The sequence below is a fragment of the Burkholderia sp. Bp8991 genome, assembly GCF_003853795.1.
In the GTDB taxonomy this organism is placed as follows: Bacteria; Pseudomonadota; Gammaproteobacteria; order Burkholderiales; family Burkholderiaceae; genus Burkholderia.
The window spans coordinates 1-55,667 of sequence record NZ_QTQJ01000020.1 but is presented as its reverse complement, the minus strand read 5'-3'; the positions used below and the strand labels follow the sequence as shown (position 1 = coordinate 55,667).

The 55,667-nt window shown below is 68.2% G+C and carries 53 protein-coding genes, 1 pseudogene and 1 riboswitch (1 of these 55 running past the window's edge); of the genes and pseudogenes, 28 read left to right on the top strand and 26 right to left on the bottom strand.

Annotated elements, in window-relative coordinates; genetic code table 11:
- The 4 genes in view from DIE02_RS22430 to DIE02_RS22415 are tightly spaced (at most 59 nt apart) and all read left to right on the top strand, a layout consistent with a single transcriptional unit that may run on beyond the window.
- A protein-coding gene (locus DIE02_RS22430; RefSeq protein ID WP_124484742.1) for an LLM class flavin-dependent oxidoreductase crosses the window boundary here: on the top strand, positions 1 to 26 show its 3' portion. It extends 1,033 nt beyond the left edge of the window; only the last 26 of its 1,059 coding nucleotides appear in the window; the start codon falls outside the window, past its left edge; the stop codon is at positions 24 to 26.
- A gap of 7 nt (positions 27 to 33) precedes the next feature.
- Complete coding sequence (locus tag DIE02_RS22425) at positions 34 to 1,392, top strand: LLM class flavin-dependent oxidoreductase (RefSeq protein ID WP_124484741.1); 1,359 nt, start codon at positions 34 to 36, stop codon at positions 1,390 to 1,392.
- A gap of 59 nt (positions 1,393 to 1,451) precedes the next feature.
- Entirely contained in the window at positions 1,452 to 3,239 is a 1,788-nt protein-coding gene (locus tag DIE02_RS36355; protein WP_124484740.1) for an amino acid ABC transporter permease/ATP-binding protein, read from the top strand.
- Between the two features lie 34 nt (positions 3,240 to 3,273).
- Entirely contained in the window at positions 3,274 to 4,212 is a 939-nt protein-coding gene (locus DIE02_RS22415) for an ABC transporter substrate-binding protein (protein WP_124484739.1), read from the top strand.
- A gap of 127 nt (positions 4,213 to 4,339) precedes the next feature.
- Here DIE02_RS22415 and DIE02_RS22410 read toward each other — a convergent pair whose 3' ends face one another.
- Both DIE02_RS22410 and DIE02_RS22405 read right to left on the bottom strand, forming a co-directional pair.
- Positions 4,340 to 5,440 (bottom strand): LLM class flavin-dependent oxidoreductase, encoded by a 1,101-nt coding sequence (locus DIE02_RS22410; RefSeq protein WP_124484738.1) that lies wholly within the window; start codon positions 5,438 to 5,440, stop codon positions 4,340 to 4,342.
- Between the two features lie 52 nt (positions 5,441 to 5,492).
- Positions 5,493 to 6,458: an ABC transporter substrate-binding protein gene (locus DIE02_RS22405; protein WP_044844585.1), complete on the bottom strand. Its 966-nt coding sequence runs from the start codon at positions 6,456 to 6,458 to the stop codon at positions 5,493 to 5,495.
- A 301-nt stretch (positions 6,459 to 6,759) separates the two neighbouring features.
- Between DIE02_RS22405 and DIE02_RS22400 the strand changes: the two genes are divergently transcribed.
- From DIE02_RS22400 to DIE02_RS22385, 3 genes are all read left to right on the top strand, one after another.
- Positions 6,760 to 7,677, top strand: a complete 918-nt coding sequence (locus DIE02_RS22400) for a serine aminopeptidase domain-containing protein (protein WP_124484737.1) — start codon at positions 6,760 to 6,762, stop codon at positions 7,675 to 7,677.
- Complete coding sequence (locus tag DIE02_RS22395) at positions 7,674 to 8,105, top strand: MarR family winged helix-turn-helix transcriptional regulator (protein ID WP_124484736.1); 432 nt, start codon at positions 7,674 to 7,676, stop codon at positions 8,103 to 8,105. Before DIE02_RS22400 ends, DIE02_RS22395 begins: the two co-directional genes overlap by 4 nt.
- A gap of 472 nt (positions 8,106 to 8,577) precedes the next feature.
- Entirely contained in the window at positions 8,578 to 10,038 is a 1,461-nt protein-coding gene (locus DIE02_RS22385) for a sialidase family protein (protein WP_124484735.1), read from the top strand.
- 64 nt (positions 10,039 to 10,102) lie between these two features.
- Here DIE02_RS22385 and adhP read toward each other — a convergent pair whose 3' ends face one another.
- Complete coding sequence (gene adhP, locus DIE02_RS22380) at positions 10,103 to 11,131, bottom strand: alcohol dehydrogenase AdhP (protein ID WP_124484734.1); 1,029 nt, start codon at positions 11,129 to 11,131, stop codon at positions 10,103 to 10,105.
- Between the two features lie 411 nt (positions 11,132 to 11,542).
- Between adhP and DIE02_RS22375 the strand changes: the two genes are divergently transcribed.
- Both DIE02_RS22375 and otsA read left to right on the top strand, forming a co-directional pair.
- Positions 11,543 to 13,621: a TonB-dependent receptor gene (locus tag DIE02_RS22375; RefSeq protein WP_260427226.1), complete on the top strand. Its 2,079-nt coding sequence runs from the start codon at positions 11,543 to 11,545 to the stop codon at positions 13,619 to 13,621.
- Positions 13,622 to 14,091: 470 nt separating this feature from the next.
- Entirely contained in the window at positions 14,092 to 15,498 is a 1,407-nt protein-coding gene (otsA, locus tag DIE02_RS22370) for an alpha,alpha-trehalose-phosphate synthase (UDP-forming) (RefSeq protein ID WP_124529777.1), read from the top strand.
- A gap of 21 nt (positions 15,499 to 15,519) precedes the next feature.
- On the opposite strand, the gene DIE02_RS22365 is transcribed toward otsA, so the two are convergent.
- Positions 15,520 to 15,987, bottom strand: a complete 468-nt coding sequence (locus tag DIE02_RS22365) for an OsmC family protein (RefSeq protein ID WP_044844593.1) — start codon at positions 15,985 to 15,987, stop codon at positions 15,520 to 15,522.
- A 124-nt stretch (positions 15,988 to 16,111) separates the two neighbouring features.
- Positions 16,112 to 18,079 (bottom strand): ATP-dependent zinc metalloprotease FtsH, encoded by a 1,968-nt coding sequence (ftsH, locus tag DIE02_RS22360; RefSeq protein WP_124484733.1) that lies wholly within the window; start codon positions 18,077 to 18,079, stop codon positions 16,112 to 16,114.
- 417 nt (positions 18,080 to 18,496) lie between these two features.
- On the opposite strand from ftsH, the gene DIE02_RS22355 reads away from it, so the two are divergent.
- Positions 18,497 to 20,161, top strand: a complete 1,665-nt coding sequence (locus DIE02_RS22355) for an acid phosphatase (RefSeq protein WP_124484732.1) — start codon at positions 18,497 to 18,499, stop codon at positions 20,159 to 20,161.
- 158 nt (positions 20,162 to 20,319) lie between these two features.
- Here DIE02_RS22355 and DIE02_RS22350 read toward each other — a convergent pair whose 3' ends face one another.
- Together DIE02_RS22350 and DIE02_RS22345 are read right to left on the bottom strand one after the other, a co-directional pair.
- Entirely contained in the window at positions 20,320 to 21,816 is a 1,497-nt protein-coding gene (locus tag DIE02_RS22350; RefSeq protein ID WP_124484731.1) for an FAD-dependent oxidoreductase, read from the bottom strand.
- A gap of 302 nt (positions 21,817 to 22,118) precedes the next feature.
- On the bottom strand, positions 22,119 to 22,328 hold the full coding sequence (locus DIE02_RS22345) for a hypothetical protein (RefSeq protein WP_124484730.1): 210 nt from the start codon (positions 22,326 to 22,328) through the stop codon (positions 22,119 to 22,121).
- 459 nt (positions 22,329 to 22,787) lie between these two features.
- On the opposite strand from DIE02_RS22345, the gene DIE02_RS22340 reads away from it, so the two are divergent.
- The 5 genes from DIE02_RS22340 to DIE02_RS22320 all read left to right on the top strand — a co-directional run bounded on the left by DIE02_RS22340 (position 22,788) and on the right by DIE02_RS22320 (position 26,725).
- On the top strand, positions 22,788 to 23,204 hold the full coding sequence (locus DIE02_RS22340; RefSeq protein WP_124484729.1) for a nuclear transport factor 2 family protein: 417 nt from the start codon (positions 22,788 to 22,790) through the stop codon (positions 23,202 to 23,204).
- A gap of 3 nt (positions 23,205 to 23,207) precedes the next feature.
- Entirely contained in the window at positions 23,208 to 24,065 is an 858-nt protein-coding gene (locus DIE02_RS22335; protein WP_124484728.1) for an SDR family NAD(P)-dependent oxidoreductase, read from the top strand.
- Positions 24,066 to 24,105: 40 nt separating this feature from the next.
- Positions 24,106 to 24,864, top strand: coding sequence for an SDR family oxidoreductase (locus DIE02_RS22330; RefSeq protein WP_014899307.1), 759 nt, complete (start codon positions 24,106 to 24,108; stop codon positions 24,862 to 24,864).
- A gap of 40 nt (positions 24,865 to 24,904) precedes the next feature.
- Complete coding sequence (locus DIE02_RS22325) at positions 24,905 to 25,741, top strand: SDR family NAD(P)-dependent oxidoreductase (protein WP_124484727.1); 837 nt, start codon at positions 24,905 to 24,907, stop codon at positions 25,739 to 25,741.
- Positions 25,742 to 25,819: 78 nt separating this feature from the next.
- Positions 25,820 to 26,725 carry an NAD(P)-dependent oxidoreductase gene (locus DIE02_RS22320; protein WP_124484726.1) on the top strand — a complete coding sequence of 302 codons (906 nt, stop codon included), beginning with the start codon at positions 25,820 to 25,822 and terminating at the stop codon, positions 26,723 to 26,725.
- A gap of 147 nt (positions 26,726 to 26,872) precedes the next feature.
- Here DIE02_RS22320 and DIE02_RS22315 read toward each other — a convergent pair whose 3' ends face one another.
- The 5 genes from DIE02_RS22315 to DIE02_RS22290 form a co-directional block, all read right to left on the bottom strand.
- Complete coding sequence (locus tag DIE02_RS22315) at positions 26,873 to 28,738, bottom strand: phosphoenolpyruvate carboxykinase (GTP) (RefSeq protein WP_124484725.1); 1,866 nt, start codon at positions 28,736 to 28,738, stop codon at positions 26,873 to 26,875.
- A 523-nt stretch (positions 28,739 to 29,261) separates the two neighbouring features.
- The gene (locus DIE02_RS22305) at positions 29,262 to 30,038 is read right to left on the bottom strand and encodes a glucose 1-dehydrogenase (RefSeq protein WP_124484724.1); all 777 of its coding nucleotides are present in this window, start codon (positions 30,036 to 30,038) and stop codon (positions 29,262 to 29,264) included.
- A gap of 131 nt (positions 30,039 to 30,169) precedes the next feature.
- Complete coding sequence (locus DIE02_RS22300) at positions 30,170 to 30,925, bottom strand: SDR family NAD(P)-dependent oxidoreductase (protein ID WP_124484723.1); 756 nt, start codon at positions 30,923 to 30,925, stop codon at positions 30,170 to 30,172.
- A gap of 9 nt (positions 30,926 to 30,934) precedes the next feature.
- On the bottom strand, positions 30,935 to 31,801 hold the full coding sequence (locus DIE02_RS22295) for an SDR family NAD(P)-dependent oxidoreductase (protein WP_124484722.1): 867 nt from the start codon (positions 31,799 to 31,801) through the stop codon (positions 30,935 to 30,937).
- Positions 31,802 to 31,858: 57 nt separating this feature from the next.
- Positions 31,859 to 32,359, bottom strand: a complete 501-nt coding sequence (locus DIE02_RS22290; RefSeq protein ID WP_124484721.1) for a nuclear transport factor 2 family protein — start codon at positions 32,357 to 32,359, stop codon at positions 31,859 to 31,861.
- Positions 32,360 to 32,569: 210 nt separating this feature from the next.
- On the opposite strand from DIE02_RS22290, the gene DIE02_RS22285 reads away from it, so the two are divergent.
- Together DIE02_RS22285 and DIE02_RS22280 are read left to right on the top strand one after the other, a co-directional pair.
- The gene (locus DIE02_RS22285; RefSeq protein ID WP_124484720.1) at positions 32,570 to 33,091 is read left to right on the top strand and encodes a nuclear transport factor 2 family protein; all 522 of its coding nucleotides are present in this window, start codon (positions 32,570 to 32,572) and stop codon (positions 33,089 to 33,091) included.
- 51 nt (positions 33,092 to 33,142) lie between these two features.
- Positions 33,143 to 33,859 carry an EthD domain-containing protein gene (locus DIE02_RS22280; RefSeq protein WP_124484719.1) on the top strand — a complete coding sequence of 239 codons (717 nt, stop codon included), beginning with the start codon at positions 33,143 to 33,145 and terminating at the stop codon, positions 33,857 to 33,859.
- Between the two features lie 64 nt (positions 33,860 to 33,923).
- On the opposite strand, the gene DIE02_RS22275 is transcribed toward DIE02_RS22280, so the two are convergent.
- Entirely contained in the window at positions 33,924 to 35,510 is a 1,587-nt protein-coding gene (locus DIE02_RS22275) for an isocitrate lyase (RefSeq protein WP_044844609.1), read from the bottom strand.
- Positions 35,511 to 35,920: 410 nt separating this feature from the next.
- Here DIE02_RS22275 and DIE02_RS22270 point away from each other — a divergent pair, with 410 nt between their 5' ends.
- The 4 genes from DIE02_RS22270 (at position 35,921) to DIE02_RS22255 (ending at position 38,498) form a co-directional block, all read left to right on the top strand.
- Positions 35,921 to 36,442 (top strand): YbaK/prolyl-tRNA synthetase associated domain-containing protein, encoded by a 522-nt coding sequence (locus DIE02_RS22270; RefSeq protein WP_124484718.1) that lies wholly within the window; start codon positions 35,921 to 35,923, stop codon positions 36,440 to 36,442.
- Positions 36,439 to 37,077 carry a transcriptional regulator gene (locus DIE02_RS22265; RefSeq protein WP_124484717.1) on the top strand — a complete coding sequence of 213 codons (639 nt, stop codon included), beginning with the start codon at positions 36,439 to 36,441 and terminating at the stop codon, positions 37,075 to 37,077. The genes DIE02_RS22270 and DIE02_RS22265 overlap by 4 nt, the downstream gene beginning before the upstream one ends.
- A 57-nt stretch (positions 37,078 to 37,134) precedes the next feature.
- Positions 37,135 to 38,109 (top strand): threo-3-hydroxy-L-aspartate ammonia-lyase, encoded by a 975-nt coding sequence (locus DIE02_RS22260; RefSeq protein WP_044844612.1) that lies wholly within the window; start codon positions 37,135 to 37,137, stop codon positions 38,107 to 38,109.
- A 131-nt stretch (positions 38,110 to 38,240) separates the two neighbouring features.
- Complete coding sequence (locus DIE02_RS22255) at positions 38,241 to 38,498, top strand: hypothetical protein (RefSeq protein ID WP_124484716.1); 258 nt, start codon at positions 38,241 to 38,243, stop codon at positions 38,496 to 38,498.
- 55 nt (positions 38,499 to 38,553) lie between these two features.
- Here the strand turns inward: DIE02_RS22255 and DIE02_RS22250 are convergent, their stop codons facing one another.
- Genes DIE02_RS22250 through DIE02_RS22230 form a run of 5 tightly spaced genes read right to left on the bottom strand, consistent with a single transcriptional unit; the run spans position 38,554 to position 42,314 of the window.
- Positions 38,554 to 39,378: an SDR family NAD(P)-dependent oxidoreductase gene (locus tag DIE02_RS22250; RefSeq protein WP_124484715.1), complete on the bottom strand. Its 825-nt coding sequence runs from the start codon at positions 39,376 to 39,378 to the stop codon at positions 38,554 to 38,556.
- Position 39,379: 1 nt separating this feature from the next.
- On the bottom strand, positions 39,380 to 40,255 hold the full coding sequence (locus tag DIE02_RS22245; protein WP_124484714.1) for an SDR family NAD(P)-dependent oxidoreductase: 876 nt from the start codon (positions 40,253 to 40,255) through the stop codon (positions 39,380 to 39,382).
- A 43-nt stretch (positions 40,256 to 40,298) separates the two neighbouring features.
- Positions 40,299 to 41,291: an NADP-dependent oxidoreductase gene (locus tag DIE02_RS22240; protein ID WP_124484713.1), complete on the bottom strand. Its 993-nt coding sequence runs from the start codon at positions 41,289 to 41,291 to the stop codon at positions 40,299 to 40,301.
- A gap of 56 nt (positions 41,292 to 41,347) precedes the next feature.
- Positions 41,348 to 41,980: a Dabb family protein gene (locus tag DIE02_RS22235; RefSeq protein WP_124484712.1), complete on the bottom strand. Its 633-nt coding sequence runs from the start codon at positions 41,978 to 41,980 to the stop codon at positions 41,348 to 41,350.
- A complete protein-coding gene (locus tag DIE02_RS22230; protein ID WP_124484711.1) occupies positions 41,970 to 42,314 on the bottom strand; it encodes a hypothetical protein in 345 nt (114 codons plus the stop codon). Before DIE02_RS22230 ends, DIE02_RS22235 begins: the two co-directional genes overlap by 11 nt.
- 169 nt (positions 42,315 to 42,483) lie before the next feature.
- Here DIE02_RS22230 and DIE02_RS22225 point away from each other — a divergent pair, with 169 nt between their 5' ends.
- Positions 42,484 to 43,530: an AraC family transcriptional regulator gene (locus tag DIE02_RS22225; RefSeq protein WP_124484710.1), complete on the top strand. Its 1,047-nt coding sequence runs from the start codon at positions 42,484 to 42,486 to the stop codon at positions 43,528 to 43,530.
- Positions 43,531 to 43,640: 110 nt separating this feature from the next.
- Positions 43,641 to 43,834, top strand: a riboswitch (cobalamin riboswitch).
- A 327-nt stretch (positions 43,835 to 44,161) separates the two neighbouring features.
- The gene (locus DIE02_RS22220) at positions 44,162 to 46,090 is read left to right on the top strand and encodes a TonB-dependent receptor domain-containing protein (protein ID WP_124529775.1); all 1,929 of its coding nucleotides are present in this window, start codon (positions 44,162 to 44,164) and stop codon (positions 46,088 to 46,090) included.
- 126 nt (positions 46,091 to 46,216) lie between these two features.
- Here the strand turns inward: DIE02_RS22220 and DIE02_RS22215 are convergent, their stop codons facing one another.
- Positions 46,217 to 46,864 (bottom strand): LysE family translocator, encoded by a 648-nt coding sequence (locus DIE02_RS22215; RefSeq protein WP_124484708.1) that lies wholly within the window; start codon positions 46,862 to 46,864, stop codon positions 46,217 to 46,219.
- A gap of 115 nt (positions 46,865 to 46,979) precedes the next feature.
- Between DIE02_RS22215 and DIE02_RS22210 the strand changes: the two genes are divergently transcribed.
- The 3 genes from DIE02_RS22210 to DIE02_RS22200 all read left to right on the top strand — a co-directional run bounded on the left by DIE02_RS22210 (position 46,980) and on the right by DIE02_RS22200 (position 49,409).
- Entirely contained in the window at positions 46,980 to 47,441 is a 462-nt protein-coding gene (locus DIE02_RS22210; protein ID WP_124484707.1) for an Lrp/AsnC family transcriptional regulator, read from the top strand.
- A 63-nt stretch (positions 47,442 to 47,504) separates the two neighbouring features.
- The gene (locus tag DIE02_RS22205; protein ID WP_124484706.1) at positions 47,505 to 47,915 is read left to right on the top strand and encodes a VOC family protein; all 411 of its coding nucleotides are present in this window, start codon (positions 47,505 to 47,507) and stop codon (positions 47,913 to 47,915) included.
- Positions 47,916 to 48,173: 258 nt separating this feature from the next.
- The gene (locus DIE02_RS22200) at positions 48,174 to 49,409 is read left to right on the top strand and encodes a DUF6396 domain-containing protein (protein ID WP_409364372.1); all 1,236 of its coding nucleotides are present in this window, start codon (positions 48,174 to 48,176) and stop codon (positions 49,407 to 49,409) included.
- A 142-nt stretch (positions 49,410 to 49,551) separates the two neighbouring features.
- Here the strand turns inward: DIE02_RS22200 and DIE02_RS22195 are convergent, their stop codons facing one another.
- The 3 genes from DIE02_RS22195 to DIE02_RS22185 are packed head-to-tail and all read right to left on the bottom strand — an operon-like array spanning position 49,552 to position 51,382.
- A complete protein-coding gene (locus DIE02_RS22195; protein ID WP_124484705.1) occupies positions 49,552 to 49,905 on the bottom strand; it encodes a copper-binding protein in 354 nt (117 codons plus the stop codon).
- A gap of 44 nt (positions 49,906 to 49,949) precedes the next feature.
- Complete coding sequence (locus DIE02_RS22190) at positions 49,950 to 50,741, bottom strand: DUF2182 domain-containing protein (RefSeq protein ID WP_124484704.1); 792 nt, start codon at positions 50,739 to 50,741, stop codon at positions 49,950 to 49,952.
- Positions 50,738 to 51,382 (bottom strand): DUF1326 domain-containing protein, encoded by a 645-nt coding sequence (locus DIE02_RS22185; protein WP_044844625.1) that lies wholly within the window; start codon positions 51,380 to 51,382, stop codon positions 50,738 to 50,740. The genes DIE02_RS22190 and DIE02_RS22185 overlap by 4 nt, the downstream gene beginning before the upstream one ends.
- Before the next feature lie 344 nt (positions 51,383 to 51,726).
- Here DIE02_RS22185 and DIE02_RS22180 point away from each other — a divergent pair, with 344 nt between their 5' ends.
- The gene (locus DIE02_RS22180; protein ID WP_124484703.1) at positions 51,727 to 52,890 is read left to right on the top strand and encodes an MFS transporter; all 1,164 of its coding nucleotides are present in this window, start codon (positions 51,727 to 51,729) and stop codon (positions 52,888 to 52,890) included.
- A gap of 36 nt (positions 52,891 to 52,926) precedes the next feature.
- On the opposite strand, the gene DIE02_RS22175 is transcribed toward DIE02_RS22180, so the two are convergent.
- The gene (locus tag DIE02_RS22175) at positions 52,927 to 53,979 is read right to left on the bottom strand and encodes an alpha/beta fold hydrolase (protein WP_124485055.1); all 1,053 of its coding nucleotides are present in this window, start codon (positions 53,977 to 53,979) and stop codon (positions 52,927 to 52,929) included.
- 261 nt (positions 53,980 to 54,240) lie between these two features.
- Here DIE02_RS22175 and DIE02_RS35600 point away from each other — a divergent pair, with 261 nt between their 5' ends.
- Positions 54,241 to 54,411 (top strand): hypothetical protein, encoded by a 171-nt coding sequence (locus tag DIE02_RS35600; protein ID WP_185641053.1) that lies wholly within the window; start codon positions 54,241 to 54,243, stop codon positions 54,409 to 54,411.
- 60 nt (positions 54,412 to 54,471) lie between these two features.
- Here DIE02_RS35600 and DIE02_RS22170 read toward each other — a convergent pair whose 3' ends face one another.
- From DIE02_RS22170 to DIE02_RS22160, 3 genes and pseudogenes are all read right to left on the bottom strand, one after another.
- Positions 54,472 to 54,720, bottom strand: a complete 249-nt coding sequence (locus DIE02_RS22170; protein ID WP_124485054.1) for a hypothetical protein — start codon at positions 54,718 to 54,720, stop codon at positions 54,472 to 54,474.
- A gap of 254 nt (positions 54,721 to 54,974) precedes the next feature.
- Positions 54,975 to 55,505, bottom strand: a complete 531-nt coding sequence (locus tag DIE02_RS22165) for a transferase hexapeptide repeat family protein (RefSeq protein ID WP_124484702.1) — start codon at positions 55,503 to 55,505, stop codon at positions 54,975 to 54,977.
- A gap of 3 nt (positions 55,506 to 55,508) precedes the next feature.
- Positions 55,509 to 55,667 (bottom strand): annotated as a pseudogene (locus tag DIE02_RS22160) (electron transfer flavoprotein subunit alpha/FixB family protein); the annotation flags it as partial.

Here is a 55,667-nt window from a genome sequence, read left to right as displayed (position 1 = left end):
CCCTTTCCCCCGACCAGAACGCGTGACGCGCCCATGACGACCCGACGATCGATTCCCTTCGGCCTGATGCTGCAAGGCGCAGGCAGCCACATGAACGCATGGCGGCACCCGAGCAACCCGCCGGACGCGAGCATCAACCTCGACTTCGCGATCGGCATCGCGCGCAAGGCGGAAGCCGCCGGCATCGCGTTCGCGTTCGTCGCGGACGGCCTCTACATCAACGAGAAGTCGATCCCGCACTTCCTGAACCGCTTCGAGCCGCTCACCGTGCTGTCGGCGCTCGCGGTCGCGACGAAGAAGATCGGCCTCGCGGGCACGATCTCGACGTCGTACAGCGAGCCGTTCACGGTCGCGCGCCAGCTCGCGTCGCTCGACACGATCAGCGGCGGGCGCGCGGGCTGGAACGTCGTGACGACGCCGCTCGAAGGCACCGCGAAGAATTTCGGCAAGGCGCATCCCGATCACGAACTGCGCTACGAGATCGCCGACGAATACCTCGAGGTCGTGCAGGGGCTGTGGGATAGCTGGGACGACGACGCGTTCGTGCGCGATCGCGCGACCGGTCGCTTCTTCGATCGCGACAAGCTCCACACGCTCGATCACCACGGCCGCTTCTTCCAGGTTGCCGGCCCGCTGAACATCCAGCGCTCGCCGCAGGGGCAGCCGGTGATCTTCCAGGCCGGCTCGTCCGACACCGGCATCGGGCTCGCGGGCAAGTACGCGGACGCCGTGTTCACGCACTCGCCGTCGCTCGACGAAACGGCCGCGTTCACGCGGCGCGTGAAGCAAAGCGCGGTCGAGCACGGGCGGCAGCCCGGCGACGTGAAGATCTTCCCGGGCATCGGGCCGATCGTCGGCCGCACGGCCGCCGAGGCGGAAGACAAATACCAGGCGATCCGCGACCTGCTGACGATCGACGAAGCGCTCGCGTATCTCGGCCGCTATTTCGATCACCACGATTTCACGCAGTACGCGCTCGATGCACCGTTCCCCGAGCTCGGCGACATCGGCCGCAACAGCTTCCGCTCGACCACCGACCGGATCAAGGCCGATGCGAAGCGCAAGCACCTCACGCTGCGCGAGACGGCGCTCGCCGTCGCGACGACGCGCCCGAACTTCATCGGCACGGCCGAGCACGTCGCCGACGAGCTGATCCGCTGGCACGACGCCGGTGCCGGCGACGGCTTCATCCTCGGCTTCCCGGTACAGGCGCAGGGCGTCGACGACTTCATCGACCTCGTGATTCCGGTACTCGAGGCGCGCGGCCGTTATAGCCGCGACCTGCCGGGCAGCACGCTGCGCGACCACCTCGGCCTGCCGCGCAAGGCGAGCCGCCATGCGGCGCCCGGCGCGGTGCAGCAACAGGACGACGCGGCCGAAGCGCACGCATGACGCCGACGCGCCGCCTCGCGCGGCGCTTCCGGCCAACTCGATCGAGGACCCTCACCGACATGAGCGACACGACCCATCTCGGCGGCGCAGTGCCGCCGCTCTCCCCCTCCCGCGCCCGCGACGCCGGCACGCACCTGCGGATCGTGCCGGCCCGGCACCGGTCGCGCACCGTCGGCACCGTGCTCGCGCTCGTGCTGATCGCACTCGTGCTGTATTCGATCCTCGGCAACCCGCAATGGGGCTGGCCGGTGTTCGCCGAGTGGTTCCTGTCGCCGCCGGTGCTGTCCGGGCTCGCGCGCACGCTGGTGCTGACGCTGCTCGGCGCGGTGTTCGGCTTCGCGCTCGGCGGGTTCGTCGCGCTGGCGCGGCTGTCGCGCTCCCGTCTGCTCGCGGCGAGCGCATGGACCTTCGTGTGGCTGTTCCGGTCGATTCCGCTGATCGTGCTGCTGCTGATCCTCAACAACCTCGGCTACCTGTACGAACACGTGCGGCTCGGCGTGCCGTTCACCGACATCGTGTGGTTCGACACGCCGACCACCGACCTGATCAGCCCGTTCCTCGCGGCCGTGCTCGGCCTCTCGCTGAACCACGCGGCGTTTTCCGCGGAAGTGATTCGCGGCGGCATTCTCGCGGTCGACCAGGGGCAGCTCGAAGCGGCCGCCGCGCTCGGCCTGCCGCGCGGCCGCCAAACCACGCGGATCGTGCTGCCGCAGGCGATGCGCGCGATCCTGCCGACCGCGTTCAACGACCTGATCTCGCTCGCGAAAGGCACGTCGATGGTCTACGTGCTCGCGATGCCCGAGCTGTTCTACACGGTGCAGGTGATCTATCGCCGCAATCTCGAAGTGATTCCGCTGCTGATGGTCGCGACCGTCTGGTACCTGATCATCCTGACCGTGCTGTCCGCGATCCAGGTACAGGTCGAGCGCCACTATGCGCGCGGCGCGCTGCGCAACCCGCCGCCGTCGGCGCTGACGTTCGTGCTGGCGCGCGTCAGTGCGCTGTGGCGGCACGCGGCGGCGCGCAACGCAACGGCAACCGGCGCGGCGGCCCACGATGACGCCGCGGCCGCTCCGGTGCCGCGCACCGGCGGCGAAGTCGCCGTGCACAACGTATCGAAGCAGTTCGGCATGCAGCGCGTGCTCGACAACGTGTCGTTCGTCGCACCGCGCGGCAGCGTGACGGTGATCGTCGGGCCGTCCGGTTCGGGCAAGTCGACACTGCTGCGCACCATCAACCATCTCGAGCGCGTCGACGACGGCTTCATCGACATCGACGGCGAGCTGATCGGCTATCGGCGCGACGGCGACGTGCTGCACGAGTTGAAGGAGCGCGACGTGCTGAAGCGCCGCACGGCGGTCGGCATGGTGTTCCAGAACTTCAACCTGTTTCCGCACCTGACGGTGCTCGAGAACCTGATCGAGGCGCCGGTCGCCGTCGGCGGCGTCACGCGCGAGGCCGCCGAACGCACCGCGCGCACGCTGCTCGCGCGCGTCGGCCTCGCCGATAAAGCCGATGCGTACCCGCGCCAGCTGTCCGGCGGCCAGCAGCAGCGCGTCGCGATCGCGCGCGCGCTCGCGTTGCGCCCGAAGGTGCTGCTGTTCGACGAGCCGACGTCGGCGCTCGATCCCGAACTGGTCAACGAAGTGCTCGACGTGATCAAGGAGCTCGCACGCTCGGGCACCACGCTCGTGATCGTCACGCACGAGATCGGCTTCGCGCGCGAAGTCGCGGACAACGTGCTGTTCATGGAGCGCGGCCGCATCGTCGAGTCGGGGCCGCCCGCCGTCGTGCTCGACGCGCCGGCCCATCCGCGCACACGCGCGTTCCTGTCACGGGTGCTCTGATGCACGCCGCCCACGACCTGCGAGGCAACCGACGATGATCGACCGACGCCAGTTCATCACCGCCACGCTGGCCGCCGCCGCCGGCCTCCGGTGGCACGCGGCCGAGGCCGAGGCCGCCGCCGCGACGGCGGACCTCGATCCGCGCCAGGCCGGCCGGATCCGCGCAGCGCGCGACGATGCGGCGATTCGCGCGGCAAGCAACTACCGCTGGGTACGCGACGGGGCCTTCACGGTCGCGATCTCGCCGCACGCGCCACCGGTATCGACCTATGCGACCGACGCACGCACCGTGGTCGGCGCCGATCCCGACTATGCGCAGCTCGTCGCCGACGCGCTCGGCCGCACGCTGGTGCTGGTGCCGATCGCATGGGCCGACTGGCCGCTCGGGCTCACGTCGGGCAAGTACGACGCGGTGATCTCGAACGTCGGCGTGACCGAGAAGCGCAAGGAGAAATACGACTTCACGACCTACCGGCTCGGGCTGCACGGCTTCTACGTGCGCACCGCGAGCCCGATCGCGAAGATCGCCGAACCGAAGGACGTCGCCGGCCTGCGCGTCATCACGGGCGCGGGGACGAGCCAGGAGCGCATCCTGCTCGAGTGGAGCCGGCGCAACGTCGCGCAAGGGCTGAAGCCGACCGAACTGCTCTATTTCGACGACGATGCGGCGGCACGCGTCGCGCTGCTGTCGGGCCGCGCCGATGCCGAGCTGAATCCGAACGCGTCGCTCGCGTACGAAGCCGCGCGCGACGGCAAGATCCGGCGGGTCGGCGTCGTCAACGCGGGCTGGCCCGCGAACGCGGACGTCGCGATCGCGACGCGCCGCGGCAGCGGGCTCGCGCCGGCGCTGACGCTCGCGACGAACGCGCTGATCGACAACGGCCGCTACGGGCAGGCGCTGGCGCGCTGGGGATTGCAGAGCGAGGCGGTCGCGCGCGCGGAGACGAATCCGCCGGGATTGCCGTCGTTTTGATTCGATGTGTCGATGTGTCGGTGCGTCGGCACAGCGAGCTGCGCATCGGTCGCGCAGCAAATGAAATCGCCCCGGCATCCCTTAAAGAAGAGGCCGGGGCGAATCGACGTGGGCGGGCCGTCGTTTCCTACGCCGTCAGCGCCGCGCGATCGCGATGGTGGTCGAGTTCCGCGATGTGCGCGTGGATCGCAGGAATCAGCTTGCGTCCGTAATCCAGCGCATCGTCGAGCGGATCGAAACCGCGAATCAGGAACGTCGATACGCCGAGCTCGTAATACGCACCGAGTGCACGCGCGACCTGTTCCGGCGTGCCGACGAGCGCGGTCGAATTCCAGCGCGCGCCGGTCAGGTTCGCGACGCCCATCCACAACCGCTCGTCGAGCACGTCGCCCTGCCCGGCCGCGGCCATCAGGCGTTGCGAGCCTGCGTTCTGCGGCGCATGGCCGTCGATCGGCTGGCCGTTCGCGAGCCGCGCCGCGCGCACGCGCGCGCGGATCGCCTCGGCCTTCTCCCACGCGGCGGCTTCGGTGTGCGCGACGATCGGCCGGAACGACACGCTGATGCGCGGCGCGCGTCCGAACGGCACTGCCGCGGCCCGCACGCGCGCGATCTGCTCGCGCACGGCCGCGAGCGGCTCGCCCCACGTCATGTAGACATCCGCGTGCTGCCCGGCCACGGCCAGCGCGGCCGGCGACGAACCGCCGAAATAGATCGGCACGTGCGGCTGCTGCGCGCCTTTCACGACCGGCGACGCACCATGCAGCCGATAGAACTCGCCGTCGTGATCGACCGGCGTGTCGGCCAGCCAGATGCGTTTCAGCACGTCGAGATATTCGCCGGTGCGGCGGTAGCGCGCGTCGTGCGGCACGAAATCGCCGTCGCGCTGAAGATCGGCATCGTCGCCGCCCGACACGACGTTCAATGCGAGCCGGCCGCCGCTGAACACGTCGAGCGTCGCGATCTGCCGCGCGGCGGCCGATGGCACGATCACGCCCGGCCGGTGCGCGAGCAGGATGCGAATATGTTCGGTCGCGGCGGCCGCGAACGACGCGACGATGAAGCCGTCCGCCGCGTTGCTGAAATGGCCGACCAGGATCTGGTCGAAGCCGGCGGCTTCGTGCGCCTGCGCGAAGCGCCGCACGTAGTCGGGCTGGACGGCGGCCCCGCCGGGTACGTCGACCTCCGCACCGGGCGTCGCGGTGATCATGCCGATGATGTCGACGGGCATGTCGATGGTCCTTCTTGTCGTCGATCGGAAATGGCTGCGTGCTGCAGCACGCTCACTGCGCGGCGGCCGTCTTCTGCGCGGGCGCCGCGAACGCGCCCGCATACGAGCGGTCGAGCAGCTTCGCCGTGTCGTACGCGACCGGAATCACGCCGGCCTTGTGCAGGAAGTCGGCGGTGTTCTGCGCATCCTTCGCGGCCGTGTCGTCGACCGGGCCCACGCGCTGGTGCGCGTTGTTGAGCCAGCGGTACGCGACGTCCGGCTCCAGCTTCGCGCGCTTCGCCCACAGGTCCGCGTACTCGCGCGGATGACTGTCGACCCACTGGCGTGCCGCCACCACGCGCTTCAGGAAATCGGTGATCTCCGCGCGCCTGGCCGTGGCCGCCTGCTCGTTCGCGGCGACGAAGCTGAGCGCGGGCATCAGGCCCTGCGCGGTCGTCACGGGACGGGCGCCCTGCCGCAGCGCGAGCGTGCTGACGAACGGCTCCCACAGCGACACGGCGTCGACCGAGCCGTTCGCGAGCGCGTTGGTCGCATCGATCGGCATCAGGTACGCGTACTTGACGGAATCCGCGCGCAGGCCATCGTGTTCGAGCGCGCGCAGCACGAGCTGCTGGCTCCACGCACCGCGCCAGACCGCAATCGTCTTGCCCTGCAGGTCGGCGACGGTGCGCACCGGCGAGTTCTTCGGCACGAGGATCGCGACGCCGTCGAGGCTCTGCCGCGACACCGCGACGACTTTCACCGGCGCGCCGCGCGCGGCCAGCGTGAGCAGCGCGGAATCGCCGAGGAAGCCGACGTCGATCGCGTTGCCGTTCAGGCTTTCGGCGACGGGCGCGGCGGCCTGGAAGTGCTTCCACTCGATCGTATAAGGCAGGTCCTTCAACACGCCGGACGCCTCCATCGATGCCTGGATGTTGAAGTAGTTCTGTTCACCGACGCGCAGCGTGACGGTGTCTTTCGCGATGCCCGGCTGCGCGGCGAGCGCGAGCAGCAGCGCCGTGACGATTCGGCTCAACAACGTGATCTCCCCGGAGGTTGGCGGGCGGCCGCGCGACGGCGTCGCCCCTGGGTCCGCCTGGCGCGACGGCTGGCGGACGGGATGGAACTGGTGAAGATACGGCGATCCGCTTCATGAGACAAACGCAATATTCTGCTATGCAAATATGCAAATGTTTTATGGAAAGATCGCCGCGCAGCGACCCCGCTCACCGGGCTTCGTGGAACGCCGTTCGAATGATCCCTCGACAGATATTTCGCACGCGAAATACATGGCGAACTATATTTCGCATACGAAATACCTACCCGGAACATGGACGGCCATGACGTCAGAACCCATCGAGTTTTCCGCCGCCGACGGCTACACGCTGCGCGGCACGCTGTGGTCGCCGGACGCGCCGCCGCGCGCGCTGGTCTTGATCCATCCGGCCACCGCCGTGCCGGAGCGGCTCTACGCGGGCTTCGCGCGCTTCCTGACCGAACGCGGCTTCGCGGCGCTCACCTACAACTATCGCGGCATCGGCGCGTCGCGGCCCGCGCGGCTGAGCGCGCTGCAGGCCCGCATGCGCGACTGGGTCGAACTCGACGTCGGCGCCGCAATCGCGTGGGCGCGCGCTACGCACGACGGGCTGCCGCTGCTGGCGGTCGGGCATAGCGTCGGCGGCCATGCGATCGGGCTGTCGGCCGGCACCGCGCACCTGCGCGCGGCCGTGCTCGTCGCCGCGCACGCGGGCAGCACGCGGCTGATCGCCCGCGCGGCCGAGCGGCTGAAGGTGCGGCTGATCCTGCGCGTGCTCGGCCCGCTCGCGTCCGCGCTGCTCGGCTACGTGCCCGGCAAGCGGCTCGGCCTCGGCGAGGACCTCCCGGCCGGCGTGTTCCGCGAATGGAGCCGCTGGACCACGCTGCCGCGCTACTTCTTCGACGATCCGACGCTCGGCGCAGCCGAGCGCTTCTCGAAGCAGCAGCTGCCGATCCTCGTGCTCGGCTTCGACGACGATCCGTGGGCGAACCCGACCGCGATCGACCTGCTGGTAAGCTACCTGACCCGGGCGGCCGTCGAACGCCGCCAGATCGATCCGCACGCCGCGGGCAGCGGGCCGGTCGGACACATGGGCTTCTTCCGCAGCCGGCCAGGCACGGTGCTGTGGCCCGCGGTCGCCGACTGGCTCGCGCAGGCGCTCGACGCGCCGCGCGATGCGGGTCGCCCGTCCCTTTCCATTGCAGCCGGGAACCGAGCTTGAGCGAAGACCGACGACTGTTTTTCCTGTTGACCATCGGCCAGCGGCGCGTGCAGCGCTGGGTCGACCGCAAGGCCGAGACCGATGCGCGCGCGAGCGCCGCGCAGGCCGGCGTGCTGTTCTGCCTCGCGAGGCAGGACGGCGCGCTGATCGGCGAAGTCGGCGCGGCGCTGCAACTGGCGCCGTCCGCGATGACGGGGCTCGCCGACCGGATGGCGAAGGCCGGCCTGCTTGCGCGTCACGCCGATTCGGACGACGGGCGCGCAACGCGACTGTTCCTGACCGACGAAGGACACGCGGCGCTCAAGCGCGCGCGCGTGGCGCTGCGCGAGCTGAACGGCAAGCTGTGCGACGGCTTTTCCGACGCCGAACTCGACGTCGTCGCGCGCTGGCTGCACGCATTGCAGGACCGCTTTCCGGCCGAGCGCTGAACCGTGCCGGCGGCGCGCCGCATGGGCACGAATCCGCGTAATCGATAGCGATTTCGATTCGTGCTTTCGATTCGCGCTTTCAATTCGGTTTCCGAACTTTCAGGCGGCAAATTTTGCATTTCGGCGGCATTGCTTCGGCAACGCTTTCCGGCTACGTACTGTTACAAAAAATTGCCTGCCGCGCCGCATATCGATCGCCTACATTGCAATCCACTTCGACGCATTCGTCGTCTGCACGGCCTGGCCTTCCCGTTGCGTCCGCAACCCTGGACGCACCCGACAAGCAATGAAAACGAAGAGGTGTCTTGACCGACGTGCTGGCGGCATCCAGCACACGCGGATTGCGATGACCGCGGCGGCTTCCTGAACGACACGATCCGACGCATGGCACGGCATTCATTGCCGCGCGTACCGGTGCGCGTCGTGCCGCCGTGCCGCGCCATCGCCGCCGCACGTCAACGAGGAGCAGTCCATGCGACGCACGATCGTGTCCCACTCGCTTGTCCCCAGCCTCACCCGCCTGTCCGCCGCGATGGCCGTGGCGATGGCCGCCGCCGCGGCCGCGCATGCCGATCCCGTGGTCGTGTCCGGCCCGAGCCCGTTCGCCGCCTGCACCATCGGCGGCCCCGGCACGAACTACGTGAACGCCGAGGTCGAACCGTGGCTGTCGGTCAACCCCGCGAACCCGACCAACATGATCGGCGTGTGGCAGCAGGACCGCTGGTCGAACGGCGGCGCCCACGGGCTCGTCGCGGGCTACACGTTCGACGGCGGCGCGACCTGGGCGCGCACGCCGCAGCCGTTCAGCGCCTGCGCGCCGGGCGGGCTCAAGTACGAGCGCGCGTCCGATCCGTGGGTGTCGTTCGGTCCGGACGGCACCGCGTATTCGGTATCGATCTCGTTCAACCAGTCGAACAACAGCAACGCGGTCGCGGCCTCGGTGTCGACCGACGGCGGACAGACATGGAGCAGTCCGGCCTTGCTGATCGCGAACGACGAACCGACGACGCAGTTCTTCAACGACAAGGAATCGGTGACGGCGAACCCGGTGAAGGCCGGCACGGCCTACGCGGTGTGGGACCGCCTCGAACTGCCGAACGGCAACCCGTATGCGAACCTGCACACGCAGGCATACCGCGGGCCGACGTTCTTCTCGAAGACGGTCGACGGCGGCAAGACGTGGAGCCGTGCGAAGGTGATCGTCAACGTGCCGTCGCGCCAGCAGACGATCGGCAACCAGATCGTCGTCGATCCGAAGACCGGCACGCTCTACGACTTCTTCGACCTGATCCAGCCGCCGTTCAACAAGGCGGCCGGCAAGGTCGCGTTCGTCAAGTCGACCGACGACGGCGCGACCTGGACGAAACCGCAGGTGATCGCCGGGCTGCAGACGGTCGGCGTGACCGATCCGAACACCGGCGAACCGGTACGCACCGGCGACATCATTCCGGAACCGGCGATCGATCCGGCGTCGGGGCAGCTCTACGTCGTATGGCAGGACAGCCGCTTCAACGGCGGCAACTACGACGAGATCGCGCTATCGACGTCGAAGGACGGCGGCGCGAGCTGGAGCGCGCCGCTGCAAGTGAACACGCCGACCGGGCGTCCCGCGTTCAATCCGTCGGTGCGCGTCGACAATGCCGGCTCGGTGATGGTCACCCACTATGATTTCCGCGACCTGCTGGCCGGCAATACGACGACGCTGCCGACCGGGTTCTGGCGCAAGATCTCGCACGACAACGGCACCACGTTCGCGGACGAGCGGCGCGTCGGCGGCCCGTTCGACATGAAGCTCGCGCCGAATGCGGAGGGCTTCTTCATCGGCGATTACCAGGGGCTCGACGTGCTGCCGTCGTCGTCTTTCCATCCGTTCTTCGTCCAGACCAACGCAGGCAACCTGACGAACCGCACCGACGTGTTCTTCGCGCCGTGATGCGCGGGTGAGCATAGCGCCGCCGCGACGTCCGTTGCGTCGCGGCAGCGCTCCCGAATGCGCGTCAATGCATGTCGGTCAGCACGATGCGACCGTCGACTTTCCCTTCGCGCAGCCGCGCGAATATGTCGTTGATGTTGCCGAGCCGGTCGCGATGGATATGCGCGCGCACCAGCCCGTCCGCCGCGAAGTCGAGCGATTCCTGCAGGTCGCGCCGCGTGCCGACGATCGAGCCGCGCACCGTGATGCCGTTCAGCACCGTCGAGAAGATCGGCAGCGGGAAATCGCCGGGCGGCAAGCCGTTGAGCGCCACCGTGCCGCCGCGCCGCACCATCCCGAGCGCCTGCGCGAACGCGCTGCGCGACACGGCCGTCACCAGCACGCCATGCGCGCCGCCGATCTCCTTCTGGATCACCTTCGCCGGATCGTCGGCCGACGCATCGATCGTCAGCTCGGCGCCCAGTTCGCGCGCGAGTGCGAGTTTGGCGGGAGACACGTCGATCGCCGCGACGTGCAGGCCCATCGCGCGCGCGTACTGCACGGCCACGTGGCCAAGCCCGCCGATGCCCGAAATCGCGAGCCACTGGCCCGGACGCGTGTCGGTGACGCGGATGCCCTTGTAGACGGTCACGCCCGCGCACAGGATCGGCGCGATCTCGTCGAACGCGACCTGCGCGGGCAGATGGCCGACGTAGTCGGGATCGGCCAGCACGTATTCCGCATAGCTGCCGTTGACCGAATAGCCGGTGTTCTGCTGCCCGTGGCAAAGGGTTTCCCAGCCGGTGTGGCAGTACTCGCAGTGACCGCATGCCGTATAGAGCCACGGCACGCCGACGCGGTCTCCCTCGCGCACGTGCGTGACACCCGCCCCGACCGCCGCGACGACGCCCACGCCTTCGTGGCCGGGAATGAACGGCAGCGTCGGCTTCACGGGCCAGTCGCCGTCGGCTGCGTGCAGGTCGGTGTGGCAGACGCCCGAAGCCTTGATGTTGACGAGGATCTGGCCCGGGCCCGGCGTCGGGACCGGCACCTCCTCGATGCGCAACGGTTCGCCGAACGCGTGGACCACCGCGGCCTTCATGGTTTGAGTCATGCGTCGCTCCTGTCTGGTCGATGACCGGGCCAGTATCCGGGCTCGAAACCGGAACGACTTGATGCGTATCAACGGAGCGGGAAACGCGCGCGACGGTGGCGGATTCATCGCGAGACCTATTGCGTGCGCCACCGGTGCCGGCGCGGGTTTGACGGCCCGGCTCTGCTTTCGCCGCCGTTTCCGCAGCTTGTCGGAAACCCTGCGGCATGCCGCCGTTTCGCTTGGAATTCGAAATGATATAACATATCATTTCGCGACCTCGTCCACCTGAAACTCGCTCATCCGGGTGGCCGGGCTACGCCGAGTCCAATCCAACCGGGTCATTACGCGCCGCAAATGCAACAATATATCGTATCCAGCCTTGACCCGCATGGCTCGCTTTCCGATCCGATACCAACCGATTCACCGACCATGCGCGACCTCCCTCGTCTACCGCTTCGCCCGCTCTCGCCCGTTTCGCTGATGCTGTTCGCCGCCGTCGCGCACGCGCAGGCCGAGACGCCCGCCCCGTCTTCGCCGCCACAGACCACACCGCTCGCGCCGATCTTCGTGACCGCGAACCCGCTCGGCGACACCGAGCTGATCGCGCCGACCGCGCAACTGTCCGGCGATGCGCTGACGCGCCGCCAGGCCGATTCGCTCGGCGAGACGCTCAACGGCCTGCCCGGCGTGTCGACCACCACCTACGGGCCGATGGTCGGCCGCCCGATCATCCGCGGGATGGACGGCGACCGGATCCGGCTGCTGCAGAACGGCGTCGCCGCCTACGACGCGTCGTCGCTGTCGTACGACCACGCGGTGCCGCAGGATCCGCTGTCGATCGAGCGCGTCGAGATCGTGCGCGGTCCGGCCGCGCTGCTGTACGGCGGCAACGCGGTCGGCGGCGTCGTCAACACGATCGACAACCGGATTCCGCGCGAAGCGATCGAAGGCGTGACGGGCGCGCTCGACGCGCGCTACGGCGGCGCGAACTCGGTGCGCGCGGGCGCGGCGCAGGTCGAAGGCGGCAACGGCCGCTTCGCGTTCCATGTCGACGCGTTCGACCGTGAAACGAGCAAGCTGCGGATTCCCGGCTACGCACGCAGCAGCCAGCAACGCGCGATCGACGATCCCGATACGCCGCAACCGTACGGCAACGTGCCGAACAGCGACGGCCGCGTGCATGGCGGCGCGCTCGGCGCGTCGTACACGTGGGCCGACGGTTTCGCGGGCCTGTCGTACAGCGGCTACGAGTCGAACTACGGCTCCGTCGCCGAGGACGACGTGCGCCTGCGGATGCGCCAGGAACGGCTCGCGTTCGCGTCCGAGATACGCAACCTGAGCGGCCCGTTCACGAAGCTGAAGTTCGACTTCGCGTACACCGACTATCGCCACAAGGAAGTCGACAACGGCGAGACCGCCACCACCTTCCGCAACCGCGGCTACGAAGCGCGCATCGAGGCGCGGCATCGCAGGATCGGCCCGTTCGAAGGCGCGATCGGCGTGCAGTTCGGCCAGAACACGTTCTCGGCGCTCGGCGACGAAACGCTCGTGCCGTCGACGCGCACGAACAGCGTCGCGCTGTTCGGTCTCGAGGAATGGCAGGTCGTCCCGGCGCTGAAGCTGAGCGTCGGCGGGCGCTTCGAGCACGTGAAGGTCGATCCCGATCCGGCCGGCGTCGAGAAATTCGCGCTCGCGCAGCCGCGCGACTTCAATGCCGGCAGCGTCTCGGCCGGCGCGCTGTTCTCGCTGACGCCCATGTGGTCGGTCGCGGCGAACGTCGCCTACACGGAGCGCGCGCCGACCTTCTACGAGCTGTACTCGAACGGCCCGCACGATGCGACCGGCCAGTTCCTGATCGGCAACCCGAACGCGTCGAAGGAAAAGGCCGTGTCGACCGACCTGTCGCTGCGCTACGCGAGCGGCCCGAACCGCGGCAGCGTCGGCGTGTTCTACAACCGCTTCTCGAACTACCTGACCGAGTACAACACGGGCCGCGTCGTGAACGGCGACGGCGAACCGGTCGCGCCCGGCGCCGGTGATACGCTCAACGAAGCAATCTATCGCGGCGTGCGCGCCGAGTTCTATGGCGTCGAACTCGACGGCAAATGGCGCGCGTTCGCGCAGCGCGGCCATACGGTCGACCTGGAACTGACCGCCGACTACACGCATGCGCGCAACGTCGACACCGGCCAGCCGCTGCCGCGGATCGCGCCGCTGCGCGCGACGCTCGCGGCCGACTACGGCTACGGCCCGTTCGGCGCACGCGCGCAGGTCACGCACGCGTGGTCGCAGCATCGTGTGCCCGACAACGACTTTCCGACGGACGGCTACACGTCGCTTGGCGTGATGCTGACGTACAAGTTCCGTGTCGGCGCGACGCACTGGCTCGCGTACCTGCGCGGCGACAACCTGACGAACCAGGAGATCCGCTATGCGACCTCGGTCGTGCGCGGCTTCGCGCCGGAAGGCGGCCGCAGCGTGATGGCCGGCCTGCGCACGACGTTCTGATCGCGCGCCGGTGCGTTCGCGCCACGCGTCCCGCGCGTCGCCAACGCCCGCCATGATCGATCGGCGCAGCCAGCCTGCGTCGATCGAAACCGTCGCGATCGACCGCGCCGGCGTGACCGAACACGATCGATCGCCCTCGCCTTCGCTCGCCCTTCTCCGGCCCTCCACCTTCCGTTGCGCACACGGCCGCTGCAGCGCCACGCAATTTCCGGTCCTGCCGGTCGAACGCGCGGAACGCCGCGCATCGCACTGCATCGGACCGATAGCCAGGATCATTGAGCCCGGTCATGCACTTTTAAATCAGCCGAATGACGAGTATCCTAAAAAAAGCACTCCACGTTCGGACGGCGAATCGCGCGCCCTGATTCCCGTCCGCTCGTATCGCGGCCCCATCGCGCCACGCGTCGATGGCGGCGTCCGCCTCACGCCCTGGCCGCACGAACCTTCCCCAACCATTCGCAGGAGAGCTGGTGAGCCGACTCGTCGTCGTATCCAATCGTATTGCAGATCCCCGTAAGGCCGCGGCAGGCGGGCTTGCCGTGGCCGTGAAAGACAGCCTGCAGGAATCGGGCGGCGTCTGGTTCGGGTGGAGCGGCAGGCTGCGCGGCGACGGCGACCATCCCGCGCACGGCGAAGACGTGCAGATCCAGAACGTCGGCGGCATCCAGCTCGCGACGATCGATCTCGATCCGCAGGATTACGACGCGTACTACCTCGGCTACTCGAACAACGTGCTGTGGCCGGTGTTCCACTACCGCCTCGATCTCGCACAGTTCGACCGCCGCTTCGCGGACGGATACCGGCGCGTGAACCAGCTGTTCGCGCGCAAGCTGAGCACGCTGCTGCGCCCCGACGATATCGTCTGGGTCCACGACTATCAGCTGATTCCGCTCGCCGCCGAGCTGCGCGCGACGGGCTGCACGAACCCGATCGGTTTCTTCCTGCACATTCCGATGCCGCCGCCGCCGATCATGGCCGCGATCCCGGAGCACGAGTGGCTGATGCGCTCGCTGTTCGCCTACGATCTCGTCGGCTTCCAGACCGAATCGGACCTGCTTCACTTCGAGCACTACGTCGAGGCGGAAGCCGGCGCCGCGCGGCTGCCGGACGGCCGCCTGCGCGCGTTCGGCCGCACGTTGTCGGCCGGTGCGTTTCCGATCGGCATCAACGTCGACGAGTTCACGGCGCTCGCGGAGAATCGCGACGGCATCGACATGTTCGAGCGGATGCGCGACGAGTATTCGCGCCGCCAGCTGCTCGTCGGCGTCGACCGGCTCGACTATACGAAGGGGCTGCCGCAGCGCGTGCACGCGTTCCTTCAGCTGCTCGAACAGTATCCGGAGAACCGCGACCGCGCGACGCTGATCCAGATCGCCGCGCCGAGCCGCGAGGATCTCGGCGCGTACGACGACCTGCGGCGCGAGATGGACAGCCTGTGCGGCGCGATCAACGGCGATTACGGCGAACTCGAGTGGATGCCGATGCGCTACATCCACCGCACGGTCGCGCGCAAGCGCTTGCCGGGCCTCTACCGCGCGAGCCGCGTCGCGCTCGTCACGCCGCTGCGCGACGGGATGAACCTGGTCGCGAAGGAGTTTCTCGCCGCGCAGGACGAGGCCGACCCGGGCGTGCTCGTGCTGTCGCGTTTCGCGGGCGCGGCCGAGCAGCTGAAGCCTGCGCTGCTCGTCAATCCGTACGACACGCAGGGCACCGCGCAGGCGATCCAGCGCGCGCTCACGATGCCGCTCGACGAACGCCGCCAGCGTCACGACGCGCTGATGGCGATCGTGCGCAAGACCGACGTGCACTGGTGGCGTACGCGCTTTCTCGAGGCGCTCGCCGAGGCCGCGGAAGTCGCCGCCGCGACCGTGTCCTGACGCGCCGGGTCCTGCCCTCGCTTACACGCCGGTCGTCTCGCGGTCGAGCACCGCACCGTTCACGTCCTGCACCGCCACCGCGATCGGAATGCCTTCGCGCATGCTCTCGGTCACCACGCAATACGCATCGAACCGGTCGAGCATGCGCGTCGCCGCCGCGAGATCGGCCCATGCCTTGCCGACCGACAGCGTCACGGCCATCGCGCCGACGCGCACCCTGCCCGCATCGTTCTGCACCATGTCGACGTCGATATGCGCGGTGACCGGCTGCGGATCGACGCGCTGTTTCTCGAGCGCGAACAACAGGCTCGCCGCGAGGCAGCTCGCGACCGCCGCGGCCAGCAGCCGGACCGGGTTCGGGCCGCGGCCGGCACCGAGCGGCGGCGGCTCGTCGGTGAGCACCGGCGAAAGCTCGGTGCCGGCAAACGTGACTTCGAAACTGAAACGCGCATGCTGCGCGACATCCACCGATACGTGTGCCTCGCTCATGGCGACTCCATGACTCGAAAAAGGGAAAGAGAACGCCAGCGCAACGGCGTGCCGGCAAGTGCGAATTGCAGCGAAGGCGCGGCGCGATCATGGCCGCCCGCCGGCTGCGCGAGCGGTCCGCGCTTCAGCGTTCGGGTTCGCGCGGCGGCCCGTATGCGACGAAATCGCGCTCGATCGCCGACGCTTGCTCCGGCGCATTCGCACTCGTGCATGGCCCGCGATCGGTCAGGGAAGATTCGGCGACCGGCGCCTCGCGCCCGTCGATCAGCGCCTGCAACGCGTCGCGTTCGAGCACTTCGCGCTCGAGCAGCCGTCGCGCGATGCGCTCCAGCGCATCGCGGCGTTCGCCGAGCGTTGCCGCGACGCGCGCATGCGCGTCGGTCAACAGCGTATGCACCTCGTCGTCGATCATCCGTGCGGTGTGCTCGCTGCAGCGGCCCTCGCCCGCATGCCATGCGCCCGGGATGCCGGTGCGCGTTTCGCCGTCGTCGACGCTGACGAGCCCGATCTTCTCGCTCATCCCGTATTGCATGACCATGTGGCGCGCCATCGCGGTCGCGCGTTCGAGGTCGTTCTGCGCGCCCGTCGACACGTCGCCGAACACGAGTTCTTCCGCGACGCGCCCGCCGAGCAGTGCATCGATCCGATCGAGCAGCTCGCTGCGGCGCAGGACGTAGCGATCCTCCGTCGGCACCTGTTGCGTGTAGCCGAGCGCGGCCACGCCGCGCGGAATGATCGACACCTTCTTCACCGGATCGCAATGCGCGCGGCTTTCCGCGACGAGCGCATGGCCGGCTTCGTGATAGGCGATCGTCAGCTTCTCCTGCGCGTTCATCACGCGGCTCTTGCGCTCGAGGCCCGTCAGCGCGCGGTCGATCGCCTCGTCGAAGTCGTCCATCCCGATCGCCGGCTTGCCGAGTTCCGCCGCATGCAGCGCGGCTTCGTTGACGACGTTCGCGAGATCGGCGCCGACGAAGCCCGGCGTGCGCGACGCGAGTTCGCCGAGATCGACCTCGGCCGCGAGCTTCACGCGCTTCACGTGCACGCCGAGAATCTGGCGGCGGCCGTTCACGTCGGGCCGGTCGATCGCGATGTGACGGTCGAAGCGGCCCGGGCGCAGCAGCGCGGGATCGAGAATCTCCGGCCGGTTGGTCGCGGCCATGATGATCACGCCGGAGCCGGCCTGGAATCCGTCCATCTCGACGAGCAGCTGGTTGAGCGTCTGCTCGCGCTCGTCGTTGCCCGACATCGGACCGACGCCGCGCACCTTGCCGAGCGCGTCGAGCTCGTCGACGAACACGATGCACGGCGCCTTCTGCTGCGCCTGCTCGAACAGGTCGCGCACGCGCGCGGCGCCAACACCGACGAACATCTCGACGAACGCCGAGCCGCTGATCGAGAAGAACGGCACGGCCGCCTCGCCGGCCACCGCGCGCGCGAGCAGCGTCTTGCCGGTGCCGGGCGCGCCGACGACGAGCACGCCCTTCGGGATCTTGCCGCCGAGCCGCTGGTAGCGATCGGGGTTGCGCAGGAACGCGACGAGCTGCTGCAGCTCGGCCTTCGCTTCGTCGATGCCCGCGATGTCGTCGAACGTGATGCCGGTTTCCTGCTGCACGTACACGCGTGCGCGGCTCTTGCCCATCCCGGTGAAATCCTGCAGCCCGCCACGCTTGCGCAGCATCAGGTTCCAGATGAACACGAACGCGACGAGCGGCACCAGCCACGACGCGAGCGACGCGATCCAGCCGGTGTCGGACGCGCCGTGAAACCGGATGCCGGCGGCGGTCAGCGTGTCGATCAGCTGCGGGTCGGTCACGCGGTTGGTGCTGAAGCGCGGCGGCGTGCCGTCCGACTTCACGGCCGCGACTTCGGACGCCGGCAGCAGCGTGCCGGCCTGCGGCATCGTCAGCGTGCCCGTGATCGTCGCCGGTCCGATCTCGAGATCGTCGACGAGCCGCGCGGCGACGAGCCGGTGGAAGTCGCTGTACGCGATCATCGTCGACGCCGGACGCAGCATCAGCAACTGCGCGGCGAACAGCACGAAGAAGCCCGCCGCGATCAGCAATCCTGCGTAATCGAATTTCCTGTCCATGGCATCGGGCCGGCCGCGCGCGTCGACGCGCGCGCTTACGCGTGCACGCGCGCCCGGTCGGCGCGCGGCATCGCCGGCCACGCGCAAACGGAATGGATCCGCGCCATCGTCGCCTCGTTTCGTCGCATGAATGACACCGCGACGGCGCCGCCGGGCGCCGTTCGCGCGGGCAGCGCGCCGCAACGCGCCGCCCGTGATTCAAGTCTAGTTCGCGCGCGGACGTCGCGCATTGTCCGACAAACGCCTTTCATCGACGCCGCCGGCCGCGTTATAGTCGCGTTCGTGACATTTTAGTGACAGCCGGCGTCGCCCGCGCCCGGGCGCGACGCCGGCCGTTGCGTCCCGCCGCGCGTCGCGGCAGGCTGTGCGACGCTGCCGCGCATCGAACGACAACCGCCCATCCGAGGAGCACACGACGTGAACGACACCCCCGATCGCCCCGACGACCTTCCCGCCGATCCCGACCGCCGCCGCATGCTCGGCGGCCTCGCCGCGCTCGGCGCGGGCGTCGCGCTCGGCGGCTGCGAGACCACGCCGGGCAGCGCGCCGCGCTCGGCCGCCGACCTGCGGATCGACGACGCGCTGCGCCGGCAGGTGCGCCACATCGTCGTGATCTATGCGGAGAACCGCAGCTTCGCGAATCTGTACGGCGATTTCCCGGGCGTGCAATATCCGCTGAGCGAGGTGAAACCCGAGCACGCGCGGCAGCTCGATCGCGACGGCAAGACGCCGCTGCCGGTGCTGCCGAAGATCTGGGGCGGGCTCGTGCCGCAGGCGCAGGAAGTCGGCGGCCAGCGCTACGCGATCGCCGAGCGCGACATCGACAAGCTGCCGAACGCGCCGTTCCGGATCGCAGACGCGCAGGGCAAGCCGCTGCCGAACGGCGTGATCACGCGCGACCTGTGGCACCGCTTCTACCAGAACCAGATGCAGATCGCCGCGGGCCGCAACGACCAGTTCGCCGCGTGGGCCGATTCCGGCGGCCTCGTGATGGGCCATTACCGCAATTCCGCCGACACGCTGCGGCTGTGGAACCTCGCACGGCAATACACGCTGTGCGACAACTTCTTCATGGCGGCCTTCGGCGGGTCGTGGCTGAACCACATGTTCCTGATTTCCGCGCAGCCGCCGATGTATCCGGATGCGCACAAGCATCCGCATGCGGCGAAGCTGCTGTCGAAGGTCGACGGCGACGATCCGGCCGGCACGCGCCTGACGCTCGCCGCCGATTCGCCCGCGTCCGCGCTCGACGGCCCGCCGAAGTTCGCGGTCGACGGCCCGCTGACGCCCGATGGCTACGGCGTCAACACGATGGCGCCGCCGTATCAGCCGAGTTACGTGCCACCGGCCGATCCGGGCAACGCCGCGTATGCGGATCCGTCCGATCATCGCGTGATCCCGCCGCAAGGCCATGCGACGATCGGCGACCGCCTGTCGGAGAAGAACGTCGACTGGGCGTGGTACAGCGGCGCGTGGCAGTACGCGCTCGAGCACCGCGACACCGGCATGGTGCCGGATTTCCAGTACCACCATCAGCCGTTCAACTACTTCGCGAACTACGCGCCGGGCACCGACGCGCGCCGCAAGCACCTGCGCGATGCGGGCCTCGGCGACGAGCCGTCGACCAATCATTTCATCGCCGACATCGACGCGGGCCGCCTGCCGGCCGTCGCGTTCTACAAGCCGCAGGGCAACCTGAACATGCACGCGGGTTATGCGGACGTCGAATCCGGCGATCGCCACATCGCGCACGTGATCGAACGCATCCGGCGCGGCCCGCAGTGGGCGAACACGGTGATCGTGATGACGCACGACGAGAACGGCGGCTGGTGGGATCACGTCGCGCCGCCGGTCGGCGATCGCTGGGGCCCCGGCTCGCGGATTCCGGCGCTCGTGATCTCGCCGTTCGCGAAGAAGGGTTACGTCGACCACACGATGTACGACACGAACTCGATCCTGCGCTTCATCAGCCGCGTGCACGGGCTCGCGCCGCTCGACGGCGTCGCCGCGCGCGACAAGGCGTTCGCGGCGCGCGGCGCGACGCCGCCGGGCGACCTGACGAACGCGCTCGATCTCGGCTGACGAACGGCTGACGCCTCGCTGAAACGACGACGCCCCGGTGCAACGCGGTTGCCCGGGGCGTCGTGTTGTGCCGTGTGCGTTCTGCGTTCTGCGTTCTGCGTTCTGCGTTCTGCGATCCGCGATCCGCGATCCGCGATCCGTGCTCCACGCGGGCGACGCTACGCGACGCCGTGCAACGCGTCGCTCGCCGCACTTGCGGCATGACGACCTGCCTGCCGGCCGAAGAACGTCGCATCGGCCAGCGACAATCCCGAGCTGTACCCGGCGCCCCAGCGCGGCAGCCCGCAGGTCGTGCGGCCGGCCGCATAGAGGCCCGCCACCGGTGTGCGCGCCGCGTCGAGCACCTGCCCGGTCGGCAGCGTATCGAGCCCGCCCAGCGTGAAATGCGGGTAGAACGCGTAATCGATCCGGCAATCGAGCGCGACGAACGGCGGCTCGATCAGCGGCTGCAACCACTTCCTCGCCTTGTGGAACAGCGGATCGACGCCTTCGGCCGCGTGACGGTTGTAGACGTCGACGGTCGCCGTCAGCGTGCCGGCCGGCATCTGCAGGTCGCGCTCGACTTCGTCCCAGGTCTCGCCGGCCGCCGCGATGCTGATCCGCGCGATGTCCGGCGGCTCCTGGTAGGTCGCCTGGTCGACCAGCAGGTAGATCCGGTCGTCGGCCTGGTGGAACGCGTGGTGGCCCGTGCGGCCGTGATAGCCGTCCTCGTTGATGAAACGCTGCCCGCGCGCGTTCACGAAGATCCCGCGGATCAGCGATTCGGGCGCGTAGAACGGCAGGCTGACGAAACCCTGGTCCATGTGGATCGCGGCGCCGCCCGCGCTCTGGCCGAGCAGGATGCCCGAGCCGTCGTCTCCGGGGCTTCCGATCGGTTCGGCCGAGCGCAGGAACTGCGGCGCATGCCGGCGCACCATGTCGCGGTTCATCGCGAAGCCGCCCGCGCACAGGATCACCGCGCGGCGCGCCCGCACGAACGCCGTCTCGCCGTACGCCCGCAGCACGACGCCGCGCACCGCGCCGGCATCGTCGACGATCAGCGCCTGTGCGCGCGTGTCGTAGCGCGTCGACACGCCGAGCGCCTGCACGCGCTCGGCCAGCACGCGCATCAGCACCTGCCCGCCGCCCCAGCCCGGCCATTGCGGCGTGTGGCCGCGCGGGCAAGGCTTCGCGCTCTCGCTGAACGGCCAGGCCTCCTCGCTGCCCGACCAGATCAGGCAGTCGTCGGTTTCCGGCTCGACGATCCGCTCGGCGATGAACGTGTTCTTGTACGTGACGCCCTGCGCGACCAGCCAGTCGTGATGCGCGAGGCTCTCGTTCGCATAGAGGCGCACCTTCGCCTCGTCGGCGTCGCGGCCGCCCGCAAGCATCAGGTAGCGGTACAGGTCCTCGGTGTCGTCGCTGAAGCCGGCCTGCCGCTGCGCGGGCGTGCCGCCGCTGCCGCCGAGGTAGATCTCGCCGCCGGACAGCGCGCTCGTGCCGCCGTAGCTCGACGCGCGCTCGACGATCAGCGTGTCGGCGCCGGCGCTCGCGGCTTCGATCGCCGCGCACGCGCCAGCCGCGCCGAAGCCGACGATCACGACGTCGTGTTCGGCGTCCCAGCGATGGACGTCGCGGATATTCAGGGGGCGAGCGAGGGAATATTCGGATGACATGGAGGCAAGGGTCTGCGTGAAGGGATTCGGTGAAAAGCGGCGGTCGGGGCTCAGCGCGGCCGGCCCGGCAGGCCGGCACGTCGTCGATGCGAGCGATCGCAGGCACGCGAACGCCGCGTCGTCGACGGGGAAATCGAGCGGCAGCGGCGAGCCAAGCCGGGGGCATGCACACGCCGGACGAACTGCCGCGAGCGTGCCGCGCCGCGACACTGCGCTGCGCGAACGCCGTCCACCCGGTCGCCGTCGCATCGTGACGGCGTCAACGTGACATCGAGTCGGCGCGGCACGCGGCCGCGCCGTCGTCACATGCCGCGCAGTGCGGCGAAACCGAAGCGCGAAGGATCGATCGGCACGCAACCGGTCGGCAGGCCGTTCGCATCGAGCGAGCGGCATTGCAGGATGCCGGCCGCATACGGCGGCGCCGGGACCTGATCGGCGCCATATCGCGCCATCACCATCGCCGCGAACGCGCCCGTCGCCAATACGCACAGCTTGCGAGTCGTCAGTCTCATGATCGTGTCCCCTCCGGTTGGCCGCTATCGCGGTTCGTGTCCGGCGCACTGGCCTCGGGCAAACAGGCAACCGCACCGGATGACTGCACGGTAGCCAGCGCCGGCCCGCCGGCCATCGTCCATTTCGACTAGGGGCAAACGCGAAGCGGCCCTGGCGCGACGTGCGGCGCCGCAGCATCGCCGAGCGGTGGCAGCGGCGTCGCGATCGGAAAACCGCGTACCGCAGCCCGTCGTGACGGGGCGCGCGATCTTCGGGCGCATGCCATGCGTTCGCCGCTGCATCGCACCATCGGACGATGCGCGGCCGCCGCGCCGGTATTTTCCCTGATCGTGCCCCTGCTCCGTATGGATGATGAGGATCGCGCGGCCGGATGCGAACCTGCGGGTCGACGTCGCAATGCCGTCGCGTCAGCGCTCGCGGCGCGACCGAGTCTTTCCGTTCATTCACGGGAGTACCGCATGACCGAATCGAATCCCCGCCACGCGCTGTACGAACTCGCGTGCCGTTACGCGCAGGCCGTCGACCGGCGCGACTGGCCGCGCCTCGCCACCCTCTTCACCGCCGACGCCCAGCTCGACGGCCCCGGTTTCCGTTTCGACGACCGCGATGCGATCGTCGCCGGCATGCGCGTGATCGAGCGCTACGAAACCACCCAGCATCACGTGCACAACCAGCTCGCCACGCTCGACGGCGGTGAGGCCGACGTCGAGACCTACTGCCTCGCGTGCCACGTGTACGTGCGCGACGGCGTGAAGCGCAAGCTCGACTGGGGGCTGCGCTATCGCGACCGCTGCGTGCTCGACGGCGGCACGTGGCGCTTCGCCGCGCGCACGCTGCACGTCGACTGGTCGCAAGACCTGCCGCTGGAGGGCTGAACGATGCGCGCATCCCTTCCCCTCGCCGGCCGCACCGCGCTCGTCACGGGCGGCGCCGGCGGCATCGGCGCGGCCTGTGCGCACGCGCTTGCCGCCGATGGCGCGGCCGTCGTGCTGATGGGCCGCCGCCGCGATGCACTCGAACGCACGCAGCGGCACCTGACCGACACGCTGCCCGGCAGCCGCGTCGCGATCCACGCCGGCGACGCGTGCGACGACGGCGACCTGCAGGCGGCGCTGGATACCGCGTGGGCGCTCGACGGCCGGCTCGACATCGTCGTGCCGACCGTCGGCGGCGCCGGGTTCCGGCCGCTGCTGATGCACGACGCCGACAGCTTCCGCGCGGAAATCGAGCTGAACCTGAACAGCGCGTTCGCCGCGATCCGTCACGCGGCGCCACGGCTCGCCGACAGCGGCGGCGGCACGATCGTCTGTATCTCGTCGACGGCCGCGCAGATCAATTTCCGCTGGCTGACCGCGTACTGCACCGCGAAGGCCGCGCTTGAGGCGCTGGTGCGCGGGGCCGCCGAGGAACTGGCCGGCGCGAGGATCCGCGTGAACGCGGTGCGGCCGGGCCTCACGCGCTCGGAGGCCACCGCGCCGATGTTCGACAACCGGGCGCTCGTCGACAGCTTCCTCGACCAGATTCCGCTCGGCTCACTCGGCGAGCCGGAAGCGATCGCGCACGCGGTGCGCTATCTCGCGGGCCCCGAGTCGGGCTGGGTCACCGGCCAGAGCTTCGCGGTCGACGGCGGCCACGAGCTGCGCGCCAACCCGCGCGTCGACGCCACCATCGCGCAGATCTACGGCGCGGCCGCGCTCGACGCGGTCAGGGCCGGCCGTGCGCCGGGCGCCGCATGAGCGCCCGCCTTCTTTCAACGTCACAGGAAATCGACCGGACATGAATCGAGTCGCAAACAAGGTCGCGCTGATCACCGGCGCGGCGAGCGGGGTCGGCCGCGCGGATGCGCTGCTGCTCGCCGCCGAAGGCGCGCGCGTGGTCCTCACCGACATCGACGAGGACGCGGGCCGCGCACTCGCGCGCGAGATCGGCGACACCGCGCTCTTCGTCCATCAGGACATCGCCGACGAAGACGGCTGGCGGCACGCGATCGCGTCGACGCTCGAGCGCTTCGGCCGCCTCGACGTGCTCGTCAACAACGCGGCGATCTGCCCGGTCGGATCGATCGAGGACACGAGCCTCGACACCTGGCGACGCGTGCTGCGCGTCAACGCGGACGGCTACTTTCTCGGCTGCAAGTATGCGATCGGCGCGATGAAGCACAACGACACGCCGGGCTCGATCGTGATGATGTCGTCGGTCGCCGCGCTCGGCGGCCTGCCGATGATGTGCGCGTACACCGGCTCGAAAGGCGCGGTAACGGCGCTCGCGCGCAGCGTCGCCGTGCACTGCAAGCGCAGCGGCTACCGGATCCGCTGCAACTCGATCCATCCGGACGGCATCTGGACACCGATGACGCAGGCGCTGATGCCCGGCCTCGATCCGGCCGAGCTCGGCATCGGCAACGATCCGATGGCACGCATGTGCGATCCGCAGGACGTCGCGAATCTCGTGCTGTTCCTCGCATCCGACGAATCGCGCTTCGTGAACGGCGCGGAGCTGCGGATCGACAACGCGCAACTGGTTGCGTCGCTGTGATGCGGCGCGTGGCTTTTCCGTTCGAAGGAGTAGCGTTCCGATGATTTCCTTTTCCGGCAAGACCGTGCTGGTCACCGGCGGCGGCGCGGGCATCGGCCGCGCATGCGCGCAAGCGTTCGGCGCGGCGGGCGCGCGGGTCGTGGTGGCCGAGGTCGATCCCGCCCGCGCGCAGGACGTGCGTCAGGCACTCGAAGCCGCGGGCGTCGACGCGCTGGTCGGCACCGTGGACGTCACACGCCGCGACGAGGTCAACGCGTTCGCGCGGACGATCGACGCCCGCTTCGGCGGGCTCGACGTGCTCGTCAACAACGTCGGCGATTTCCTGCAGATCGCGAAACCGTTCGACGACCATACCGACGACGACATCGCGCGGCTGTTCGACGTGAACCTGCGCCAGGTGTTCGTCGTCACGCGCGCGATGCTGCCGTTGCTGCGCAAGCGCGGCGCGGGCAGCAGCATCGTCGGCGTGTCGTCGATCGAGGGCTTTCGCGCGATTCCGAACTGCACCGTGTACGCGTCGTTCAAGGCCGCGCTGACCGGCTTCACGAAAAGCCTCGCGCTCGAACTCGGGCCGGCCGGCATCCGCGTGAACCAGATCGCGCCGGAGACCACCGAGACGCCGCAGGTGCCGGTCAACGCGATGGTCGCGCCCGAGCATCGCGCGCACGTCCCGCGCTGGATTCCGCTCGGGCGCTTCGGTGTGGCCGGCGACATCGCGGGCGCCGCGCTGTTCCTCGCGAGCCCGCTCGCCGCATGGGTCACCGGCACGACGCTGCACGTCGACGGCGGCGCACTCGCGGCGGCCGGCTGGTATCGCGATCCGAACGGATTCTGGACCAACATGCCGGTCGTCAGCGGCAACGGCTTCAATTTCTGAGCGACGTTCCGCACGGATTCGTCCGTTCAATCATCGGTTCAATTCAAGCGGCGCAGCGGCGCCGCCACCGGAGACACCATGAAAATCCTGATCATCGGCGGTACCGGCCTCATCGGCGGCCACGCCGCATTGCATCTGCGCGCGCAAGGCAACGACGTGACGCTCGCCGCGCGCAAGCCGCCCGCGCCGGGCAGCGCGCTCGCGCAATTCGACGTGCTGCTGCGCGACTACGTGGCCGGCAACTTCACGCGCGACGATCTCGCGCCATTCGACGCGGTCGTGTTCGCGGCCGGCAACGACATTCGCCACCTGCCGCCCGGCACCGACGAAGCCGCGCACTGGGAACGCGCGAACGTCGACGCGGTGCCGCGCTTCTTCTCGCTCGCGCGCGACGCGGGCGTAAAGCGCGCGGTGCTGGTCGGCAGCTTCTATCCGCAGGTCGCGCCGACGCTCGTCGACACGGTGCCGTACGTGCGCTCGCGCCACCTCGCCGACGAACGCGTGCGCGCGCTCGCGTCGCCGTCGTTCGCGGTGTGCAGCGTGAACGCGCCGTTCGTGGTCGGGTCGGTGCCGGGGCTGCGCAACGAGATGTTCGCCGCGTACACGGGTTATGCGCAGGGCAAGCTCGCGGGGCTGCCGGTGTACGGGCCGGCCGGCGGCAGCAACTTCATCTCGACACAATCGCTGTCGGAAGCGATCTGGGGCGCGCTGCAACGCGGCGAATCCGGCAAGGCCTATCTCGTCGGCGACGAGAACCTGAGCTTCGCCGACTACTTCGCTGCATTCTTTCGCGCGGCCGGCAATCCGCAGCCGGTGCCGTCGCTCGACCAGGAGCATCCGCTGCTGCCGGACATCGCGATCTATACGGGGCGCGGCAACGTCGTGGCGTACGAGCCGGACCCGGCCGATATCGCGCTGCTGCGCTACCGGCGCGGCGACGTGCAGCGCGCGGTGAATGAGGTGGTTGCGCAGTGCGGCGCGTAAGCGCACGGCCGGCGTTGCACGCGCGACGCTGAAACGAAGCAGAAACGAAAACGTCCCGCCACCGGCGATGCATGCCGGCGGCGGGACGTTCGTGCCGCAACGGCGTTACGTCGTTACGTCGTTACTGCGTGACTTCGACTCGCATCGTCAGCCGCCGATACGCTGTTCGATGTTCTTCATCGTCTCGGTCAACTCCGCCGGCAGACGCAGCTTCAGCGTGTCGAACAGCGCCGCATGCAGCTTCAGTTCCTCGCGCCATTCGCCTGCATTCATCGACGTGACCGCCTCGAACTGCTCGCGCGTGAAGTCGAGCCCGTCCCAGTGCAGGTCGTCATACGCCGGCGACACGCCGAACGCATGTTCGCCGCCGCCGCCGTTGCCCTCGAGGCGATCGAGCATCCACTTCAGCACGCGCATGTTCTCGCCGAAGCCCGGCCACACGAACTTGCCGTTCGCGTCCTTGCGGAACCAGTTCACGCAGTAGATCTTCGGCAGTTTCGCGCCCGCGCCTTCGAGCTGCTTGCCGAGCTTCAGCCAGTGCGCGAAATAATCGCTCATGTTGTAGCCACAGAACGGCAGCATCGCGAACGGGTCGCGGCGCACCACACCCTGCTGGCCGGCCGCGGCGGCGGTCGTCTCGGAGCCCATCGTCGCGGCCATGTACACGCCTTCGACCCAGTCGCGCGCCTCGGTCACGAGCGGCACGGTCGTCGAACGACGACCGCCGAAGATGAACGCGTCGATCGGCACGCCGGCCGGGTTCTCCCAGTCCGCGTCGATCGACGGGCATTGCGATGCCGGCGCCGTGAAGCGCGAGTTCGGATGCGCGGCCTTGCGGCCCGTTTCCTTGCCGATCTCCGGCGTCCACGGGTTGCCCTGCCAGTCCGTCAGCTTCGCGGGCGGCGTGTCGGTCAGGCCTTCCCACCACACGTCGCCGTCCTCCGTCAGCGCGACGTTCGTGAAGATCACGTTCTCCTTCAGCGTCGAGATCGCATTCGGGTTGGTCTTCACGCCGGTGCCCGGCGCGACGCCGAAGAAGCCGGCTTCCGGGTTGATCGCATACAGGCGCCCGTCGCGGCCGGGCTTCAGCCACGCGATGTCGTCGCCGATCGTCGTGACCTTCCAGCCGTCGAAGCCCTGCGGCGGGATCAGCATCGCGAAGTTGGTCTTGCCGCACGCGGACGGGAACGCGGCCGCGACGTGATACTTCTTGCCGGCCGGCGACGTCACGCCGAGGATCAGCATGTGTTCGGCGAGCCAGCCCTGGTCGCGGCCCATCGTTGACGCGATGCGCAGCGCGAAGCACTTCTTGCCGAGCAGCGCGTTGCCGCCGTAGCCGGAGCCGAAGCTCCAGATTTCACGCGTATCGGGGAAATGCACGATGTACTTGACCGGGTTGCACGGCCACGGCACGTCATTCTGGCCCGCTTCGAGCGGATGCCCGACGCTGTGCACGCACGGCACGAATTCGCCGTCCTCGCCGAGCACGTCATACACCTCGCGGCCCATGCGCGTCATGATCCGCATGTTCACGGCCACGTACGGGCTGTCGGACAGCTCGACGCCGACGTGCGCGATCGGCGAACCGAGCGGGCCCATCGAGAACGGCACGACGTACAGCGTGCGGCCGCGCATCGCGCCGCGGAACAGGCCGTTCAGCGTCTCGCGCATTTCTTCCGGCGCGATCCAGTTGTTGGTCGGGCCGACGTCGTCAGGCGATTCGGTGCAGATGAAGGTGCGGTCCTCGACGCGCGCGACGTCGGACGGATCGGACTGCGCGAGATACGAGTTCGGGCGCTTCGCCGGGTTCAGGCGCGTGAGCGTGCCCTGGTCGACCATCGCCTGGCACAGCGCGTCGTTCTCTTCCTGCGAGCCGTCGCACCAGACGACACGCTCGGGCTCCGTCAGCGCCGCGATGCGCGATACCCAGTCGATCAGCTTGCGATGTTTGACGTATGCCGGGGGAGCGATCAGCGGGCCGTGCGTCGCTTCGGCCAAAGAGTTTTGCGACATGGGAATGTCTCCAGATTATTGGGCGAGGATGGGGGATGCGGGGCGAGCCCGCGAGATGAGGAATGCGGTCGGAGCGCAGGTTGAAGCGACGCGCAAGGCGGGACGCGCGAGCGGAGCGCGTGTCGATGCCGCGATGCGGGCGAGAGAATGTGATGTCTCGTATGAGTGTGCGAACGCGAGTTTCGCCATGCAAGCAACCTGCCGTACAACTCCATATCGGCCAGCATACCATCGCCGTTATTGGGCTGGCGTTGCGTTGCAACAAGAAACAACTGTGTCGACGCGCCGGCACGCAGCTTGCCGGCAGGTCCTTTTTTTGCGCCGCCGCGTGCGCTTTGGGGACGAAACGGCTGGAACGTCCGTCCGGCAAGGGTTTCGCAAAAACGCAAAATCGGCGCGACACGTTCGCATGCGATGCACCCGAACCGTCGCCGTCCGAATTCACGTTTTCGCTACTCAGGCAAACCCTGAATTAGGTTGCGTACACAAACATCCGTCGCCCACGCGTTGTGTACGCTACCGCTCAAAACGGCGCGCCGGGCAATCCGGGGTAATACGCGCCCGCCGCCATCCCGCCGTCGACCGACAGCTCGGCGCCGTTGCAGTACGACGCTTCGTCGCTCGCGAGAAACAGCGTCGCGCGCGCGATTTCCTCAGGCAAGCCGACACGCTGCAGCGGCACGTGCGTGTAGTGCTTGTTGACTTCGTCGAGCGGCGCGCCGGTCGGGTTCGACATCGCGGTGTTCACGCCACCGGGATGGATCGAATTCACGCGCACGCCCTGGTGGCCGAGTTCGAGCGCCGCCACCTTCGTCAGCCCGCGCACACCCCATTTGCTCGAGACGTAGGCGGCCAGCGCATTCACGCCGCGCAGCCCGTCCACCGACGAAATGTTGACGATCGACCCGCGCTTTTGCGCGATCATGCGCGGCGCGATCGTATGGATGCCGACGAACGTGCCGACCAGATTGATCGACACCGCACGCTCGAAATCGCGTTTCGACAACTCGGTGATCGCGCCGAACATCAGCACCGCCGCGTTGTTGACGAGCACGTCGATGCGGCCGAACTGCTCGACGGTCGCGTCGGCCACGCGTTGCCAGTTTGCTTCGTCGGCCACGTCGAGCCGCATGAAGCGCGCGGCGTCGCCGAGCTCGCGCGCGAGCGCCTCGCCTTCCGCGTCGAGCACGTCGGCGATCACGACGCGCGCGCCCTCTTCGACGAACAGCCTGCACGTCGCCGCGCCCATTCCGCGCGCGCCGCCCGTGACGATCGCTACCTTTCCTTCCAGTCGACTCATGTCGTTCTCTCTTCGATGCGTTTCGATTTCAGTTCCGGTTCCGGTTCCGTTTGCTGGCCGCCACGCCCGGCTGCACGCCGGTGCGCGGCCGATCACGAGCTGACGACGACGCGGCGATCCCGCGCCAGCCGTCAGCCCCAGTACGCCTGCCCGCCGTCGAGCGGCAGCGTCGCGCCCGTCAGGTAGGCCGCATCGCGGCTCGCGAGAAACACGATCGCGCGCCCGATGTCCTGCTCGCAGTCGCCGACGCGGCCGAGCGGGATCGTGCGGAAGAACGCGGCGGCCTCGTCCGGGTTCGCGTCGACCCAGCCCTTCAGCCCCGGCGACAGCGCATGCGGCGCGACCGCGTTCACGCGGATGCCGTCGGCGCCCCATTCGCATGCCGCCGCACGCGTGAGCGCACGAATCGCTTCCTTGGTTGCCGCATAGGCGCCGTAACCCGACGTGTCCCAGCGCACCGCGGCCGACGATGCGAAATTGACGATCACGCCATCGCCCTTCAGATGCGGATGACACGCGCGCATCATCCGCAGCGTGGCGATCGGCCCCGATTCGAGGCCCGCGAGAAAATCCGCGTCGGTCACGTCGAGCAGGCGGCCGAGCGGTACGACCTGCGCGTTGTTGATCAGGATCTGCACGCCGCGAAAACGCTCGACCACGGCGTCGACGCACTGCGCGATCTGCGCGGCGTCCATCACGTCGCACACGAACGGCACCGCGACCCCGCCGCGTGCGCGAATCGCATCGCACGTCGCGACCAGCTTGTCGCGCGTGCGGCCGACCACGGCCACCTGCGCGCCTTCGGCTGCGAGCGCGTGCGCGACACCTTGCCCGACGCCCTGCCCCGCGCCCGTCACGAGCGCGACCTTGCCCTTGAGCATGCCCATGCGCGCTCCTTAAGCGACAATTGCCGGATGCGCCTGCACGGGGCCGCCGAGCAGTTCGCGATACGACGGCGGCTGTTTGCCGTCGAGATCAGAAATGCCGTATTGCAGCGCGGCTTCCGCGCCGACCAGCACCTGCCCGGACAGCGCCATGCGCTGCGGATCGGCATGGATCGCATGAATCACGCGGCCGGTGAATTCGGGGCTTTCGGCGACGAGCGAGAATTCCTTGTAGAGGTCCGGATGCTCGTCCCACACGCGCGTCGTGCGCTCGGTGCGCAGCGGCCCCATCCAGATCGACACGGCCGCGACGTCGAACGGCTTCAGGTCGACCGCCATGTCCTTCGCGAACTTGTCGACGCCGGATTTCTGCGCGCCGTACGCGGCGCCGTGCATGTAGCAGCTCGCGCCGAACGACGACGTGAACGCGATCAGCCCGCTGCGGCGCTTCGCCATCAGCGGCGCGGCATGCCAGCTCGCGACATAGGCCGAACGCAGCCCGACGTCGAGGATGTTCACGAGGTCCAGCGGCTTCTCCCAGAACGGGCCCGGCAGGATCAGCTGGTCGTGCAGGTACGTCGCGTTGTTGACGAGGATGTCGAGCCGCCCGCTTTCCCGTTCGACACGCTCGAACAGCGCCTTCACCTGCGCGTCGTCCGCGTGGTCGCACGCGACCGCGATCCCGCGGCCGCCGAGCGCGTCGATCTCGCGCGCGGTCTCGTGGATCGTGCCGGGCAGCGGCGCATCGCCTTCGTTCTGCGAGCGGCCCGTCACGTAGACGGTCATGCCGGCCGCACCGAGCGCGCGCGCGATGCCCTTGCCTGCGCCGCGCGACGCGCCCGTCACGACGGCGACCGGCGCCTCGTGGTTCTGTGTCATGTTCGATGTCTCCTGGGGGAATGTTCTCGACCGGCGCTGGGAGCGCGCGTCGTTTCGTTATGCGGCAGGCGGCTGCGCGCCGGCGAACAGCACGCCAGGCGCATCGCCGTCGTAGCGGGCCGACAGCGTCGACGTGACGACGCAGCGCGTGGCCGCGATCTTCCATTCGCCGTCGACCTTCCGGTATTCGTCGTCGTAGGTCGCGCCCAGCTGCGTGAGCGTGCGCGCATCGGTGTCGAGCATCTGGTAATGCAGGCCCCACGTGCCGCGCGCATGCGTGTCGTCGAGCACGGTGATGTGCGGATTCACGCCGTGGTGCATCTCGACGATGTGCGGGTGGCAGCCGAGCCGCTCGAACACGTCGACGAGCGCGTCGCGATGCTCGAACGTGCCGATCCGGCCATAGTCGATGTGCACGGTGCCGGGCGCGAAACAGTCGCGCATCCCTTGCGGATCCTTCCGGTCGCAGCACGTGAAGTAGCGGGCCTTCAGCTGGCGGATAGCGTCGGCGTCCTCGAGCCTGCGCACGCGCACTTCCATTCGTTCGATCGGGGTCATGCCGTCTCCTTGGTCTCGTGTGCGCGGATCGAAGCCGCGTCGACGCCACGTTACAGCCGCACGAATGGCCGGCCATCACCTGTTTGGATGAACCTCGATGGTCCGTGGCGGCGGAGATGCACGCGGCCGTCGCGGCGTTCGTCCGAACAGACGATGTGACATGAGTGGCTTCGTTCCTAAGATCGGACGACACCACCACGAGACACGACGATGGACGAGACGACCCGCACGCTCTACGAGTACGAGCAGATCCGCCAGCTGAAGTACCGGTATTTCCGCGCGATCGACACGCACGACTGGGCGTTGCTCGAACAATGCGTGACCGGGGATTGCGAGGTGCGCCTGCAAGGCGGCCGCTATGCGTACGACGGCCGCGACGCGTTCGTGTCGAGCCTGCGTGCGCTGATCGGCAAGCCGACCTTCCTGACGATGCATCACGGCCATCATCCCGAGCTCACGCTGGTGTCCGCCGGTCACGCGTGCGGCGTGTGGTTTCTCGAGGATCACGCGATCAATCTCGAGGATGACTACCTGGTGCACGGCACCGCGTTCTACGACGACCAGTACGTGAAGCACGACGGTGTGTGGCGCATTCACGCGACGCGTCACGAGCGCCTGTTCGAAACCGTCACGTCGCCGATTCCGCCGTCGTTCACGCTGACCGCGAACCGCTTCGCGCCGCACGCGCACGACGCAACGCGCCCGGCCGATTCGGCCGCCGGCGCTTCCTGAAACCCGGCGGCAGCGCCGCCGATCCCGTCATTCCCCCCTGGAGCCGGAGCAATGGAGAAAGTCATTTACGTGTTGTGGCGCGACGCGCAGGCCGCGCCCGAGCCGTGGAGCCGCAGCGTGCGCGCGCAGCTCGCCGACAAGCTGCTGTCGCTCGGCGCGCACGGCGTGCAGGTGAACGTCGCCGACGCCGACGTCGCGCCGGCCGCCGGCCTCAAGCAGACCAACACGCACCCGGGCATCGACGGCATCGTCGCGGTATGGATCGACAGTGCGAACCCGATGTTCCGCCAGCCGTTCGACGACGCGGTGCGCGCGGGCGTCCCGCACATGGCCGCGTATCTGGTCACCGAATCGCAGCCGATTCCGAACACGCGCTTTCCCGCGCGGCCCGGCGAGCGCACCAGCGGCTTCTCGCAGCTCGCGTTCCTGAAGCGCCCGCCGCGCCTCACGCACGAAGCGTGGCTCGATGTGTGGCACGGCCATCACACGCGCGTCGCGATCGATACTCAGGATAACTTTCTGTACGTGCAGAACGTGGTCGTGCGCGCGCTCACGCATGCGGCGCCCGGCTACGACGCGATCGTCGAGGAGTGCTTCCCGGCCGCGGCGATGACCGATCCGTACGCGTTCTTCGATGCGGTCGGCGACGAGGAGAAATTCCAGCGCAACGTCGCGGAGATGATGGACAGCTGCGGACGCTTCATCGATTTCGACAAGATCGACGTGGTGCCGACGAGCCAGTACGTCGTGAAGGCGGTGCGCGGATAAAACGCGGATAAAAAAAACGCCAACCCGTCATGGACGGGTTGGCGTCGTGCCGCGGGTATGACGATTACGAGAACTGGTTCATCGTGTTGTCCTTGCCCGCCGCCTTCAGCGCTGCTTCGCCGCTGAAGTATTCCTTGTGGTCGTCGCCGATATCCGAGCCGGACATGTTCTGGTGCTTGACGCACGCGATGCCCTGGCGGATTTCCTTGCGCTGCACGCCGGCCACGTAACCGAGCATGCCCTGGTCGCCGAAGTATTCCTTCGCGAGGTTGTCGGTCGACAGCGCGGCCGTGTGATACGTCGGCAGCGTGATCAGGTGATGGAAGATGCCGGCTTCGCGCGATGCATCGGCCTGGAACGTGCGGATCTTCTCGTCGGCGAGCTTGGCCAGTTCGGTCTCGTCGTACTCGACGCTCATCAGCTGCGCGCGGTCGTATGCCGACACGTCCTTGCCCGCGGCCTTCAGCGCGTCATATGCCTGCTGACGGAAGTTCAGCGTCCAGTTGAACGACGGGCTGTTGTTGTACACCAGCTTCGCGTTCGGGATGACCTTGCGGATTTCGCTGACCATGCCGCCGATCTGCGCGATGTGCGGCTTTTCGGTTTCGATCCACAGCAGGTCGGCGCCGTTCTGCAGCGACGTGATGCAGTCGAGCACGCAGCGTGCTTCGCCCGTGCCGGCGCGGAACTGGAACAGGTTGCTCGGCAGGCGCTTCGGACGCAGCAGCTTGCCGTCGCGCTTGATGACGACGTCACCGTTGCCCAGCTGGTCGGCCGACAGTTCCTCGCAGTCGAGGAACGCGTTGTATTGGTCGCCCAGGTCGCCCGGCGCGTTGGTCACGGCGATCTGCTTGGTCAGGCCGGCGCCGAGCGAGTCGGTACGGGCGACGATGATGCCGTCGTCCACGCCCAGTTCCAGGAACGCGTAGCGGATCGCGCGGATCTTCGCGAGGAAGTCCTCGTGCGGCACCGTGACCTTGCCGTCCTGGTGGCCGCACTGCTTCTCGTCGGACACCTGGTTCTCGATCTGGATGCAGCACGCGCCCGCTTCGATGAACTGCTTGGCCAGCAGGTAGGTCGCTTCCGCGTTGCCGAAACCGGCGTCGATGTCGGCGATGATCGGCACGACGTGCGTCACGTGGTTGTCGATCTTTTCCTGGATCGCGGCCTTGGCAGCGGCGTCCTTGGCGGCGTCCAGCTCGCGGAACAGGCCGCCGAGTTCACGTGCATCGGCCTGGCGCAGGAACGTGTACAGCTCGCGGATCAGCGCGCTGACCGAGGTCTTTTCGTGCATCGACTGGTCCGGCAGCGGGCCGAACTCCGAGCGCAGCGCGGCGACCATCCAGCCCGACAGGTACAGGTAACGGCGTTCGGTGCTGTTGAAGTGCTTCTTGATGGAGATCATCTTCTGCTGGCCGATGAAGCCGTGCCAGCAACCCAGCGACTGCGTGTACTTGGCCGGGTCGGCGTCGTACGCGGCCATGTCGGCGCGCATGATCTTCGCGGTGTACTTCGCGATGTCGAGCCCCGTCTTGAACTTGTTCTGGGCACGCATGCGGGCCGCATACTCGGGGCTGATGGCGTTCCACGCGCTGCCGTGGTTTTCCTTCAAGCCAGCCACTGCCTTGATGTCGTCTTGATATTGGGACATGTCAATCTCCTGGGAACGAAGCGCATTTGAGTAAAGGGTTCAGCGTGCCCGCTCCGTGTGACGAAGCGAACTGCATGGACTCAATGGTAACGCCGCGCGGCGCACTGTCGAGCAACTCTTATATAAGACATAAGATATAAATTCTGCTTGTTTTTCAATGAGATAAGCGACGCGTTTTGCGATGCAAAACAGGTTTTCAAGCGGCGGGAAGATGACACGGCCGGAATTCGGCGCACATTCCGCGATATGAAACGGCCTTTCGGCAGTTGGTGGGAGGACAGGCGCGGCGATTCATGTTTCGCGCTTTTGCCACCAACATGACAAAACGTCTATACTTGGACAATCCATCGACGGCGAACCGACAGGCGCCGTTCCCGCGTACCGATGCGCGCCCTCCTGCCTGGAACCCCATGAGCGACTACCCCGTCTTCGACGCGCTGTGCGAACTGCTGAACACCTCGGGCGCGCGGTTCCGCGTGCTCGATCACCCGGCCGAAGGCAAATCCGACGCGATCGCCGCGCTTCGCGGCACGCGTCCCGAACAGGGCGCGAAGGCGATGCTCTGCACGTTCAAGGACGGCGGCGACGCCACCGCACTCGCGGTGATCCCCGGCCACCTGAAGATCGACTTCCGCAAGGTCGCCGACGCGGTCGGCCGCCGCAAGGCGACGCTCGCGCCGCCCGAACTCGCCGCCGCGGTCACGCGCTGCGTGATGGGCGCCGTGCCGCCGTTCGTGTTCGACGTGAACGTGGCGCTCGTCGTCGACCCTGCCCTGATCGAACTCAACGACGAAATCGCGTTCAACGCAGGCCGCCTCGACCGCTCGGTCGTGCTCGACGCGTCCGACTACGTGCGGATCGCCCGCCCGCTGCTGGCCGACATCACGCGGCCGGAAACGACCGGCGCGCCCGCGCTCGAGGCCAGCGCATGACCACGCCCCGCCCCAGGCCGCATTCGGAACAGGCGTCGCTGATCGAGCAGGTGCTGCGCATCGCCGAAGGGCTCGGCGCGATGTTCGCGCCGTTCACCGAAGTCGTCGTGCACGACCTGCGCACGCCGGAGCACGCGATCCTCGCGATCCACAACAACCTGTCGGGCCGCGCGATCGGCGATCCGGCGACCGAACTCGGGCTCGCCCGCATCGCGGACGACGACTTCCCGCAGGTGCTCGCGAACTACGCGAACCGCTTCGCCGACGGCCGCACCGCGAAAAGCACGTCGATCGGCATCAAGGACTCGGGCGGCCGCTATGTGGCCGCGCTGTGCCTGAACGCGGACGTCACGCTGTTCCGCGGCTTCCAGGGGATGCTGAACCAGTTCTGCAGCACCGAAGGCGCGCCGGTCGCCGAAACGCTCGACCCGGCCGGCGCGGACGCGATCCGGCAGCGCATCGACGCGTTCGCGACGCGCCTCGCGACCACGCCGCGCGAGCTGAAGACCGACCAGCGCCGCGAGCTGATGCAGGCGCTGAAGGCGGACGGCTTCCTCGAGGTGCGCCGCGCGATGGAAATCGTCGCGCAACACCTCGGCGTGTCGCGCGCCACTGTATACAACGATGCGAAATGATGCGTGCCCGCGGCGCGCCCCGCTTACCTGTTGACTGACTCTTCCGACGAGCGACTCATGAACACTCCGACCCTCCCCACCTACGACGACGTCGCGGCCGCCGCGGCGCGGCTCGATGGCCACGCGCACCGCACGCCCGTGATGACGTCGCGCACGATCGACGAAGCGCTCGGCGCGCAGGTGTTCTTCAAATGCGAGAACCTGCAGCGCATGGGCGCGTTCAAGTTCCGCGGCGCGTTCAACGCGTTGTCGCGCTTCGACGCGACGCAGCGGCGCCACGGCGTCGTCGCGTTCTCGTCCGGCAACCATGCGCAGGCGATCGCGCTGTCGGCGCGCATCCTCGGCATCCCCGCGACGATCGTGATGCCGCAGGACGCGCCGGCCGCGAAGATGGCCGCGACGCGCGGCTACGGCGGCAACGTCGTGACCTACGACCGCTATACCGAGGACCGCGAGCAGATCGGCCGCGAACTCGCGGAAAAACACGGGCTCACGCTGGTGCCGCCCTACGACCACGCGGACGTGATCGCGGGCCAGGGCACGGCGGCGAAGGAACTGTTCGACGAAGTCGGGCCGCTCGACGCGGTCTTCACGCCGCTCGGCGGCGGCGGCCTGCTGTCGGGCACGGCGCTCGCGACGCGCGCGCTGTCGCCGCACGCGAAGCTGTACGGCGTCGAGCCGGAAGCCGGCAACGACGGCCAGCAATCGTTCCGGTCCGGGTCGATCGTCCATATCGACACGCCGCGCACGATCGCCGACGGCGCGCAGACGCAGCACCTCGGCAACCTGACGTTCCCGATCCTGCGGCGCGACGTCGACGACATCCTGACCGCGACCGACGCGGAGCTGGTCGACTGCATGCGCTTCTTCGCGACCCGTATGAAGATTGTCGTCGAGCCGACCGGCTGCCTGTCATTCGCGGCCGCGCGCCGGATGAAGGACGAACTGCAAGGCAAGCGCGTCGGCATCGTGATCAGCGGCGGCAACGTCGATCTCGAGAACTTCTGCGCGCTGGTATCCGCCTCCGCGTAATGCGTCGCGTCGCGCGGATGACCGCATGAACATCCTGTCATCCGCGCGCCGCCGCTCCTTCACGCCGCGTTAAGTTTCGCGCCCTAGACTGAATGCGTTGTCCCGCAGTCAGTCGTGAAGAAGGAGTCACCATGAACACGCACGCGATCGTCGCCGCCGCCCTCGCGGCAGCATCCCTTTCGGCGTTCGCTCAACCGGGCGTGACGTCATCCGGTTTTCCCGCCACGCTGCTGCACGCACCGCACGCCTCGGTCGCGCAGGCAGCCAACCGTTCGCCCGCCGCGCTGCCGCATGCCGGCTTCGTGCTCGCGAAGATCGATCAGAACAATACGCCGCCCGATCGCGGCGGCGACCCGAGCGGCCGCACGCACGGCGGCATGCATATGTAACGCGGGTCACGCTGCGTGAGCCGGCCGCGTCGGTCGGCCGGCCCGCGTCACGCCATCACAACGACGGCAGCGACGGATCGCGCGCGGCGAGGATGTCCGCGGTGCGCCGCTGCAGCGCGCCGTCGAGCGTCTCCGGCTGCGGAATCAGCCAGTAGCGCCCGTCGCGAATGCCGTCGAACGCGCGCGCCGCGAACACGTCGGGCGTGAGCCCGTGCGCGTTCAGCATCGCGCGCATCGTATCGACGAAGCCCTGTACTTCGGGCCGGTCGTGCGCGGCGCCGAACGGGTCGTTGAAGATGCCCGTCTGCACCGGGCCCGGCGCGAGGAGCGACACGCCGACCGGCGCGCCGAGCATCTTCAGTTCGCCGTACAGCGATTCGGTCAGCGCGACCACCGCGAATTTCGTCGCCGAGTAAGGCGACATCAGCGGGCTCGGCAGGAACCCGCCGACCGACGCGGTATTGACGACGCGCGCCGGCACGTTGCGCTCGAGCATGCGCGGCACGAAGCTGCGGATCCCGTTCATCACGCCGTGCACGTTGATCGCGACGCTGCGCTCGAAGCGCTCCGGCGTGATTTCCCAGCTGAAGCCGGTCGCCATCACGCCCGCGTTGTTGAACAGCAGGTCGACGCCGCCGAAGCGCCGCCAGGCGGCGTCGGCCAGCGCGTCGACGGCTTCCGGGCGGCTCACGTCGGTCGGCACGCACAGCACGTCGGTGTCGAGCGTCGCGGCGAATGCGTCGAGCTTCGCCGGGTCGAGGTCGGCCAGCACCACGCGCATCCCGAGCACGGCCGCGTGGCGCGCGAGCCCGCTGCCGATGCCGCTGGCCGCGCCGGTGATCACGGCGGTGCCGCCGTCGAAGCGAATCGGGTTCGTCATGTCACAGTCCTGCCGGGTCGATATGGGGATGCGCGTACGCCGGAATCTCGGGCGGCGGCAACGGCGTGCGGCCGTCGAGCGAGCGCACCGCGAGCCCCTGCGACATCGGAAAATGCAGGCTGTGCGTGACGAGGCCCGTGCGCTCGCGCGCCGGCAGGCTGCACAGCGCGAGCGCGGTTTCCGCCAGATACGCGACGTCCTCGGTCGGATAGCCTTCGGGGATATAGCGGGCCGCGCCCGGCGTGCGGATCGCGGTGCTCGGCGCGACCAGGTTCACCGCGATGCCGTCGGCTTCGAGTTCGGCTGCGAGCCCCTGCGTGAAACGCGACAGCGCGGCCTTGACCGCCGCATAGACGGTCGCGCCGCCCGCGCGCGCGAAGTCGTCGAACGGCCGCAGCGGTGCGAGCGCGGTGACCGAGCCGACGTTCACGATCCAGCCGGCGCCGCGCGCGCGCATCAGCGGAATCGCGGCCTGGCTCAGTGCGAACGGAATGCGCAGGTAGTGTTCGATCGTCGCGTCGAACATCGTCATCGGCATCGCGTCGATGCACGCGTAGTCGGCCACGCCCGCGTTGTTCACGAGGATGTCGAGGCCGCCGGCCGCCTCGGCCGCGCGCGCGACGAGCGCATCGCGCTCGGCCGGCTTCGACAGGTCGGCCGCGAGTGCGATCGCGCGGCCGCCGGCCTGCTCGATCAGCGCGACCGTTTCGGCGAGCGTGCCGGCGGTCGTCGCCGAGTGCGTGAGGCTGCGCGCCGTCACGACGACGGTCGCGCCTTCGGCTGCGAGGCGCTGCGCGATCGCGCGGCCGATGCCGCGGCTCGCGCCCGTCACGAGCGCGCATTTGCCCGCGAGCGTCGCGGTTCGGTGGTCGGTCATGATGTCTCCGGTGTAGATGATGGTGTGTCGGGGTCGTTATGCGTCAGCCCGCGATATCCGCAACGTGCAGCACGAACTTGGTTTTCGCGTCGCCCGTTTGAACGAGGTCGAGCGCGCGCGCCGCCTGTTCGAGCGGAAAACTGTCGAAGCGCGGCACGCGCAGCGTGCGCATGCCGAGCCGCTCGGCGATCGATGAAAGCGTGGCGCCGCTCGGCATCCGGCTGTAGGTCATCGCGGTGCGCAGCCCGCGCCGCGCGGCCTCCGCGCCCGTCGCGGCCAGCCGCTGCGCATCGCCGGGCGCGAGCGTCATGATGGTCACGAGCGTGCCGCCCGGCGCCAGCAGGTCGAGTGCGGCGGGCAGCGTGTCGCCGCCGACCGCATCGAGCACGAGATCGACGCCGCCCGGCGCCCACGCCCGCACGGCCGTCGCGATGTCCTGCGCGCGATAGTCGATGCTCGCCGCCGCGCCGAGCGCTTCGACGCTCGCGCGGTTGCGCGCCGAGCACGTCGCCACGACGCGTGCGCCGGCCTGGGCGGCAAGCTGGATCGCGAAGGTGCCGACCGCGCCCGCGCCGCCGTGCACGAGCACGGTCTGCCCGGCCCGCAGCCCGCCGTCGTCGAACAGGCCGGCCCATGCGGCCAGCGCGGGCGTCGGCGTGGCGGCCGCTTCCGCGAAGCCGACCGCGTCGGGCAGGCGCACGACCGAGTCGTGCCGCACCGCGACGTATTCCGCATACGCGCCCCAGCGCCCCGCGCCGACGTCGGTCTGCGCGAATACGCGCATCCCGGGCGCGACACCTTCGACGCCGTCGCCGACCGCCGCCACCACACCTGCCGCGTCGAACCCGATCACGAACGGAAACGTCATTTGCATGAACGCGCCGAGATAGCCTTCGCGGCATTTCCAGTCGGCGGGATTGACGCCCGCGTACGCGACGCGGATCAGCACGTCGCCGGGGCCCGGCTTCGGGGCGGGAACGTCGGCCAGTCGCAGCGCGTCGGAATGGCCGACGCGGTCGATCAGCAAGGCTCGCATGGTGGTGTCTCCGGTGTTGTCGTTTGCATTGCGGCGGGTCGCGTGCGCGTCGCGCGTCACGCCGCCGTGTCGGCCAGCAGGCTCGACGCGAGCGGACAGAACGCGTGCGAGATCGCCTCGACCGTCCAGTCGGGGCTTTCGGCGTCGAAGCGACGGTCGACCCAGCCCCAGTGATACGGATGCAGCAGGTATTCGCCGAGCAGGTCGCCGACGTGCGCGAATTCCTGTTGCCAGACGTGGGTCCACATGCCCGGCGTCACGATCCGGCTCAGCCGCCAGTTGCGGATGCCGGGCATGAATGCCGGCATGCGCAGCAGTTCGCGCTCGAGATCGCGCACCTGCGCTTCGCCGGCCGTGGGCCGCACGCGCAGCATCAGCGTGCGCCATATGCCGTCGCGCAGCGCCGGTTCGCGCAGGCCGCCGCCGATCGCATGACACGCCGCGCCGTCGATCCGCACGACGCCCGGCAGACCGGCCAGCGCGGCGAAATCCGTCGCGTGGCCGGTCGCCCGTTCGTCGCGCAGCACGTCGAGCGTGTAGTCGCCCGCGCCCCAGCAGCCGTCGAGATTGCGCGCGAGCGCCACGCGGGTCGCGCCCGGCAACGCCTGCGCGGCTTCGCGCAACGCGTGCTCGAATGCGCCGGCATCGCCGGTCGCCGAAACGAAAATCTGGGCCGTGTCATGCCGCATGGTCGACCTCCGTCAGGGCCGGCAGCGGCGCATCGGCATCCGTCATCACATGGCGGCGGCGGGCGTCGCACAGTGCGTCGACGGCCATCCAGAACGCAACCACGTCGCCGTCGGTCAACGCGCGCATCCGGTAGTACGACGGCGCATCGGCGACCTGCCACGTCAGCCACAGCGTGCTCAGCTGCCCCGGCACCGCGACGGGCGGCGACACCCAGCGGCCGGCCGCCGTCAGTCCGCGTGCCGCGTGGCCCGGCAAATAGCGGTCGCGCAGCAGCGCGAGAACGTCGGGAATGCGCTCGGGCGCGAGGGTGATTTCGTCTACGATCTGGATCATTCGCGGGTCGTCTCGGGTGGTTCGTGGCGGGATGCGATGCCGGCCGCCTACGCTGTTCCGGCGAGGCCGGAAGCGGCCGGCGTGGATAGCATTCTTGCGTGGCGGCGGTCGGCGAACCCCTACCGGCACGCTCACCGGCCCCTGTCAGGACGCTCAAACCGGGAGACATATGAAACAGCGTGCATTGCCGGCACGCGGCCGCGTGCTGCCGGGCTTCGGTGCCCGTCTGCTCGACGAACTGGCGCGCAGCGGCGTGCCGCCGGCGCAACGGCCTGCGCCGCCCGCCGTTGCTGCTGCGTCGACGACGACACCCGGCGGCTTCGTCGCGCTGTACCGCGACGCGATCGAGCGGCTCGAGGCGCAGGTCGCGCGCGGCGACGGCCATCCGCCGATGCGCAAGCAGGAAGTCGACCTGATGTGCCGGTGCCTGCTCAGTTGCGCGACGCTCGCCGACGCGATCCGCTGCGCCGCCGAGTTCTGCGAGATGCTGACGCCGCGCGCCGGCGCGCTGTCGCTCGCGGTGCGCGACGGACGCGCGACGTTCCGGATGGATTCGCTGCGCCGCACGCGCAGCCCCGCCGCGTGCCTCGTCGACCTGACGGGGCTGTTCTGCTATCTGCAACTGTTCGGCTGGCTGATCGGGCAGCCGCTGCGGCCGGACGAAGTCTGGCTCGGCCATCCGCGCCGCGAAGACGCGATGCCGCTGCTCGGGCTGTTCAACGCGCCGGTCGACGTCGGCCGCAAGACCTACGGCTTCGCGTTCGACGCGGTGCGGCTCGATGCACGCGTGATCCGCCAGCCGGGCGAGCTGGCCGCGTTTCTCGTCGATTTTCCGTTTGGGCTGATCGATGCCGCGCCGGCCGTCGTGTCATGGGCGCAGCAGGTGCGCGGCTTTCTCGATGCGGCGCTCGCGCGTGAACAGGCGCTGCCCGCGCTCGCGGCGCTGGCGACATGGCTCGGCGTCAGCGAAGCGACGTTGCGGCGGCGGCTGGCGGCCGAAGGCAGCGGCTATCACGCATTGCGCGAACAGTGCCTCGCCGACGTCGCGCGGCGCTGCCTGCGCGAGTCGGACTGGCCGGTCGCGCGGATCGCCGCGCATCTCGGGTTCGGTGGCGAAGAAGCGTTTCGGCGGGCGTTCGTGCGATGGACGGGCATCGCGCCGAGCCGGTTCCGGCGCGATTGCAGCGCCGCCGGCGGTGCGTTTCGTCAGACATGAAACGCGGTGCGAAGGCTCGAATTGAAATGATTTCGAAAGCATCCGGCGAACACTGACGTTTTTTCGCATCCCTGCGCACTTCGATAATTGACGCGCCGGCGCGCTCGCCATTACGCTTGCGCGCTGATGGTTCCCGGGAACGGGATCAAAAGGGAACGCAGGAGAGGCCGTGCCTCGAATCTGCGGCTGCCCCCGCAACTGTGAGCGGCGAATCCGCACCACCCCATGCCACTGGGAAACCGGGAAGGCCGGTGCGAATCGCGACCCGCGAGCCAGGAGACCTGCCATCGACCCGAGGTCCAAGCAGCCGCACCGGGCGGGGTGTCCCGATGCGCCAGCACCGCCTTTGGCGGTCGCCCCGTTGCATGGACGGCCCGACCTCAGGACCCTTCAGATGTCCGATCTTTCCGCCTCCGCTTCCACGCCGGAAGCGTCGTGCCGTTGCGCGGCCAGTCCGCGCGGCGTGTCCGCACGCGTGTGCCGTGCCGTGTCGTGCGGCACGCGTCATGACGACACGCGTGAATGCCGCCCACGCTGCCCGGTCCCGCGATAGACCGACGATAACCAGGCGGTACCCGCCGCCGCCCGCTTACGCTCGCCGTACCCGCAACACGATCACGCTCGCTGCCTCATGAATCTTCGCCACCTTCTCGCCACGTCCGCCGCCACGGCGCTGCTCTCCCCGATCGCCCACGCCGCCGGCGACATGCCGCCCGCGCAGCCGCCCCAACCCGCCGAAGGCGCCGACCTGCCGACGATCAGCGTGACCGACACGCGGCATCTGCCCGAGTCGTTCGACCAGCGCTATGCGACGACGCAGGTGCTCACGCGCGCCGATCTCGACCGGCTGTCGCCGAGCGACCCGAGCATCACGCAGGCGCTCGCGACGCTGCCGGGCGTGACCGTCTCGCAGAACGGCGGCCCGGGTTCGTCGGCGTCGGTCAGCATCCGCGGCTCGTCGGCCAGCCAGGTCGCGGTGTTCATCGACGGCATCCGGATCGGCTCGCCGACCACCGGCATCGCGCCGTGGGCCGACCTGCCGACCGAAGCGTTCGAGCGCGTCGAGGTGATCTCGGGGCCGGCCGCCGCGTCGTTCGGCGCGAACGCGATGGGCGGCGTCGTGCAGCTGTTCACGCGCCGCGCCGCCGGCCAGCCGAACCAGACCACCGTGTCGTTCGGCGGCGGCTCGAACAAGACCTTCGACACGCAGTTGCGCACGTCGGGCACCGTGCCGTCGACGGGGCCGCTCGCCGCGCTGGGCGGCCTCACCTACACACTCGGCCTGCACGACTACAACACGGCGGGCATCGACGCAACGCGGCCCGTGTTGCCCTACCACGAAGACGGCCGCAATCCGTATCACGCGCAGGACCTCGATGCGCGCCTCGGCTATGCGCGCGACAACTGGTCGATCTCGACGTTCGCGCTGTACCACCGCTCCGACCTGTCCTATGACAACGCCGGCTTTGCGAACCGCGAGCTCGATCATCAGCTGACGACCGGCCTCGCGTTCCATCTAGACGTCACGCCCGACACGCAGTTCGACCAGTCGTTCGGTTATGCGAACGATCGCCAGTTCCTGTACGCGAGCGACCCGGCCATCCCGACCGACCAGATCAACTCGCAGCGCATCAGCTCGTCGACGTCGCTGACCCATCAGGCGCACGGCTTCCATCTGTTCGGCCTGCCGCTGTCGGGCGAGACGAAGGTGGCGTACGACTTCACGCGCGAACAGGCGTTCCTGCCGGTCGACGTGCCGGACGGCGTGCCGACGCGCAACGATTCCGCGTTCTCGATGCATCAGTCGGCGACGCTCGGCAGCGTGACGATGTTCGTCGCGGGCCGCCACGAGATCATTGCCGGGAAGGCCGTGAACACCGGCAACGCCGCGCTGTCGTGGGCCATTACGCCGGTCTATACGGCGCGCGTGTCGTACGGCAATGCGTTCCGCCTGCCGTCGTTCAACGACCTGTACTACCCGGGCTACGGCAATCCCGACCTGAACCCGGAACGCAGCGATTCGGTCGAGGCCGCGTTCGACGCGAACACCGCGTACGGCACGTTCAGCGCCGCGATCTACGACACGCGCGTCAGCAACCTGATCGCGTACAACCCCGCGACGTTCTCGCCGATCAACATCGGCCGTGCGCATATCCGCGGCATCGACCTGTCGTACAAGGGCACGATCGGCCGCTATACACCTGTCAGCGTCGCGATCGGGATCCTGAATCCGCAGGACGAGACCAACGACAGCTGGCTCAACCGCCGGCCGCGCCAGACCGTCAGCGTGAACGTCGACCACACGTGGGACGAATTCCATCTGCACGCGCTGAGCACGGGCGTGTCGCTGAGCTACGGCGGCACGACGTTCGACGACCCGGCCAATACGACGTACCTGCCGTCGTACCTGAGCGTGAACCTGCGCGCGTCGTACAGGATCAGCGCGCACCTGACGGTGTCCGCCACGCTGTCGAACCTGTTCGACCGTCAGTACATGACCGCGTACGGCTACAACACGCTCGGCCGCACGGCGTTCGGCAAGGTCAGCTATACGTTCTGAGCGGGGTGGCCGGTGCATCGGCACCCAGGTGCGCGGGTGGCGATGCCGACGGGTGTACGGGTGCCGGATGTCGTCGGCCGCAAGCGAGCGATCGCGCGATCGCGTTCGCTCGCACCGCGCTACGCGTCAGGCCCCTGCGACGCCCCGCACGCCCGCGATCAACTGGATCGCGCCGAACGCGGCGATCACGACGGCCGACATGCGCGACAGCCGGTGCATGAACGTCAGCGACATCTTCGTGCGCAGCGCGGCGGTCGCGCTGCTGAGGCACAGCCACCACGTCGCGGAACCCAGGAACACGCCGACAACCATCAGCGCCACGGTCGCTCCCATCGAGCCTTCATGCGTGCCCGCCAGCGGGCCGAGCGCCGCGAAGATCCCGACGAACGACAGGATCGTCATCGGGTTCGACAGCGTGAGGCCGAAAGTCGTCAGGAAATCGCGCAGCACGGTCGTGCGCGGCAGGTCTCGAACCGCCGCCGATGCGGTCGACGCCGCCGGCGCCTGCCGCGCGATCGACCACGCCAGCCACACGAGGAACGCGCCGCCGCCGATTTTCAGCGCGACGGTCAGCATCGGGAACGCGATGACGATGCCGGCGACGCCCAGCGCGCCGAGCAGCCCGTAGATCGCATCGGCGCACGCGGCGCCGATGCCCGTCGCGAACCCCGCGTGAAAGCCGCGGCTCAAGCTGCGCTGGATGCACAGCATGCCGATCGGGCCGACCGGCACCGCGATCGACAATCCCATTACGACGGACTTGATGAACAACATGGCCGGCTCCTCGCGACATGCAATGCGTTGAACCGTCATCGTAGGGAAACTCCGGTCGCCGCTGAAGGCGGTTTTTAAGGAAAAATAGCCGCTTCACCTTAAAAACTCCGCCGCGATGGACGAACTCGACTGGAAAATACTCGCGCTGCTGCAGGCCAACGGCCGCATCAGCTACACGGATCTGGCACGCCAGGTTCACCTGTCGGTGCCGGCGGTCACGGAACGCGTGAAGCGCCTCGAATCGGGCGGCGTGATCGACGGCTATACGGCGCGGGTCAATCCGGCCGCGGCCGGCTACCCGGTGAGCGCGCTGATCGGCATCACGGTGCCGCAGCCGGCGAAGGCGAAATTCCTGAAGCTGCTGGAGACCATTCCCGAAGTGGTCGAGTGCCATCACGTGACCGGCGCGGATTCCTACGTGATGCGGTTCGTCGCCGTCAGCATGGCGCATCTCGAACAGCTGATCGAGCGCATCAACCTGTATGGCGAAACGCGCACGTCGATCGTGATGTCGACGCCGCTGCCGGCACGCGGGCTCGCGCGTCCGGCCGCGGCGGTCAAAGGCGTTCGGGGGTGACAGGATGCCCCGCGCTGCGCGATGCTGTGCCATGCGCCGCTTGCGCGAACCGGACAACCTGCCATGCCAGTCATCGGATTCGATCATTACAACCTCCGCGCGGATCGGGCCACGCTCGATACGCTGCGCGACTTCTACATGAACGTCGTAGGCCTCGAACCCGGGTATCGACCGCCGTTCCAGAGCAGCGGCTACTGGCTCTACGCGGGGGCGCAGGCGACCCTCCACCTGTCGGAAGCGCGGCCCGGCGAGGCGCGGCCGGCGCACGTCGTCAATACGTTCGACCATGTGGCGTTTGCATGCGCGAATGCCGCGGACATGGAGCGGCGTCTTGGCGACGCGCAGGTCCGGTACGCGCGCCGGTACGTGCCGGTCACGAGCCAGCTGCAGATCTTTTTCACCGATCCGGCCGGGAATGGCGTCGAGTTGAATTTTGCGGAAGCCGGCGGATATTCCGGTGACAAACGGTATTAGTGCTCAGCACATCGATCGACGCTGCGGCTTTCCTGAACATCGTCACGCATGCGGTTTCCGCGTACCTCGCGGCGGAAACTGGCGCTTTCGCGACTATTCCATCGACGTCAGACACATCGGCCCTTACTTGAGATGAATCGATCCAACGCGAAACTGATCACCCTCGTTCTGCGATTTCTATTCGCCAGCCTCTGCTTGCTGGCCGCCAATTCGCAAGCCAGCCCTTTTTCAGCCCAGACCAGCCAGCTGAGTGCCTCCGTGTCCGACCTGCCCCGTTACGAGAAACTGCCGTTATTCAGCCCTCATCGCAAATCCTTCGCGTGCGTGTATCAGGCCCAACACGTACCGCCTGTCGACCCCCAGGCTGAATTGTGGTTTCAGCAGGCGCTGGCGCTTGATAATCCGAACATTGACTACGATAAGCGCGATTACCCGAAGATTTACCAACTCTACTCGCAGGCTGCCGAGCGCCATCACTGGAAGGCCATGCTCAATATCGCCTCACTGTTATTGAGCGATCGTCAGGGCGTACCAACCCATGATCCTGAAGCCGCTATCCGCTGGGTGGAAAAAGCGATGAAACTGGGTGTGCCTGACGCCTACGACATGATGGGGGTCTACCATCAGAACGGGCTGGTTAAAGGTGGCGATGCCACCAGTGCCTATGCCTTCTTCCAGCGCGCGGCTGATATGGGCAGCCCGTCCGCACAAACGTTCATTGGAACAAAGACAGATGCTGCATATGACGACCCCGGCGGTGAATTCTGGGGAAATTTGCCTATCGCGACGCAAATGCTGGAATGTGCGCTCGCGCAGGGATATGGAACTGCTGCGAAAGAGTTAGGACACGTCTACGCGAGACCACAAACTGCTGAAGCGAAGCTGCGTGCGCTTCATGTTCTTCATCAAGGGGTCAAGCTAGGTTCCGCTGAATGCGCAAATAAGCTTTTCACCGAATTCGATGGAATGGACCTTACCGATGGAACCAACCTGGTCGGGCATATCGACAAAGCGCGTGCGGAACGTTACAGCAAGCTCGGGGATGCGCTCGAGTTCTATCAGGGTCGCCTGAAGCTGCCGAATCTTGACAAGGTACTCCCGCTGCCACCCGCCCCGTTGCCGAAATGGGATGGTAAAGCACAGACGCTGATCGACGGCGCAAAGGCCGTGACACCGCCCCCCAAGCCGCAAAAGAGTGTGGCGCAGCAAGGCCGGGAATTCATTCCGGACGGGTATGCCGTGGCGGCACGAGAACATAGCACGATGGTTGTCACGGGCGACAATCCAGTACCACGCGATGGCTATTGGCTCGCGCTGTACGGCCCACCCTCTGCCCCCAAAGCCGAACTGATCCCCGCCCGCCGTAACATTGCGGAGCGCTATCAAATCGGGGAACGCTTCGGCGCACCGTCATTCGACTGGCTGGCCGCTGAGCAGGTGCAGTGGCACTACCTTGGCGAAGCCTATGCCCTGCCCCCGCAACGCCATGATTGACAGGACTACCGTTCCCCGGAATGCTCGCCGGACGCGCCCCCTCACGCGCCGTACCTGCGATCGTTCCCGAGCACGATGTGCCGCATGCAGACCGAAGCGTTCGGGTTTGGCCCGTCTCGCCTGCCATCACGCGCGGCGAACCTCACCGCTGCTTCTCGAGCTTCACGATCGTCAGCGCACCGTTCACGCGCTCGACCCGGACCTTGACCTTGTCGCCGACGTGCAGCGACGCGATCATCGCTGGGTCGCCGGCCTTGAATGCCATCGTCATCGGCGCCATCCCGACGTTCTGGAGCGCGCCGTGCTTCAGCGTCACCATGCCGTGCTCGGCATCGATCCGTTTCACTTCGGCGTTGGTCAGCGCGGCATCCGGCGCCGACGTCTTCGAGTCGCCCATGTCCATGTTCATGTCGGACATGCTGCCGGCTGAATACGCCGGTGTCGCGACGACGTTCATCGCGCAGAGGACGGCGACGGCAATATTTCGAATCTTCATCAACCGACTCCCGGCTGCAGCGGGTAACGCATGGAACGCACCCCCTACACCAGCAACGTCGCGACCGCCCACCCGATCAGCACGACACCCAGTGCGCGGCCGACCCGCTCGCCGCCCGGCAGCACCTTTTCGACCAGCACGAACAGCGACAACGCGACGATCCACACGACGTTCATCACGCCGCCGACGAACAGCAGCGCCATCAGCAGCCAGCAGCAGCCCACACAATACGCGCCGTGGCGCGCGCCGAGCAGGAAGCTGCCCGTGATGCCCGGGCGCCAGTATGTCGCGAGAAACCGAACCGGCGACCGGCATTGCCGCAGGCAGGCCTGTTTCAGCGGCGTGAACTGATAGACGCCGGCCAGCGCGAGGACGATCGCGGACAGCACGGCGCTCTTCGACCACAGCATCATCCCGGAGATCAGGCCGGCTGGCTGCAGCAGCATCTGCAGCACGGCCGCGCCGACCGAGAACGCGAGCCATACGGCCAGATAGCCGGCCAACAGGCACGTCGACGTGAATGCCGACCCGGCATCGCCCCGATCGTGATGGCGCAGCACGCGCCGGTACAGCAGCACGACCGGCGCCGCGCCGGGCGTCATCATCGCGATCATCATCACCCACCACATCAGGATCACGGTCGCCAGCGACGGATCCATGGCGCCCATGCCGTCGGCCAGCCGATGCGGGAACAGCGCGACCGCCGTCATGTCCAGCGCCGACATGCCGGTGCCGGCCCCCGTCCACAGGTAGGCCCAGCACGCGCCGACGAGCGCGGTCATGCCGAGCAGCGTGACGACGCGCTCGCGTCCGAGCAGCTCGCCGACGGGGATCATGCCGCGACGCGATGCCGGATCAGCCCGTGGTTGTTCAGGTGCAGCCGTGCGAACTGCGCGTAGCTCCGCTCGAGATCCAGCTGGATGTGGCCGTGCGACCGGCCGGTGCCGGATCCGATCTCGGCCAGCTCGTATTCGAAGCCGTGCGGCAGGTCGATCCGCACGCGATGTTCGGCGCCCGTCACCGGATTGCGGATCGGCTCGCCGACGATGTCGAGCACGCCGTCGATGCTGATCCGGCCGCGCCGCGCATCGACATCGACGTCGAAATCGATCTTCGCGAAGATCGGCTCGTAGGCCTGCTCGAGCGTCGATGCGAACACGGAAAACATCGTCGCGAACGGATCGGTGTCCTGACCGGTCATGATCTTCAGCACGGCTTCGCACTGCGCGGGACTCGCACGCTCGTCGACGATCGGCTGGCACCGGCCGTGGCCTTCGTGAATCGGCCCGGGCCACTGGAACACGACCGCGATCCGGACACCGTCGAGCACCACGTCGCCGTAGTGGCCGCTGTCGATCGAAATCGCACCCATCGCTTCGCAGTTGCCGTGCGTCGGCAACGAATTGAACTGGCAGGGGCAACCGTATGAGCAATTGCAGTTCATCAGTTCGGTTCCCTGGATCTCCCACGGCGTCATGGCTTCACCTCGCGCAGTCGCTGGCACGTAATGTTTCGAATCTAGTGCAGCGGACAGGGGAAATCAAAGTGCGCGCGGGTGCCTCGTGCGTCGAAAAAAACCAGGCGCCGCGCGGCGCGCAACGGTGCCGGCCCGACGCATTCAACCTCGTCCTGCAGCCCCGCCGATGCAGGCCTTTCGATGCGCAACGGCGCGCTCGGACGAGCGTGTTCGAGCCATGTCGGACAAAAGCCGACGGCACGCATGCAGCATCACGAATGCGGGCATCCCGCATCGGTCCTGGTTCATACTGTCTCGCAATCGACGATTCACCCCGACCGTCGCCGTCGCCCCGGATAGCCGTCATGCGCGTTCAAAGTGCGTTGCTGTTTCTCGTCGGCACCCTGCTCACCGCGGGAGGCTACGGTGCAACCTTCCTGCTGTCGATGCGCTTTCGCGCGATCGGCGGCAGCGATCTCGATACCGGCGCGGCACTGGCCGCGGCGACGGTCGGCACGTTCGCCGGCTTGTCGTTCGTCGGCTGGTTCTCGCAGCAGATCGGCACCACACGGATCGCCGCGCTGTCGTCACTGTGCATCGGCGCCGGCATCGTCGGCTTCGCGCTCGTCGGGCGCGCGCCCTATGCGGACCTGCCGTCCGGCTTCCTGGTCGGCTTCGGCTGGGGCGCGTTTCACCTGGCCGCGCCGATGTCGCTGGCCGAGCGTACCAGCGGTGCGGAGCGCGGCACCTGGTTCTTCCGATCGGCGACGTTCCAGATGACCGGAATCGGCGCATCCCCGGCGTTTGCCTCCTATGCGATGCGCATGCTCCACTGGTCGATCGACGACACGCTTTACGCGGTCGGCGCGCTGTGCGCGCTCGCGTCGCTGATGCTGGAAGCATTCGGCCGCCTGAGCCCGCGTCCGTCCGCCCCCGCCGCCGGCGGCCGGTGGGTGCGCGAGCTGCGCACGATCTCGCGCACGCGGGCCGCCGCGCCGATCGCGATGATCGCACTCGGCACCTGCGTGTTCTCCGGCCTGATGACGTTCCAGATGTCGCTCATGCAGGGCACGCAGGCGCGGTCCGGCACATTCTTCAGCGTTTATACGATGACGGTGGTGAGCGCGCGCTGGCTGCTCGGGAGATGGGTCAGGATGGCGCGCCCCGAAACGGCGACCAAGGGCCTGCTCATGTTGATGCTGCTCGGCGCGCTCGCGATGTTCGGCGCTGCCGCGCACGCATCGCTGCAGTCCGTCGCGGCCGTCCTGCTGGGCGCCGGCTACGGCCTCATGTATCCGGTGATCCAGGCGCAGGCGGTCAACGATTGCCCGGACGCGCAACGGCATGGCGTGCTGACCTGGTTCGTCGCGTCGTATTTCATCGGCGCGTTCGGGTTTCCGTCGCTCGGCGGCTGGGTGATGGTGCATGCCGGCAAGGGCGCGTTGCTGATGCTCATCGCCAGCTGCGGGCTGGCGGCGCTGTCGCTCGCGATCCTGCGCGACCGGCCGGAGCCGGTGCGCACGCAATGACGCAGTGGCGGGACGACCCGCCGCGCGGTCTGCCGGTCAGAACCGCCCGACGTCGACCACCGCCTGGGCGAATGCCTGCGGCGCCTCCTGCGGCAGATTGTGGCCGATACCGCCGGTGATCGTGCGATGCTCGTACTTGCCGGTGAACTTCGCCCGATAGACGGCCGGCGGCACGTGAAACGCCCCGTTCGCGTCGCCTTCCATCGTGATGCTCGGAACCGTGATCGGCGGCGCGGATGCAAGCCGCTGCTCGTATTCGTCGTACTTCGCCTCGCCCACCGCAAGGCCCTGCCGCCACCGGTAATTGTGGATCGTAATGGCGACGTGATCCGGGTTTCGGAAAGCCGGCGCGCTTCGCGCGAAGGTTGCGTCGTCGAAGTTCCATTTCGGCGACGCCTGTTTCCAGATGAACTTGACGAAATCTTCGGTGTACTTCTCGTAGCCGTCGCGGCCGCGGTCGGTCGCGAAATAGAACTGATACCACCACTGGAACTCGCCGGCGGGCGGCAGCGGCATTTTTCCCGCGCTCTGACTGCCGATCAGATAGCCGCTCACCGATACCAGCCCCTTGCAACGCTCCGGCCACAGCACGGCAATGATATCGGCGGTTCGCGCGCCCCAGTCGAATGCACCGAACAGGGCCGTCCGGATGTCCAGCGCATCCATCAGCGCGATGATGTCGAGTGCAACGGCCGTCGGCTGCGCGTTACGCATCGTCTGGTCCGACAGGAAGGTGGTCGAGCCGTAGCCCCGCAGGTACGGAACGATCACCCGATACCCCTGCGCGCCGAGCGCCGGGGCGACGTCGACGAAGCTGTGGATGTCGTATGGCCAGCCGTGCAGCAGCATGACCGGCGGCCCATCGGCCGGGCCCGCTTCCGCATAACCAACATTGAGCAACCCGGCCTTGATCTGCTTGATCGTCGTGAACGACGGATGGCTTCCAGGCTTGATCGGTGGCAGCGGCGGTGTTGCCGACGGCGCATTTTGTGCGTGAGCGGATTGCAGCATCCCGTACTGCGCTGCAACAAGCGCACCGGCTGCCAAGCGCGCAAAGCCACGCCGGCGCGGGTCGATTTCTTCTGGCATTTTTATCTCCCGTTTCAGTGGGACTGACCGACAAACCGCAAAACAGACGCTACCGGAAAATGTTAGTCGATAGGAAACGGCTTGCAAGGCGGATTGAAAGACGGCAATAGGACGCATTGCCTGAATCCGTCTGTATGCGCCTGGGTCGCGCGTGCCGCCATCGGCTGGTCGGCTGGTCGGGTCGACCGAATCGCCGCAATCTCGGCGTCGAAGGGTGTCACGCCTGCGCAAATCGTCATCGCGTGGACGTAGAGCCGCAACATGGTGTCCATTCCGGGTACCCGGCGTATCGCATATCTTGAGGAACACGTTGTCGCATCGGACATCGATCTCTCGCCCGGCGAACTGGCAGCGCTGGACGAGCCCGCACCGGTCGGTGCGGCGACAGGCGAACGCCATTCGGCGCGAATGATGGCAGCCGTCGGGCATTGACGGCGAAAACGCGCCGCCGCACGCGGCGCATCCGAAGCCCTCGGCGGTGTCGTCCCGACGTCAACCCGGTTTCTTCGACGACCGCGCGACCGCGAACCACGCCATCATCGCCCCCGCGACCCACGCGCAGGTCAGCAGCAGGTCGAAGTCCATCATGCCTTCGAAATTCTCACTGTTCTCGAAGCTGCAATGCCGGCTGCCGCGAAATTCGATGCAACCGCTGGCGACCCACTGAATGTGCATGAATACGTGATAGACGGCGAAGGCCGAAGCGATAATGGCGACGCGCAGGCGTAGGGTCGTTTTCATTCGGCGCCGGAGGCGGTGGGATGGTGTGACGCCGATCTTAAGACAACGGCGCCGCATCAGGCAATCGATCCGGCGCGTGCGTCGCGACCGGCATGCACGACGTCGAATCGCCATCCGCACAAACCCCGATAAACCGTGTGACATCGCGCTTTCGGCGCGGCGCGCGGCGCGCACGGATTTGCGGTATTCACGCTGATGCACGATGGTCTTGCCGCCGGCCAAGCCTCCGCCGCCCGAACGACAACGCGCATCGCTTACGCGTCGTCGATCTGCCGGAGCCCCCTCAAGCAATCCACCGCCAGCTGCTGATAGATCCGCGTGCCGTTCGCCTTCGCGTCGATCTCCGCGTCGCTCAGCCGCCGCACCACACGACCTGGCACCCCCGCGAGCAGCACGCCGCGCGGCACGTCGTAACCGGCCTTCACGAACGCGCAGGCCGCGACGATCGTGGTCGCGCCGATCGTCGCGCCGTCCATCACGACCGCGTTCATCCCGATCATCGTGTCCGGCTCGAGCGTCGCGCCGTGCACGATCGCGCCATGGCCGATGTGGCTGTTCACGCCGAGCCGGCACGTCTCGCGGATGCCGACGTGCAGTACGCAGCCGTCCTGCACGTTGCTGCCGTCGCCGACGACGATCGCGCCGAAGTCGCCGCGCAGGCTCGCATGCGGGCCGATGTAGCAGCCCGCGCCGATCGTCACGTCGCCGATCACGACCGCGCTCGGATGAACGTATGCGGACGGATCGACGCGCGGGCGCATGCCGTCGAATTCGAACAGCGGCATCGCTCAAAGCACCGCGGCCGCTTCGGGCACGAGCGTGAACAGGTCGCCGACGAGGCCGTAGTCGGCCACGCCGAAGATCGGCGCGTCCGGATCCTTGTTGATCGCGACGATCACCTTCGAATCCTTCATGCCGGCCAGATGCTGGATCGCACCCGAGATGCC

Bases quoted from the DNA above. Each gene is read 5' to 3' on its own strand.
- DIE02_RS22425 (WP_124484741.1), top strand. From the start codon at position 34: ATGACGACCCGACGATCGATTCCCTTCGGCCTGATGCTGCAAGGCGCA.
- DIE02_RS36355 (WP_124484740.1), top strand. From the start codon at position 1,452: ATGAGCGACACGACCCATCTCGGCGGCGCAGTGCCGCCGCTCTCCCCC.
- DIE02_RS22415 (WP_124484739.1), top strand. From the start codon at position 3,274: ATGATCGACCGACGCCAGTTCATCACCGCCACGCTGGCCGCCGCCGCC.
- DIE02_RS22410 (WP_124484738.1), bottom strand. From the start codon at position 5,440: ATGCCCGTCGACATCATCGGCATGATCACCGCGACGCCCGGTGCGGAG.
- DIE02_RS22400 (WP_124484737.1), top strand. From the start codon at position 6,760: ATGACGTCAGAACCCATCGAGTTTTCCGCCGCCGACGGCTACACGCTG.
- DIE02_RS22385 (WP_124484735.1), top strand. From the start codon at position 8,578: ATGCGACGCACGATCGTGTCCCACTCGCTTGTCCCCAGCCTCACCCGC.
- adhP (WP_124484734.1), bottom strand. From the start codon at position 11,131: ATGACTCAAACCATGAAGGCCGCGGTGGTCCACGCGTTCGGCGAACCG.
- DIE02_RS22375 (WP_260427226.1), top strand. From the start codon at position 11,543: ATGCGCGACCTCCCTCGTCTACCGCTTCGCCCGCTCTCGCCCGTTTCG.
- DIE02_RS22365 (WP_044844593.1), bottom strand. From the start codon at position 15,987: ATGAGCGAGGCACACGTATCGGTGGATGTCGCGCAGCATGCGCGTTTC.
- ftsH (WP_124484733.1), bottom strand. From the start codon at position 18,079: ATGGACAGGAAATTCGATTACGCAGGATTGCTGATCGCGGCGGGCTTC.
- DIE02_RS22350 (WP_124484731.1), bottom strand. From the start codon at position 21,816: ATGTCATCCGAATATTCCCTCGCTCGCCCCCTGAATATCCGCGACGTC.
- DIE02_RS22345 (WP_124484730.1), bottom strand. From the start codon at position 22,328: ATGAGACTGACGACTCGCAAGCTGTGCGTATTGGCGACGGGCGCGTTC.
- DIE02_RS22340 (WP_124484729.1), top strand. From the start codon at position 22,788: ATGACCGAATCGAATCCCCGCCACGCGCTGTACGAACTCGCGTGCCGT.
- DIE02_RS22335 (WP_124484728.1), top strand. From the start codon at position 23,208: ATGCGCGCATCCCTTCCCCTCGCCGGCCGCACCGCGCTCGTCACGGGC.
- DIE02_RS22330 (WP_014899307.1), top strand. From the start codon at position 24,106: ATGAATCGAGTCGCAAACAAGGTCGCGCTGATCACCGGCGCGGCGAGC.
- DIE02_RS22325 (WP_124484727.1), top strand. From the start codon at position 24,905: ATGATTTCCTTTTCCGGCAAGACCGTGCTGGTCACCGGCGGCGGCGCG.
- DIE02_RS22320 (WP_124484726.1), top strand. From the start codon at position 25,820: ATGAAAATCCTGATCATCGGCGGTACCGGCCTCATCGGCGGCCACGCC.
- DIE02_RS22315 (WP_124484725.1), bottom strand. From the start codon at position 28,738: ATGTCGCAAAACTCTTTGGCCGAAGCGACGCACGGCCCGCTGATCGCT.
- DIE02_RS22305 (WP_124484724.1), bottom strand. From the start codon at position 30,038: ATGAGTCGACTGGAAGGAAAGGTAGCGATCGTCACGGGCGGCGCGCGC.
- DIE02_RS22300 (WP_124484723.1), bottom strand. From the start codon at position 30,925: ATGGGCATGCTCAAGGGCAAGGTCGCGCTCGTGACGGGCGCGGGGCAG.
- DIE02_RS22295 (WP_124484722.1), bottom strand. From the start codon at position 31,801: ATGACACAGAACCACGAGGCGCCGGTCGCCGTCGTGACGGGCGCGTCG.
- DIE02_RS22290 (WP_124484721.1), bottom strand. From the start codon at position 32,359: ATGACCCCGATCGAACGAATGGAAGTGCGCGTGCGCAGGCTCGAGGAC.
- DIE02_RS22285 (WP_124484720.1), top strand. From the start codon at position 32,570: ATGGACGAGACGACCCGCACGCTCTACGAGTACGAGCAGATCCGCCAG.
- DIE02_RS22280 (WP_124484719.1), top strand. From the start codon at position 33,143: ATGGAGAAAGTCATTTACGTGTTGTGGCGCGACGCGCAGGCCGCGCCC.
- DIE02_RS22275 (WP_044844609.1), bottom strand. From the start codon at position 35,510: ATGTCCCAATATCAAGACGACATCAAGGCAGTGGCTGGCTTGAAGGAA.
- DIE02_RS22270 (WP_124484718.1), top strand. From the start codon at position 35,921: ATGAGCGACTACCCCGTCTTCGACGCGCTGTGCGAACTGCTGAACACC.
- DIE02_RS22265 (WP_124484717.1), top strand. From the start codon at position 36,439: ATGACCACGCCCCGCCCCAGGCCGCATTCGGAACAGGCGTCGCTGATC.
- DIE02_RS22260 (WP_044844612.1), top strand. From the start codon at position 37,135: ATGAACACTCCGACCCTCCCCACCTACGACGACGTCGCGGCCGCCGCG.
- DIE02_RS22255 (WP_124484716.1), top strand. From the start codon at position 38,241: ATGAACACGCACGCGATCGTCGCCGCCGCCCTCGCGGCAGCATCCCTT.
- DIE02_RS22250 (WP_124484715.1), bottom strand. From the start codon at position 39,378: ATGACGAACCCGATTCGCTTCGACGGCGGCACCGCCGTGATCACCGGC.
- DIE02_RS22245 (WP_124484714.1), bottom strand. From the start codon at position 40,255: ATGACCGACCACCGAACCGCGACGCTCGCGGGCAAATGCGCGCTCGTG.
- DIE02_RS22240 (WP_124484713.1), bottom strand. From the start codon at position 41,291: ATGCGAGCCTTGCTGATCGACCGCGTCGGCCATTCCGACGCGCTGCGA.
- DIE02_RS22235 (WP_124484712.1), bottom strand. From the start codon at position 41,980: ATGCGGCATGACACGGCCCAGATTTTCGTTTCGGCGACCGGCGATGCC.
- DIE02_RS22230 (WP_124484711.1), bottom strand. From the start codon at position 42,314: ATGATCCAGATCGTAGACGAAATCACCCTCGCGCCCGAGCGCATTCCC.
- DIE02_RS22225 (WP_124484710.1), top strand. From the start codon at position 42,484: ATGAAACAGCGTGCATTGCCGGCACGCGGCCGCGTGCTGCCGGGCTTC.
- DIE02_RS22220 (WP_124529775.1), top strand. From the start codon at position 44,162: ATGAATCTTCGCCACCTTCTCGCCACGTCCGCCGCCACGGCGCTGCTC.
- DIE02_RS22215 (WP_124484708.1), bottom strand. From the start codon at position 46,864: ATGTTGTTCATCAAGTCCGTCGTAATGGGATTGTCGATCGCGGTGCCG.
- DIE02_RS22210 (WP_124484707.1), top strand. From the start codon at position 46,980: ATGGACGAACTCGACTGGAAAATACTCGCGCTGCTGCAGGCCAACGGC.
- DIE02_RS22205 (WP_124484706.1), top strand. From the start codon at position 47,505: ATGCCAGTCATCGGATTCGATCATTACAACCTCCGCGCGGATCGGGCC.
- DIE02_RS22195 (WP_124484705.1), bottom strand. From the start codon at position 49,905: ATGAAGATTCGAAATATTGCCGTCGCCGTCCTCTGCGCGATGAACGTC.
- DIE02_RS22190 (WP_124484704.1), bottom strand. From the start codon at position 50,741: ATGATCCCCGTCGGCGAGCTGCTCGGACGCGAGCGCGTCGTCACGCTG.
- DIE02_RS22185 (WP_044844625.1), bottom strand. From the start codon at position 51,382: ATGACGCCGTGGGAGATCCAGGGAACCGAACTGATGAACTGCAATTGC.
- DIE02_RS22180 (WP_124484703.1), top strand. From the start codon at position 51,727: ATGCGCGTTCAAAGTGCGTTGCTGTTTCTCGTCGGCACCCTGCTCACC.
- DIE02_RS22175 (WP_124485055.1), bottom strand. From the start codon at position 53,979: ATGCCAGAAGAAATCGACCCGCGCCGGCGTGGCTTTGCGCGCTTGGCA.
- DIE02_RS35600 (WP_185641053.1), top strand. From the start codon at position 54,241: ATGGTGTCCATTCCGGGTACCCGGCGTATCGCATATCTTGAGGAACAC.
- DIE02_RS22170 (WP_124485054.1), bottom strand. From the start codon at position 54,720: ATGAAAACGACCCTACGCCTGCGCGTCGCCATTATCGCTTCGGCCTTC.
- DIE02_RS22165 (WP_124484702.1), bottom strand. From the start codon at position 55,505: ATGCCGCTGTTCGAATTCGACGGCATGCGCCCGCGCGTCGATCCGTCC.